This window comes from Bacillota bacterium, from assembly GCA_033549065.1.
GTDB lineage: Bacteria > Bacillota > Dethiobacteria > DTU022 > DTU022 > JAWSUE01.
Window position 1 is genome coordinate 115,344 of record JAWSUE010000002.1, and the last position, 57,671, is coordinate 173,014.

Sequence of the window (57,671 nt, forward strand, 5' to 3'; positions counted from 1 at the left end):
TCGGCGACATGGATCTTGTCGCTGATCTGGCCAACAGTCTGCATGGTCTGAAGCTGCAGAAAGAGGACATTTACGAACTGGCCCGTGAAACACTGCGCCTGGAAGAAGAGTTCAACCTGAAAGCAGGATTTTCCGAGAGACGTTTTCCGGAGTTTTTCTACAAAGAAAAACTGCCGCCGCACAACACTGTCTTTGATGTGCCGCAGGAGGAAATCGATAACCTCCGCTTTTAACATTGACAAATTGAAAATTGGCGGGGGATATTAAATGCAGGTTACAGTTACCGTTAATCGAGGGCTTCATTTAAATGGTAAACCGGTAAACTTCTCCAGAAAGAAACAAGAAATGGAGTTTACCGGTACTACTGTATTGGAACTGATGATCAAAATGGGATTGGATCCTGAGCAAACCGGGTTGATCCTGATTAATGGAAGGACTGTCCTAGAACCGGAAGAGAAAGAAGTTAATCTGGAAGATCATCTTGAGTTTTACCCTCTGATGATGGGAGGGTAAAACTATACTTTGGTACCAATCTTTTTCAGGCGTCTCCAGAGTGTAGTGCTGCTTATACCGAGTATCCTGGCTGCTTCCTGTCTGTTTCCGTTTACACTTCTTAAAACTTTCAGGATTGCCTCATTCTCAATGTCAGAGAGCAACCCTTCCCCTTTATCAAGAACTGTTTTGCCATTTGCTTCTGCAGGTCCGTTTGACGTGGCCGTAAAATCCCTGAACAGGTTATTATACTCATTAGATGTGGCAGAAACCTTTTCACCATAATTATTGAGGTCATGATGGTTTGAGAGTTCTCCTTCCATGGCCTGTATAACATCTGCCGGTTCAATTGATAATTCATTTTCGGCGATAACCATCAAACGCTGAATAATATTCTCCAGCTGGCGGACATTGCCCGGCCATTCGTACTGTTGAAGTAATTTCATCGCTTCCGGTGTGGCAACAGTATTGCGCCGGTCTGCTGAAGGATACATGCTGAGAAAATGATTTACCAGGAGGGGGATATCTTCCTGCCTTTCCCTGAGGGGAGGGATGCTCAGGTTTAATACATTTAACCGGTAATAGAGGTCTTCCCGGAACCCGCCCTGGCTGACCAGTTCCTTTAACTTTCTGTTCGAAGCGGAAATAATCCTGACGTCAACCGGAATTATTCTACTGTCACCGATCCGGCGGATCTCTTTTTCCTGAAGAACTCTCAGGAATAATATTTGTAAACGGCCTGAGATTTCACCTACTTCATCGAGGAAGATGGTACCGCCGTGGGCCTGCTCAAAGAGGCCTGCCCGTCCTCCTTTTGAAGCGCCTGTAAAAGCGCCTTCCGAGTAACCAAAAAGTTCTGCTTCAAGTAAACTTTCCGGTAAAGATGCACAGTTGATGGTTACGAAAGGTCCTTTGGCCCGTTTGCTTGTGCTGTGAATACTGTGGGCAAAAATCTCTTTTCCACTTCCTGTTTCAGCTGTGATCAGAATCGTGTAGTCGGTATCGGCAAATTTTTCAGCTCGTTGGATTACATTTTTCATGCCGGCGCTTTTACCGATTATATTTTCAAATTTATATTTCGGAATCAGTCCCTGGCGAGCCAGTTTTCGGCGAACCTGCTGTTCCAGCTGCTGTAGGTATGTTACATCCTGAAAGGTGGCGACTGCACCAACCACATGATTGTCGACAAAAATGGGCGTGCTGTTGGTTACAACGGTTATACCACCCATTTCATCAAGCACACCTAACTCCGGTTTCCCTTGTTTCACCACATCATGAATTCGCGAGCTTAAAAATGTACTGCTAACTTCATTGCCGATAAGACTTTTTTCATCAGCTTTCATGATTGTTTGAGCCGCCTTGTTGAAGACAGTAATTCTTCCGTTTTTATCAACGGAGATAACACCGTCGGAAATATGGTCAAGAATTCCTTTAAACATGTTGGCTCTTTCTTTTTCAGCCCGGGTTGCATTGATTATCTTTTGAGCTTCCTCAATAGCCTGGATGATATTTTCCTCGGTAGATTTCAAAGCGACAGATGCACAACCCAGGTCTGTAGCGGTTTTGGCCACCATGCTGCCGCCGATGAAAACCAGATTTTCACTGTTCTCTTCCCCGAAGATTCTATGCATTACATCATAGATCTCTTCGTCATTATTAACTTTGCGGGCTATTATTTTTATACCGGTTAGTTCTTCAAGATGCTTATCGATTTTTTTGATTGATTGAAAAACATTTTTATAGCCGATCATGGCCACCGTTGTACCGTATTTTTTTGCTTCAGATAAACTGTACAATAGATTTTGGTAGCTGATCCCGATGTCGACAACCGGGATACCGAGCTTTGCATTTTCGATCAGTGTAGAAGTTCCACCGCGGGATATTATAACTTCGACCCCTTTTTTTACTTCCTGCCTGGCTGTTTCAACACCCTGAAGTGCGGGGGCGACAAAGATTGATATTTTGATTCCAGTTTTAATATTTCCGATAACTTTTTTGCAGAGATCGGCAAGTTCACTATCCGGTGCAATTATCGATATACTGGGCATGGTCTGAACCTCCTTCTCTATTTATTAGATTATCACATTTCAGGATGTTTTGCATATTGAAATGTTCATAATGAAATATTAATGAAGATCAGTATTCGTCGGCATAACATAGTTGGCACAATAATTGCTTTATTATATTGTTGGCACTAATTATTTATGATATTTTAATTTAAAAGGAGGTGTTGATGTGAAATATATAGTCAGGGAACAGGATGTGGAAGGAGTGAGGCGTGAGCCGGCGCGGGTCTCGAAAATTTTGATCTCTGGTCACAGTGTGGGAGCCTCGCAGATATCAATGGGTGTCAACGTTACCGAAGTAGGCAGCCGGATACCGGTGCACAGCCATGGAGATTCCGAAGAAGCGATGTTCATTGCCAGCGGCACAGGCAAGCTGGTGGTCAACGGCGGGGAAGAAGAATACCCGTTGGAAGCCGGAACCGCCATCTTTGCCCCCAGGGGAGTCTCGCATGAGATAGTCAATACAGGTGATGAGCCGATCAAGGTGATCTGGGCCTACGCACCTCCACTGCCCGAGCACCTTAAGTAATGAACAAATAATATAAAAACTGAAAGGAAGTTGAATTAAAAATGATATTTCAGAAGACAAGAGATTTAATGGTCAAGCTGGGTTTGCCGGCCGGAGACTTGGGCAACCTGCCCGATTCGCCCAAAAGATTTGCCGACGGAGCCCATTTTAGAATTGAAGTGCCGACAATTAATACCGCCGAAGCGATGGAAGCGCTGCTGGTCAGGGCCGAGCAGATCGGAATAACAATCAACCGCGTTGACGAAACCTACGGCGCTTTCCGTCATACCAAGGAAGAACTGAAAGCCTACATTGATCTGGCCAAGCAGTACAAATGTGAATTAAACATCTCGGTAGGACCCCGGGCGACCTATGACACCAGCGCCACCAGGCTGTCCAGCCAGGGCGTAAGGATCTCGTACCGCCTAAGAGGGATGGAACAGGTTGTCAGGGCTGTTGAAGATGTCTTTCGCATTGCCGAAATGGGCGGCCTGGGCGTCTTATGCTACGACGAAGGCCTGCTCTGGGTTCTAAACGAACTGCGTAAAATGGGCGAACTGCCCAAGAACATGATTTTTAAACTGAGCGCTCACGTTGGCCACGGTAACCCGGCCAGCTTCCAACTGCTTAAAAACCTCGGGGCCGACTCGATCAACCCGGTTCGCGACCTCTCCCTGGACATGATTGCCGCCCTGAGAGCTGCTGTCGATACACCACTGGATGTCCATACCGACAACCCGCCGGCCTCCGGAGGATTCATCAGGGTCTACGAAGCACCCGAAATCGTCAGGGTTGGCGCCCCGGTCCACTTAAAAACCGGTAACTCGGTAGTCGGCGGCCACGGTCAGCTGACCACCGCCAAGGAAGGCAAGCTGATGGCCGAGCAGGCCTCTATTGTGGTTGAAATGCTCGAAAGATACTACCCTGAATTCAAACAGTCCAAAGGCGTAGCATCCGATATGTCGATTCCCGGCCAGTAATCCGGAACTGTTTGACTTAAACACTACAGGCTTAAGCGGGCAGATTTCGGCCCCGCTTAAGCCGCTTGATCAAAAAAAGGAGGGATTCAATTGACCATCGAATGGAAATTCCCCCCGAGCCCGGGGCACATGGACCGCGCCTCCGGCATCTATTTGCAGAACATGACCGGTAAAGAAGTCGAAGAAAGGCTCAAAGTAAACGACATTTTGCTGGTGCCCATCGGCAGCACGGAAAACCATGGCCGGGGCCAGTGCTCAGGAGAAGATACCTTTCTGGTAAGCAGGATGGCCGAAGCGGTTGCCCAGGAACGGGGCTGCACCGTGGCCCAGCCGATCTGGTATGGCTCGCACCCCTGGCATCACCTTGGTATGCCCGGCACGGTAGTGATCCCTGAAGACACATTTGTAGCCTACTTAAGAGCAATCATCGCCGGTTTCTGGAACACCGGCTTCAGAAAGCAGATCTTTTTAAACGGCCACGGCCAGGAATACGTGATCCCCAATGCGCTGCACCAGTTTGCTAAGACCTACCAGGTGCCCTGCATATTAAGCTTTGTCAACTGGCCGACGGTGATCAAAGACCACATGAAGGACAAGGCCCACGGCGGCCCCTTTGAAACGATGTTCAGGCATGCCGACGAAGCCGAAGCTTCCTACTCTTTAGCGCTCTTCCCGGAGATGAATAAGATGGAGGATATGGAAGATCATATCCCAACTGAAGGCTTTGCCTCCGAATATGTGGATAAAGGCGGAGATGTCTACCAGAGCCCCATTCCCGGCCACTGCCAGGTCGGCCTGGGTGGAGGACTGGAAGCGATCACCTGTCCCGAAGGGGTTATCGGTCAGCCTACCCTGGCTTCGGCCGATAAAGCCAAAGACGGCCTGACCGAACTCTTAAACTTTCTGGTTCGTTTGCATGATGATATATTGACCAACTACCCACCGGGCAAACTGCCTCCGGCCGACAAGATGACCCAGCGTTCCCAGGAAGATATCGACCAGCTCTTGAAAGGGCCCTTAAAGGGTGGAAAGCATCTCTATACCTTCCAGTACCCACCGTAGAACTGGTAAGTATTACATAATGAAATTCAAAATGAAACGATTATTGCATTTTTGCTGTTAAAACTATACTTATCTTAGTGCTTAAAATGAATTTTAAAAGAAAAGGCTGGAGTAGTTGTAAACTGTCCCTCCTCACGGAGGGACAGTTGTTTATAGACAGATAATTGATCGGAACAGGGAATTATTAGACTGCTTTTTATAAATTTACTCTTACATTTATGCATCTTATGTGATAACCTAAAGAATATCATTTCCAGAGAGAATCCAATCAGTGACAACTCACACACCCGGGAGGTAGCAGATGCATAACATAACCTTGATCAGGGGCGATGGAGTAGGACCCGAAATCTCAGAGGCGGCATTAAGCATTATAGATTCGGCCGGAGTAAAGATTGCCTGGGATGAAGTAATTGCCGGTCAGGAAGCAGAAAAGAAATACGGTGATCCGCTGCCAAAAATTACTGTGGATTCGATCAGGAGAAACAGCGTTGCCCTGAAAGGCCCCCTGACTACCCAGGTGGGGAAAGGTTTTCGCAGCATCAACGTCGCTCTGCGCCAGGATCTTGATCTTTTCGTTAACCTGCGACCGGTAAAAAGCCTGAAGGGGGTAAATTCCCTTTTTCAGGATATTGATCTGGTGGTTGTCCGTGAGAACACCGAAGATTTATATTCCGGCGTGGAACATATGGTTGGAGAAGATGCTGCCGAAAGCATAAAAATAATCACCCGCAGAGCTTCCGAACGGGTGGCCCGGTATGCCTTTGACTATGCTCTGAAGTATGGTCGTAAAAAAGTTACTGCTATCCACAAAGCTAATATAATGAAGTTCAGCGATGGACTGTTTCTTGAATCGGTCCGACATATTGCCAAAAATTACCCGGATATAGAATTCAATGATCTCATCGTTGATAACGCTGCGATGCAGCTGGTTTTAAATCCCTATCAGTTTGACCTGATTGTTGCTCCGAACCTGTACGGAGATATTCTTTCGGATTTATGTGCAGGTCTGATCGGGGGTTTGGGACTTACTCCCGGAGCTAATATTGGGGATAAAATATCGGTTTTTGAACCTGTCCACGGCAGTGCGCCTGATCTAGCCGGAAAAAGCCTGGCTAATCCCACGGCCATGATCCTTTCTTCCATATACATGCTTCGGCACCTGGGAGAAAAGGATGCAGCTTATCGAATTGAACAAGCCCTGGCAGATGTTGTGAGAGAAGGCCGCTTCGTTACTGCCGATCTTGGCGGAAGCAGCAAAACTATGGAGATGGCAGAGGCCGTAATTGCAAAAATTTAAGCAGAGATAACTACAGGAGAGATTAATTTATGCGGGTAGCTGCACTGACGTTAGCCAGGATCCGAACGAACGATACCGGTTTATATAAAAAAGATCTAAGCAGGCTGCTGGAAAACTCCAGACCGGATCTTGCTGTTCTCCCGGCATTCAGTTCTCTGGTCCTCGGAGTAGATTCCGGCGCAGTCAAAAACTACGATCAATTCGATCAAACTGTAAAATTTCATATGGCAGATTCAACGGACTGGAACAGATACTTCCTGAATCTTCATTCAGAAATTGCTTCTTCCCTCGGTATTTTCCTTACAGCCGGGACAATATTTGAAAATAAATCAGGTTCTTATTACCATACAGCCTGCTGCTTTGATCCTGACGGCCGCCTTGTAGCTTCCCAGCAGCAAACCCACCTTACCTTTGCCGAAAAAAAAATAGGACTGAGCAGGGGAGAAGACCTCCATCTTTTTAATCTGGGTGAACTGAAAGCCGGATTGGTCATCGGCAATGATGCCCGACACCCTGAAATAGGTCGAATCTTCGGCCTGCTCGGAGCAGACATACTTCTCTGCAGTGGGGCTCTCCGGGCAGGACCTCACTGCTGGCAGGAAACGGCAGGTATGTGGGCCCAGGTCCAGCAGAATCAGTTCTGGGCTGTTGAAGCCAACCTGAATGGCCAGATTGCCAATTATCAGTTCGGGGCGGCTCCGGCCGTTCTCGGCCCCTGTGAAATAACTCCCGGCCAGAGCGGTTATCTGGAACGCGGATACCCGGACAGCCCGTTGATTACCGCTCGATTAGACCAGTCAAGCCGTCTGCAAATCAAGGCCAATTACCCGCTTCTGGAGCAATTAAATCCTGAAGCCTATGATAGATTATTAAACCGAAAGGTGTAACTTTAACAATGCCCCTTAGCGGATCAAAAGAAAAGCTGTTTCAGCGGTACCTGACCTGGATCTACCGTCAATCAAAGATTAACCAGCATCTCGATACGGTGCTTCCGACGGCTAAAGTGATACCGGAAGAAAGAGACCAGAGAAAAATTGGTGCAGCAGCGCTGCAGATAAAGCTTGAGCTTTACGATACTCCCTTTGATTACATCGATGAAATGCACCGCCGGGTAAGGGAGGCTGCTCAGGCAGGAGCCCGGCTTGTTGCCTTTCCTGAATATAATAATATTTCGATTTTTGGCATGCTGCCGGGAATTGAGAAGATGGAGGAAGCTTACGGGGCAAAGAACGGGGATCGTCTATCCGGAAAGAAAACTCCGGCAGCTAGCGATGAAGATATTAGTCTAAGTGATCTTTTTCGTTATACCAGCCCTGTTGTTGAATCCCTGGTCGCCAGTGTCTATTCTAGATTTGCTTCAGCCTATGGCCTTTATATCATGGCCGGAAGCTATATTCACACGGACCGGGACGGATCACTGGTTAACCGCGCTTATCTCTTTGCTCCCGATGGGCTACTCCTGGGAACACAGGATAAGGTTCACTTGTTGCCGCTGGAGGAGCAGTGGATCGAAAAAAGGGGTAAATCCTTCTCTGTATTTCAAACCACACTGGGCAGGCTGGCCATGCCTGTGTGCATGGATGCTACCTACTATGAAAGCTTTCGCATACTGGAGCTGCAGGACACCGATATTGCCTTTCTGCCGATTGCCAATCCTGAAGAATATAATTACTGGTTAGCCCTGCGCGGTATCTGGCCCCGTGTGCAGGAATGCCCTCTTTATGGTGTAAAAAGTTCCCTGGTGGGATCTATTGCCGGCCTGACTTACACAGGCCGGGCCGGAATATACGCTCCCCTGGAGCTTACTGCCGACGGCAGCGGAATACTTGCTGAAGTCGAACCTCACGACCGGGAAGCGATGGCGTTTGCCTATCTGGACCTTGAAGCCCTTCACGAACTTCGCCGGAACCATCCCTGGCGTGACCAAAACCTACCCCTTTACCGCAAATATTTCCCAGCAATTTACAAGAATCGCCTCTAAAACGAGCATACGGGAGGATATGGCAACTAGAGAGTCTATGTTTATAGATCATCCTTCTTATGCGAAATGAGCTTATCCAGACGCATCATGCCCTTTGTCAGCATACCTGAACAGGTTTTCTCATTTTGATAATATTTGCTATAATTATCCATGTATGCGCCAACCATGTATACAAAAAATTGCAAGGGGTTGTTTTTTTAAAAATGTGTGGAATTTGCGGAACAATATCCAGAGAAGGAAGGGAAAGTAATGAAGATGAGCTGCGCAGTATGCTGCCCGCTCTCTCGGAGAGAGGGCCTGATCACCGGGGAGTAAACCTCGGTAGAAACTTCGCATTCGGTCACTCAAGGTTGAGTATTATTGACCTGACGGAGCAGGGAAACCAGCCGATGGAAAATAAAGAACTGGGCTTGGTTATCACCTGTAACGGTGAAATATATAATTACCGTGAACTGCGGGAAGAACTAAAGAATTATGGATACAGCTTTACCTCCAATTCAGATATAGAGGTAATGATGAAGGCTTACGATCACTGGGGCGAGCGTTTCGTGGAAAGGTTAATGGGGATGTTCGCTTTTTGCCTGTACGATCGCAAAAAAGATAAGTTTATCCTCGGCCGAGACCGACTGGGGAAGAAACCTCTTTATTACACGGAAAAAAACGGAACTTTCTACTTTGCCTCAAATATCCAGGCTCTTAATGATGCCGGAGTAGTTGATCAAACTCTTGATCGCACCGCCCTGCACTACTATCTAACTTTTCATGCTGTTGTTCCGGCTCCCCGGACCATTTTCAGCTGTGTAAAAAAAGTTGAGCCGGGTACTGTGATGACCATCGATAGGGACGGCCGAAAGAGCCTACAGCGTTACTGGTCGCTGAAGATGGCTGTTAATAAAGATCTCTCAGAGGATGACTGGGTTGAAGCAATTCTGGATAAGCTGCGGATCAGCGTAAAAAGGCGGATGGTCAGCGATGTTCCGGTCGGAGCTCTTCTCAGCGGAGGGGTTGATTCCAGTTTGATTGTTGCCCTGATGGCTGAGCTCGATATACCTGACCTGCGAACTTATTCAATTGGATTCGATACGGTAAACGGTGAAGAGGGTAATGAATTTTATTACAGCGATATTATTGCCCGTAAATATGGCACCAAACACGAAAAAATCTATGCTGACGGGGAAGACCTTCTACCCCGGGTTATCGACTGTCTGACCTTTATGGCAGAACCGATGGTCAGCCACGATGCTGTTGGCTTTTTCCTCTTAGCCCGTGAAGTGAGCAAAAAAAGCAGGGTAGTTCTCTGCGGCCAGGGTGCGGATGAAATTTTCGGCGGCTATCACTGGTACCCCCGGATCATGGAAAGTGAAGGGACCAGTTCTCCCGAACAGATCTACAGAGAACAATTTTTTGACCGTAACCATCAGGAAGTGCTCGATACCCTTGATGAGAAATTCCACCCGGAGGAAGATTACTCGTTTAAATATGTGAGCGATCACTTTGCCGGCAGTGAATCGGGAACAAGAGGGGTTGAGAAGGCCCTTCATATCGATACAACAGTGATGCTGATTGATGATCCGGTTAAAAGAGTCGATAACATGACCATGGCCTGGGGGCTGGAAGCCCGTGTGCCATTCCTCGATCACGAGCTGGTCGAACTTGCCGCATCCATTCCGCCAGAAATGAAAGTTAAGGAAGGCGGTAAATATATCCTCAAGAAAGCAGCGGAACAGGTTATACCGCACGAGGTAATCTACCGCAAGAAAGGTTATTTCCCGGTTCCCGCCCTGAAGTACATGCGGGGTGAATTCCTGGAATATGCCCGGGATATTCTCTATTCTGATCAGGCAAAGGAACGCGGCCTCTTCAACAGTCAATATCTGGATCGCCTATTTGAGAACCCCGCAGAGCAGCTAACCGCTTTGCGCGGAAATAAAATCTGGCAGGCGGCAGTTCTTGAAGCCTGGCTCCAGGGAATGGAGGGGTGAAAATGCAGGCGCAGAAGACTGCATCGATGCATAAAAGGCTTGAACGATATAACGAATTAAGCGGATTTATCGAAGAGGATAACGAAAAAAAGAAGCGGCTCAATAAGCCGATGAAAGAAAATATATCTCTCGACTGCGGTTGGGGTAATCTCCTTTTCGGCCAGACTTTTGCTGATCACGAAGCTTTGATTAAACAATTTTCACGTGAACGGACCAGCTGCCGGGATATTGCAATCTACACACCCAATCACCATGTCTTGCTCTCTCTGGCTCCGGAGCTTCTTTTTGTCGATCCTTCCGATACTTATCGGCTATGGCTAAGCTTGTACCGCCCACCAGCCCGGCGGAGCAGGGCATTTACCGTGCGCATGCTCCAGAATCGTAATGATGCCCGGGAGATCAATAAAATATATAGCCGGTGCGGCATGATCGAAGCGCCGGAAGATACTATCCTGAAAAACCAGTTTACCAGGGTATTCTGCTACTACCTGGCAGAGAGAACTTCTGACGGGAAAGTGATCGGAGTGGTAAGCGGGATTGATCATAAAGAAGCATTCAATGATCCGACAAACGGGTCGAGTCTATGGTGCCTCTGTGTTGATCCGGATGCGCGGGCCAGCGGTGTGGGCCGGACGCTCGTCCGCGAGGTTGCCGAACATTTTATAGCGCGCGGCCGTGAATATCTTGATCTGTCGGTAATGCACGATAACAAAAAGGCAAAAAATCTTTATCGCTCACTCGGTTTCCGTAAGATCCCGGTCTTTGCGGTCAAGAAAAAAAATACTTTTAACCGCAAGCTCTATCTCGGGGGCCCGAAAAAATGAATAAAATGAATATGTATGCCCAGCTGCTGATCGATGAGGCGAAAAGACGGAATATTGAAGTTGATGAGATTGACTACCAATTTAACCTTTTTGCTCTGAAGTTCAGGGATAAAACCATCCACTGCCGCGAATCACTGACTGAAATGACTTCGGCCTATACGATGACGATTTGTTCGAATAAGTGGCTGACCTTAAAATTTTTGCGTGAAAAAGGATTAAGCGTGCCTCGCCAGCATCTTTGGCAGGAGAGGGAGAAGGGCCTGGAATTCCTGAGAAGCTGTAATAACCGCCTGGTAGTCAAGCCACTTAACGGCGAACAGGGCAGGGGTATCACGGTTGATGTGCGTACAGCAGCAGAACTGGACGAAGCTGTAGCGGAAGCGCTTAAATACGACAGCACAGTATTACTTGAGGAATTTAAATCCGGTCGGGATCTGCGAATAATCGTGATCGACTATAAATTTGTGGCAGCTATTGAAAGAATACCTGCTACTGTAACCGGGGACGGTACAAAAACCCTGGAGGAATTGATCATTAACCGCAATGAAGAACTGCTGGAAGCCACCGATGGCGAATCAAAAATTCCTGTTAATTCGGCGACTGCTCTGCTAGCCGAAGAGCAGGGGCTGGCCATGGATGAAATTCCTGCGGTCGGTAAAGCGGTAAAAGTTTGCCGACTGGCCAACTTCCATTCAGGGGGGACGATCGAAGATGTTACCGAAGCGGTGTCGAAAAAACTAAAAGATGCCGCGGAAGAGGCAGCCCGGATCCTTAAGATACCGGTAGTCGGACTTGATTTACTGGTGCCGGATATATCCGGAGATGATTACGAGATCATTGAAGCCAATGAACGGCCCGGGCTGGCCAATCACGAACCACAGCCCACAGCCGAAAGATTTATCGATTTTCTCTTCCCCGAAACAGCCGGTTAACCGGCTGTTTTATCTTCTTTCTTTATATCAACGAACTGGCCGCCGGTTACCTCGATAAGCTGGTTTACCTTGATCGGCAGCAGCGAATAATCTGTTCCCGCAGAGGTATAAACAGTTTCAAATCGTTTCATCGACAGGTCGATATAGATAGGGATAGTCTTGTCGATATCAAATGGACAGACTCCCCCGACCCGGTAGCCGGTGATCTTTTCGACCTCTTCCGGCTTTGCAATTTTAGCCCTGCCCCCGCCGAGCAGTTCCCGCACCTTTTTATCGCAGATCCGGATATCACCGGTGGCAACAAAAAGGCCGTACCGGTCACCGGAGCGAAAAAGAATCGACTTGGCGATCTGACCCAACTCAACATTGAGAGCCTTTGCCGCCTCCGGCGACGTTTTCGTTGCCTCTTCATGCTCGTAAGGCACCAGGTCCAAGTCAAACTTCTCTAAAAATTTTCGAGCCCTCTTTAGAGCCGGGTTCTCAGCCATAAAAACCACCCCACAATAATTTCCGGGACACATTAGTTAATTATATTTTCCGACAATTATTTTGCCCTATTCTACCCGCTGATAAGCGCGAACCTCTTTTTCCGGGTAGCGGGCAAAGACAATAATACCGATTAAAATAAAAAGTGCCGAAACCGGACCGGTCAACTGTATGCCCAGGGGCTGGGCGGCAGTGCTGCCGAAAAGCTGCAGGAGCAATCCTGTAATCAGAGTCGAAACACCCAAAGCCAGTTTCAGGATAAAACCCTGGGCTCCGAAATACATCGCTTCCCTGCGCTGTCCGGAAAGCGTTTCTTCCAGATCAGAAACCGCTGCTACAATCGCATCGGGTACGATAAAAATAACCGAGAGGGGAAGACCGGCCAGGGCCATCAGGATATAGGCCACCGTTTCCGGTGGCATCCCGAGAAGAGGTTGACCGAGGAAGTAGAATAGAGGCAGCAGCACAAAAAAGGCCACCAGGGCAAACATCATATTGATTTTCAAACCCAGTTTTTTCGATAATATATTAACAACGGGAAAAAAGAGAAGGGCAACTACGAAGGCAAGTCCGAAATAGATAGATGTATCATCTTCGGTCCCCTTGAGTAAGATCGTCACGTATAGCGGGATATTCAAAGTTATAATATTAAAGCCGAGCCAGAAAGTTACGTTGCCGATGAGGTAAATAACAAAAGCTCGGTTCTTAAAAGTTGTGCTTACTGCTTCAACTAACCCCAGCGTTGCCGGCTTGGATTGGGCGTAGTCTCTTTCTTTGATCAGCAGCGGAATGTAGAGCAGTATAAGTCCTATAACGGCCATAATCCAGATCATTCCGATAAAACTTGTCAGGCCGATTAATATTCCCGCTCCAATCAGGGCAACCCCGACACCGAGCAGGCTGAAAACAGCTTTATAGGTTGCCAAATCGACCCTGTCCCGGTTTGTGCGAGCCAGTTCGGGGAGCAGGGCCAGATAGGGGCAGACATAGGCAGTGAACAGGGTAAAGTAAAGACCGAGCATTACAGCAACATATATACTGTTCCAGGCCGAAATTTCAGCCACAGGAGGATAAAAAAGAAGAATAAAGACTGCAGAATAGGCGATACCGCTGAACAGCATAAATGGCATCCTTCTTCCGAAACGCCCGCTGTAGTTATCTGACCAGCGGGATATCAAGGGATCAGCGACAGCATCTACTACCCTTCCAAAAAACATGATTACCCCAAAAAGAAATGGAGGCATCAAGGCCTCGACCCCTTCCAGCGGACTGGTAATATAAAAATAGAAGAGCCAGGTAATCAAGACCCGGTCGATGATACTAAATCCGCCCGCTCCTGCACCGTAAGCGATTTTCCCCCACAAAGTAAGTTTTTTCAATTCAGCCATATTTACCGACCTGCTTTCTTATGGTTAGTAATTGCTCTTATCATTGTCCCGGCAAAAAGAATTTTCATTTATATTCGCCAGTGCATAAGCTAAAAAGCCGGCTGCAGAGGCAAAAGCAGCGCCGGTTGATACCCGGCCGGTTTCCGGATCGACTGTCTCGCAGAAAAATCCATTATCCATCTCAATATCTTTGAAAAAGTCTACACCGCCGATGTTGCAGGCCAGTAAGTCATTACAGGCGCCCATCGGCCAGGGGTTGGAAGAGTGCAGTGAACCGGCTTCCTCAAAGCGGCTGTCACGGTGAAAATACTCATTATCTGTTGAACGGATCCAGCGTACGGTGTTGATCAATTCAGAATCCTTCAGGGAGCAGAAACCGTAATGAGCCAGCAGTTGCAGGCTGCCAGGCGGGTTGTCGTATACGAAAAAGCGACCTTCTCCGTCAACAGCCCAGGCGAACATGGTTCCAAAAGGGCCCTTGATCATACAGTGTTCGTAGATTGAATGCTGAAGTTCCAGGGCTAAAACGGCAAAATCGCCCTTATTCTGCCAGAAATCATCAGCTTGAAGCCTGCCCAAAAAACTGAAGGCACACTGCAGAAGTGCGTTATTGTAGGTAAGGTAAGGGAAGGGAACAGGATCATCTGAAGGGTCAAGGAAAGTGCTGTAAAGACCGGAATGCGGGTCAAAGTATTCAAGCGCTTTTTCACTTAGCATATTCAAACCCTGCTGGATATGATTGCTTTCAAGAATTGTATAATCCTCGGATTTCTTAAGGTAGTGGGCAAGGGCAATAATAAAAGCGGCCAGCTGATCTAGCTCAAAACCGGGGTAGAGCACAGTGCCATCAATGTAGTGAGCATGTTCACCGGCATTTCTGATGTGCCTTTTAAATACCGCCAGCAGCAGCTCCCGGGCAGTTCCACGGTCTGTCATCAGGACAGCAGGAAAATTCCAGAGCAGGGCATCCCTGCTCCAGAATGCGGCACTCACGTAATAGCGAGGGCTGCGCGAGGTAACTGAAACAAGCTCTTCACCATCAAGCGTGCGTCCCAGGGCAAAAAAGTAACTGAAAAACATGTTACGGTTTAGCAGCGCATCCAGCTCAGGCCTGTTGGTTTCAACCCGGCGATTCTCCAACCAGTTTACAGTTCTTTTTTCAAGGTTTGCCTGACCATGCCTGCGCAGATCAACATTGCCTGTGCCGGCACCGGCTGCTTCAAGATTTACAGAAGCAAATAGAGTAATATCATATTTTGCCCCGGGCTCTATAATGACCGAAGTCGATATGCTAAAGAGGTTCCCCGGGTTTTCAACAGTCATTTCAGCTTTTGGTTCTGCTGCCAGAGCCAAAGCGCTTAAAGGCAAACCGGCTGAACCTTCAAGTATTATCGTGTTGGTCCACTTGTCTATAAATAAATTTTGACGACTTTCAAGGGGTTTACGCATGAACGTTATCAAACTGAATTGATTCCAGGCACCCTGCCATCCAATCCTGATTGCAGTTTTTTCCATACCCCTGTTCTCGAAACAGAGTTTGTAATAAAAACCTTTAAATCCCGGAGGAGCAGCTATCTCACCGCTCAGTTTCCAGTCTGACTGATCATCGATATTAAAAGTAGGGATCCAGTCCAGCCTGTAATGCAAATCGATTTTACGGTTTAAAACTATTTCCTTACCATCAACTTCCAGCAGTGGGGCTATCAGCGGCTTATCATCACTGTTGCCGAATTCAAGCAAGCCGCGATGGTCAAGGCGCAAAACATTAACCGAAGTTATGGCAGCTTCATCATTAATCCAGGGTAGGGAAACATACTCATTTCCGGTTAAATAAACTGGAGACTCTTCGGTTACCAGTTCAGGAACAGTCAACAGAGCATTCGTTTCAGGATGACGTTTCACGTTTATTTCTCCTTCGGAGAACTCATCGATGGGCGAAAGTCGAAAAAACGTAAATCAATGGGTTGTATGTATAATGATAAATCTTTTTGCTAACGTTCGCTTTTTGTGCGAAAAAACCTTTAAAAAGTGCTGATTTTTACAAAGTAAAAAGCTATTGTGAACTAAAATAAAAATATATGGAACAATTTGAATGTTGTCAAGCTTTTACAGTTGTGCTATAATTCAGCCTATATAGAACTATCAATCAGTGCTTCTCTGAGGAGGGATGCCGAGCCGTTTTAACCCAATTATTTTCGGTAAAATTTAGCTTGAATAAGAAGAGGAGGTAAGTTGATTGAAAGGTAAATATTACCTGTTATTAACTTTGGTGGCAACTCTTGTTTTACTTCTGGGATTAGTAGGTTGTACCCCTGCAGCAGATGATACCGCTCCACCGGTAAATGGAGAGGAAGAAGAGCCGGGCCCCGAATTTGACGGTGAGATAAAAATAGCCGTAACCGGTCCGATGACCAATATTCAGGGCGAAATGATGTGGTGGGGAGCCACGATGGCGATGGAAGAAATCAATGAAGCCGGCGGCGTGGCTGTAGGTGATGAAAAATATTCTATACGTCTGATTCAGGTGGAAACAGATGAAATTATGGACCCGCTTGGTGCCGTATCTGCCGTTGAAAATGTTATTGTTTCCGAAGATCCTGATTTTCTGATTGGTGGATTTCGCACAGAGGCTGTTACACCCTATACCGATTTAGTGGCCAGAGATTACCAGAAAATATTCCTCATCTGTGGTGCCGCGACAAATGAACTTCTCCAGGGTAGGGTTGATGAAGATTATGAAACCTGGAAATACCTCTTCAGAGTTACGCCGATCCGCTCTACAGACCTTGTCAGGGTGACCATGTTAATGCTTCATGAAGTGGCCATGGCCGTTCGTGAAGAACTGGGAATTGCCGCTCCCAAGGTGGCTATTTTGGCTGAAGCGCTTGAATGGAATGAAGCCCTGGTTCAGGGCGCTCCCGCAGTTTACTTCCCGCAGCTTGGACTGGAACATGTAGGAACATTCAGGCCGTCGGCGACAGCTTCCGATGTGACAACCGAGTTAAGGGGTATTGAAGCCTCCGGAGCTCACATCATCTATACTATCATGTCCGGTCCTGTCGGTATCCCCTTTGGCAAGCAGTGGGGTGAACTTGAAATCCCGGCCTGTCCGGTGGGTATCAATGTTGAAGCCCAGAAGTCCGGCTATTTCCCGGCAACTGATGGGTTTGGAGACTATGATTATACTCTTAACACATTTGCCCTGAACGCCAACATTACGGACCAGACCATTCCCTTTATGACCAAGTTTATGGATAAATACGGCCAGGTACCCAACTACAATGCTGACACATATACTGCTGTTTACCTGCTAAAAGAGGCGGTCGAACGTGCCGGCACGATGGATACCGATGCCGTAATTGTAGAGATGGAGAAAACAGATCGGGTTGGCCCGGCTGGAAGAATCGTTTTTGACGAAATCCATGATGTAATCTGGGGTCCCGGTTATGTTACAGCCGTGGGTATTCAGTGGCAGGAAGGCGACCTGGTTGCCTGCTGGCCATATGAGTGGAGGCCCGATCCACAGAATGCTCCGGACCTGGTGGTTGGCTTTGATGGAGTAGTTCCCTACCAGATACCTCCCCACGTATTAAGACAGTGGAGGGGTGAATGATCTCGGTAACAGTAACGCAGTAAAAATATAAATGCAACTGGCTCTAGCGGGGAGCTCCTTTTCGGGGCTCCCCGGATTAAGAAGCATATTCAGTAACTGGTGAGAGGATTGTGTTATGCTGCTCAGTGATATTTTGGTATATGGTTTAATGAATGGCGCTGTCTATGCGATGCTGGCTATCGGTTTCTCTCTCATTTTTGGTTCTGCCCGGATTATTAACCTGGCTCACACCGCTTTTTTTATGCTCGCCTCGTACGCAGTTTTTTATTTCGGTTCAAACCTTGGGCTGAGTCCGTTTTTATCAATTCCTGTATCCATTATATTAGTAGTCCTGATCGGTGTTTTTGTCTATTATGTATTCATGGAACCGATCAGGGAACATGAAACAGCGGTTTTGATTGTAACCGTTGCTATCGCACTTGTATTTCAGGAGGCAGTTCTGATCATCTTTGGTGGCCATTACAGGGGTGTATCCAGTATCATATCCGGATACATCAGCCCCTTCGGAATCAGGATATCCTACCAGTATCTTTTGACCCTCGGCGTCGTCAGCCTCGCCTTGCTGACAGTCTGGCTGCTTTTAATGAAAACCCGTCTTGGGATCGCAATTCGCTCTTCAGCCCAGGACCGTGAAGTGGCCAACCTGATGGGTATGAATGTGGCCCGCATCGCGGCGGCGACCATGGCCATCTCGGTTGCTCTCGCTGCTGTAGCCGGTGTTATGGTTGCACCACTCTATACCCTTGAGCCGCACATGTGGCTCAATCCGCTGGTTCTGGTTCTGGCTATTGTTATCCTAGGCGGTCTCGGCAGCGTAAAGGGCAGTTTTATCGGGGCAATGATTCTCGCTTTTATTGAAGTAACCGTTGTATTTCTTCTGCCCGGTGGAGCCTTTCTTAAAGTGGCCATTGCCCTGGCAATAATGCTGGTTATTCTTATAGTCAGACCCGAAGGCCTCTTCGGAGTTTACCTGGAAGGGGAGCGATAAAACAATGAATTTGATCAGGATAGCCTTACGCTATATCCGAAATGAAATACTTGTTCTGCCTACCAGGGTTATTGCCATTCTATTCGTTATCGGCCTGCTCGTGCTGCCCCTTCTGACCCAGGATATGTATATCCTCCGCATCCTGGCCATAGCTGCAATCTTTGCCATCTATGCTGCCAGTTGGGATCTGCTCTCAGGTTTTGTCGGTCAGGTCAGCTTTGGCCATGCCCTCTTTTTCGGAGTGGCGGCCTATACAACTGCCCTGCTCAACCTGCGATTCGGAATATCGCCCATCCTGACCATTCCAATCGGTGCTCTGGCCTCAGTTCTGGTCGGCTTGCTGGTCGGCATTCCCTGCCTGCGCCTGAAAGGGCCTTATCTCGGACTGGCCACTCTTGCATTCCCGATAATGCTGATGGGAATTATCTTTATCTTTCCCGGTTTCTTTGGAGGTGAGCTGGGCATTTCGGGAATTACCAGGCTTGCTGCAGCCCGCCTCAATGAATACTATATTGCTGTTGTTTTTATGCTGATCCTCTGCTTTGTCATGTGGAAGATTACCGACTCGAAAGTCGGAATCATTTTTCACGCGATCAGGGAAGATGAAATAGCGGTGCGCGCCTCGGGAATCAATACAATCAAGTATAAACTCTTTGCCTTCTGTCTCAGCGGTTTTTTTGCCGGCCTCGCCGGAGGGCTCTATACTCACTTCCTACGAATTGCCGGGCCGTCAATGCTGGCTGTTTTAATGTCGTTCCAGGCGATTATCTGGACTATCTTCGGCGGCGTAGCCACCATCTACGGAGCGGTAACCGGTGTTTTTATTCTTTTCCCAACCCTGGAAATACTGCGCACCTTTTCAGATTATCGCATGCTGATTTTTGCGCTCATCGTTTTGCTGGTTTTGCGTCTAATGCCACAGGGCATTACGGTTTTTGTTCGGGACAAGTTGGAACGTGAATGCCCCCGCTGCAAGGTCAGAAATGTTTTTACCAGGAAAGAATGCCGAGTCTGTTACTCATCCATGAAATAGGTTATTGGAAAAACAATTCCCTCCCCGTTGTGGTGGAGGGAATTGTTATAAATATCAATTGAGATTATTTTCTACTGGTTTATCTATTTACAAACCCAGGTACGATTGACGCACAGTTTCATCCTTCAGCAGTTCAGCACTGGTTCCCTCGGTTACAATCTTTCCGTGGGATAAGATATAATTCCGGTCGGCCATGGCGAAAGTCATGCTTACATCCTGCTCAACCAGTAGGATTGTTATTCCAGAAGCCTGAATTGCTTTGATTTTTTCGAAAACCTGCTGTTTAATCTGCGGAGCCAGTCCCGTTGAAGGTTCATCAATACAGAGCAGGAGCGGTTCGACCATCAGTGATCGGCCGATTGCCAGCATCTGTTGTTCTCCTCCTGACAGAGTTCCCGATACCTGCTTGCTCCGTTCTTTCAAAATGGGGAAAATGCTGTAAACCTTTTCCAGGTTTTCATGAACTTCTTTTTTATTCTTAATCAGGTATGCTCCGGCCATCAGGTTTTCCAGGACGCTCATCTCCGTAAAGGGTCTGCGTCTTTCGGGGCAGTGGATCAAGCCTTTCTCGACGATCCTGTGCGCCGGTAAATTAATAATTTCTTCGCCGTTGAAAGAAACGTTTCCCTCAATGGTTATATCCCCGTACCTGGTTCCTTTCAATGTCTCTTTCTCCCAGCGGACCAGGCCGGTAATGGTTCTGATAAAGGTCGATTTCCCGGCTCCATTCGGACCGACCAGGCTGACCAATTCTCCCCGGTCGACGGAGATACTTACTTCATTTAAGATCATTGCTGTATCATATGAAACAGTCAGATTTTTTACTTCTAGCAGCACTTAGCCCACCTCCTTGCCGATGTAGGCCTCAATAACTGCTTCGTTTTTAATTATCTCCTCCGGAGTTCCGGTGGCGATAACCTTTCCGAAGTGCATGACAATCACCCGATCAACTATTTTCATCAGTTCATGGAGTTTATGTTCAATGATGATCATCGCTGCTCCTTCGCTGTGCAGGCGCCCGAAACGGCCACCCTTGTGCAGGCGGCGAACCGATTTGGCCATCAGTTCTGTTTCCGTTGGGGTTAGCCCGCCAAAAGGCTCATCGAGGATCAACAGTTCCGGTTCTGTGGCTATCGCCCGGGCGACTTCGAGCCTTTTCAAATCACCCTGGGAAAGGCGGGAGGCCGGTTCCATGGCCAGGTCTGATATGCCGGCAAATTCAAGGGCATCCATGGCCCTTGATTCGACTCTTTTAACCCATTCACCCCGCTTTGATGTGCGCGGGCCGAGGCAGGGGACCATCACGTTGGCAATAATCGGCAGCCTTCTGAAAGGGCGGGTTGTCTGAAACGTTCCGGCTATACCTTCTTCGACGATACTCCATGTTCGCATTTTGGTCAGTTCCTTGCCTTTAAAACGGATTGAACCGCTGTCTGGTTTCAGGATTCCCATGATCAGGCGGACCATCGTTGTTTTGCCGGCTCCGTTTGGTCCGATAAGCCCAACCATTTCATCCCTGGACATCTGGAAACTGACGTTATCTATCGCCGTCAGGCCGCCAAATCTTTTAGTTACGTTCTCAACTTCGAAAAATGGTGCAGCCAAGTCTATACCTCCTCATCCAGTTCTTCGCGCAGTTCCCGTCTCGATATTTTTCCCACATCGGTTTTCGGTAGTTCTCCCCTGAACTCAACAACTTTCGGAACCTTGTAGTGGGCCAGTTTCTCCTTACAGTAGTCGATGATATCTTCTTCAGAGACTTTGCCCCTTGCTTCAGGGTTCAGAACAACATTGGCCTTGATATACTGGCCAACCTTTGGATCAGGCACTCCGATTACTCCCACGGCCTTAATCTGGGGATGCTGGTATAGAACCTCCTCGATCTCCCGGGCGAACACGGAATAGCCCTTGAACTTGATCAGGTCTTTGGCCCGGTCGTAGAAAATGAAATAACCTTCTTCATCCATGCGGACCAGGTCACCGGTTCGCATGAAGCGCATACCGTCAATATCTAAAAAGGTCTTTTTGTTTTCCTCGTTGCGGTTCCAGTAGCCCTGCATGATATTTGGCCCATGCAGAATCATTTCCCCTGTTTCACCGACAGGTAGGAATTCATTCGTGTCGGGGTCGATAACCGCCGCTGTAATATTGGGCAGGGGGAGCCCGAAAGAACCCGGTTTGTGTCTTCCCAGGGGGTTAACGTGGCTAACTCCACTGGTTTCGGTCATCCCGTAACCTTCGGTAATTTCACTGCCGGTGCGCCGTTTCCAGTCCTCAAGGGTTGTTTTGTGCAAGGTATCAGCGCCGCAGACAATCATTTTCAATCTTTTCCAGTTAACCCGGTCAGTTTTTTCGTACTCTTTAAGGTATTCAAAAAAGGTGGGTACACCGAGGAATGTACTTGCCTGGTATTTTTCGATAGAGAAGAGTATGTCATCTATATCGGGCGTGGTAAAGAGGATCAGTGTTCCGCCGGTCAGCATGGTATTCAGCATGACGACCACCTGACCATAAATGTGGTAGAAAGGCAGAAAAGCCAAAATAACTTCTCGACCTTCTTCAAGGATTGGCCAGGATGCCTGAACCTGGACCTGGCAGGAAGTCATATTACGGTGGGTAAGCATGGCGCCTTTTGGCTGGGCTGTTGTTCCTCCGGTGTAGGGGAGAACAGCCAGGTCAACAGCCGGGTCAATTTCGACTGCCGGGGGATTCGGTTCTGTTTTTTTGATAAGGTCCTTCATCCGGTAAAAACCTTCTTTTTCATCGATCTTTGGAACAGGTACCTCAAGTTCACTAAAAGCTTTGCGCAGGACACTTCTACCGATCATTCTCCTTATTGTCGGCAGGTAGTCGCTTATGCCTGTCAGGAAAACCTTGTCCAGTCTGTGTCCGGTTTTGGCCACATTGTCATAGAGAATATCCTGGCAGACGATCATCCTTGCTTCACTATCAGTAAGCTGGTGCTTAACCTCGCTACTGGTATAAACCGGACTAATCGGTGTAACCGTTCCTCCAACCTTAAGGATGGCAAAATAGGCGACGATATACTGGGGGCTGTTAAGCAGGTACAGGGCTACCTTTTCACCCTTCTTGACACCCAAATTTGAAAGAGCCGTGGCGAAGCGATTTACTTCGTCCTGCAGCTGTTTGAAAGTGATTTTGTTGCCATAAAAAATAACCGCCGTGTGATTGGCGTATTTTTGGGCTGACTGATCAAAAAGTTCAATCAGCGATTGTTCAGGAACCTCTGTTGTCGGTGGAACATCTTTGTGGTAATACTTCAGCCATGGTTTCGACAAATAAAGTTCTTTATTTCCCACGATGAATAGAAGCCCTCCTTTGAATAAGGCGAGTAAGTTTGTAAATTACTTAATATTATAATAAAAATTACTTAATTATACAATATAAAATATTTTGTTCATTTAAAACCTTCAATTAACTTTCAACTTCCATCCATTTTCTCTATGCTCTTTAAATGCTGACTTTTATCGCTCATTCTGCTTGACTGAAAAGGGGCAAACCCTTATAATCTAATTTGACACATTAACATGTCGGGGTGGCGGAATAGGCAGACGCGCACGTTTGAGGGGCGTGTGGTAAATACCGTGGGGGTTCAAGTCCCCCTCCCGACACCAGAGCAAAAAGCGTGGAGATTTCTCTCCACGCTTTTTTAAGAACTTGATCACTTGATATACAGCTTACATATAAGGCCGCTTTTTTCTTTCTATTTAAAAATAAACACTGAGGGCAAGGTAAATATGCACCAAGGCAAAGGCGGTTCCAAGCAAAGCAAGCAGTCGGTGGACTTTCATCTTTGATTTAGGTTTTACAAGGGTTTTTTTAATCATCATAACCGATGCAGCTAAAAAAAGAAGGGCTGCTATAATCCCAAACCATATAAAAAACGGCAGGTAGGGCAGGTAAACAGTTAGAGCTATAATAATGTGGACAAGAACAAAGGCTGCAGCAATCTTGATAAATGTATGATGGGCTTTGATTCTTACTTTTGGTTTAAACAGTTTTTTATAAAATGCAATTAGTATTGTCATTAAGAAAAATAATGCTGCTATCAGCCCGAGCCATCCAAAAAAAGGAAAATTTAAAATTATGGACACCTCCCCGGTTATATGAGGTATTTAGAAAAGCATACCTTTTAATTAACTGCTAAAACTGTGATATATAATATAATTCGTTATTTTTATATTATATCCTCCGATATAACTTCAGTACAGCATTTCCTTAAACTAATATAAGGTACAAGTATTTGTTCGTTATTACTGATGCCCGGTTATAACCAGTTCTGCTACAATATAATTGTGAATAACTTGATAACTTAAAACACCCCTTGAAATTGACAGCTTATTAGAGAAAATCATTACTGATTGTGCTCTATATTGGGTATAATAGATTCAGCATTAAATTTTAATAACCTAAAGGAGAGTACATCATGGAGATTTATGAAGCGATTGAAAAACGAAGGACTGTCCGCGGTTTTAAAGAGAAGGTCTCAGAAGAGACATTAAAGAAAATGATTACTGCCGGAACCAAAGCGCTTTCGGCCGGAAACAGCCAGCCCTGGGAATTTATTATAATTGATGATCAAAAGCTATTGGAAGAGATTGGCGAGAACAAGTACCAGCAGAACCGCAGCTTGGTCGCTAAAGATGAAAAGGCAAAAGCGGCAATAGAAGCAGCTGCTCTTGTCCAGAAAAAGTCTTACCAGAACTGCAGCGCAATAGCTGTATGTTTCAAAGAGGGGCATAACCAGGTTGCCAGTGCCTGGTCATGTATTCAGAACATGGCTCTTGCTGCAACAGCCGAGGGAGTGGGAGTGGTAACCTCGAGTTTCTGGGGGGAACACCAAAAAATAGTAGAGAGGCTTTTAGGCCTCCCTGAAGGATATAAAGTGGCTACCGTTATGCTGGTTGGCATGCAGGATGGACCACCCAATGAAAAAATTCTTCGTCCTGAATCGAGCCTGGTGCATCGCAATAAATTTGGTATTCAGAAAATATAATTAACTAATGTGTCCCCAAATTATAGGGAGCGGGTGGCGATGACATTGATGCCGGTGTTGAGCAGGTTTTCGATGATGATATCGCCCATTTTTACCGGGGCTTCCATTTCCACCCGGGCTATCTCCTCGACGGCGGGGAAGATCAAATCTTTCGGGATCGGTTTGTCGGTCTTCACCGGAAGGCGGGGGAGGGAGGCGTTGTGAATTACTACCGTTGAGGTAAGGATCCTGGTCGGGTTATAAAATTCGTCATAAGCATATTCCTTGCCGAGCTTGCACTGCTGCCCGCGGACCGACAGTTCGCCTTCCTTGTCTGCTTTCTCCTTAACCTGCATTTTGCACCCCAGTGGGCAGAGGATACAGATCATCTCTTTTTCCTTGGTTACGCTGGCCATCATGAATCCCCCTTTATTACATCTACTTTTAATTCTTTAAAACTTTCCACAGGCAGGTCAGACTTTTTCAGTTTGATCATAACCATTTCTCCCGGAGAGAGAACCTTTTTCCGGATTGTCTTGATCACTCTATCTCCGGCTGATATTACAAGGTCCGCCTCCTCATGTTGACCCCTGACCCGCAGGTAGAGATCGAGGCTGTCACCGATCAGGCCGCTGTTTACCCGATGAGGGACGATATAGCTGATGCAGCCCGCCGGTTTCGTTTCAAAGCTGAAGCCTTCAGGTTTCCCTTTCTGCTGTTTTATAAAAGAAGCGGCGCCCTTGCCGGCTTTTATACTCTCCTCGGTGACCCAGTCAACCAGGTCGTGAACATGGACAACGTTACCGCAGGCAAAAACACCCTCGATATTTGTTTCCATCGATTCGCTGACTACCGGACCGCCCGTGACCGGATCGAGTTCAACACCGGCGCCCTTCGAAAGCTCGTTTTCGGGAATAAGTCCCCGTGAAAAGAGGATAGTATCACATTCCAGATCTTGTTCAGTGCCGGGAATGGCCTGCTTGTTGCGGTCGGTTTTGGCAATGGTGATTCCTTCAACCCTGTTTTTGCCCTTGATATTGACTATAGTATGCTCCAGGAGCATGGGAATTCCATAATCTTCCACGCACTGCACGTAATTCCTGACTAACCCTTCGGAATATGGTTTGCGTTCGATTACAGCCACCACTTCGGCACCCTCGAGGACCATCCGGCGGGCCATGATCAGTCCAATATCACCGGAACCGAAAACGACAACCTTACGTCCCACCATGTAGCCTTCGATATTGACGATGCGCTGGGCCGTGCCTGCGGAAAATATCCCCGCCGGCCTGGTTCCCGGAATATTAATAGCCCCACGGGTTCTCTCCCGGCAGCCCATGGCCAGAACAACCGCCTTAGCCTGGACAGTGGTCAGGCCGTCCTTGCTGTTGATAAAGGTTACCTGCCTGTTTTTTCCGACAGAGAGGACCATGGAATCGAGCTTGCAGCAGATCCCCTTCGCTTTTAGCATTTCAATAAAACGTTCGGCATACTCCGGACCGGTCAGCTCTTCCCTGAACTGGTGAAGGCCGAAACCGTTATGGATGCACTGGTTAAGGATCCCTCCCAGTTCATGATCGCGTTCGATTACCAGTATATCGCTCACACCGTTTTCCCGGGCTCCGACGGCTGCAGCCATACCGGCCGGCCCACCGCCGATGATCACCAGGTCATAGGCGCTTTTAAGTTTATCTAAGTTGATATCTACCGGTTCGACAACCGGGCAGTAGCAATCGACAGGTGTGCCCGGTTTCGGATCAACCCGCTTCTCCTTGGTGGTCCCGGTAAGAATGTGTGAGCCCCGGTTATCCTTATTTACTTCCGGCATAGTTATGCCCAGCTCCCGCGAGATAATCTGGATTACCCGCGGCCCGCAGAAACCACCCTGGCATCGTCCGCCACCCGGCCGGGTCCGCCTCTTGATCCCGTCTACCGTCCTTGCTCCGACGGGACCCTGGATGGCCCTGACAATCTCACCCTCGGTGATACTTTCACAGCGACAGATCACCCGTCCGTAACGGGGATCTTCTTTGATCAGCTTTTCCCGGGCTTCTTTATCAAGGTCGAGAAAGTGGGTGTGGCTTTTCGGCCGGGCGATAAAATCGCTCTTTTTCTCAAATCCGCCGGCCGCCTTACTCAGCAGCTCCACAACATAACAGGCTATGGCCGGCGCAGAGACCAGTCCGGGTGATTCGATTCCGGCTACATTGAAAAATCCGGGCGATTCTTCGGCCTCTTCGATTATAAAGTCACCACGGTCGGTCTTAGCCCGCAGCCCGCTGAAAGTAGTGATCACTTCGTGGTAGGGCAGACCGGGTTTTATTTTTTCAGCATGCTCCCGCACATAGGCAAGCCCGTCAACAGTGGTTTCGGTCGCTTCGGGTGATTGGACGGGTTCGGCGTTTGGGCCGATTATCAGGTTACCGTGGGCGGTAGGGGAAATCAGAACACCTTTACCGAGAGCAGTCGGGCAGGGGAAGATAACATGATTGGCCCACCGGTCGGACCCTTTATCCAACAAAAAATATTCCCCACGGGTTGGTGTAATCTTGAAAGAAGGGGAGTTGACCAATTCGTTTATCCGGTCGGCATACAAACCGGCTGCATTGACCACGAACCTTGTTTCAACCGGCCGGCCTCCGCAGTTCAACTGGAATCCTCCGGCGCTTTTCTTGATTGTGGTTACCGGAGAATCGAGCAAAATTTCAACTCCGTTGGCCATGGCGCTTTCGGCCAGGGCAATGGCAAGGAGGTAGGGATCGGTAACCCCTCCGGTCGGCGAGTAGTGGGCACCCACTGCTTTTTCGCTCAGTCCCGGCTCGATTTTGTGCAGCTCATCCCTGTCGATCAATCTCTGTCCGGGAACGCCGTTAGTCAGGCCATTATCGTAAAGTTCCTGCAGCGTATCCAGTTCTTCCTCACTGAAGGCGACAACCAGCGAGCCGATCATCTTCAGCGGTACATCAAGCTCGCGGCAGAGCTCTTCGTACATGGCGTTACCTTCAACGTTGAAGCGGGCTTTAAAAGAACCAGGTTTCGGGTCAAAACCGGCATGCACGATAGCGCTGTTCGCCTTGGTCGTCCCATTGGCCACATCGCTGTCCTTTTCAATGAGGATCACCTTGAGTTTATATCTTGCCAACTCTCTTGCGATGGAAGTACCGTTAATCCCTGCTCCGATTATTGCTATGTCGTACATAGAAAACCTCCTAATAATTTCGGGACACATTAGTTAATTATATTTTCTGTCAATTCTCTACAGCTTTTTCAACATATTTTTGATCACATAGCTGAAGCAGCTAACCCATGCTCGGGTAAATCACAATGATGAATATTAAATTCCATTTCCTATTTCACGGTTATTCCAGCTCGCTTAAGAAAGCCTCAAGGCGGTCCAGCCCCTTAATGATATTTTCCATTGAAGTGGCGAAAGAGAGGCGCATGTAGTTCGGCGCTCCGAAGCCGGAACCGGGAACCACGGCCACATTCTGAATTTCCAGCATTAATCCGGCAAACTGATCACTGTTTTCGATGATCCGGCCCCTGTATTTCTTACCTACCGCTTCACCCAAACCGGCAAAGAGGTAAAATGTACCCATCGGTTCCAGGGCATCAAGGTAAGGCATGTTTATAATCCGCTCATACATGTATTTACGCCTTTCATCAAAGGCTTTCAACATTTCCCCGACACATTCCTGGGGTCCTGTCAGGGCGGCCAGTGCCGCTTTCTGGCTGATTGAGCACGGATTCGATGTAGTCTGGCTCTGGATGCTGGTCATTGTTTTTGCCAGTTCGGCATTAGAAGCGGTATAACCGATTCTCCATCCCGTCATGGCGTAAGTTTTGGACACACCGTTTACCACGATGGTCAGGTCTTTGATCTTCTCGTCGAAAGTGGCGATACTGATGTGGCGTTCTTCGCCATAGATTAGGTGCTCGTAAATTTCATCGGCAATGATATAGATGCCGCGGCTCAGGCAAAACTGAGCAATTCCTTTCAGTTCTTCCCGGGTTAAAACCTGTCCCGTCGGATTGGAAGGAGAGTTTAGGATCAACGCCTTTGTGCTGGGGGTAGCCGCCTGGCCTAGGACATCAAGGGTCACTTTCAGGCAGTTACTTTCAGCACTTTCCACGGCAACGGGAATACCGTCGGCCAGTTTGACCATTTCCGGATAACTGACCCAGTAGGGGACAGGAATAAGCACTTCGTCACCCGGATTGAGGAGGGCACAGAGCACGTTGTAGACTGAATGTTTTGCCCCGTTGCTGACCACGATCTCTGCCGGGCTGTACTCAAGTCCGTTTTCAACTTTTAATTTGTTACAGATTGCCTCTTTCAGTTCAGGAATTCCTGCTGCCGGGGTGTATCGGGTATAACCCTCATTGATCGCCCTGATTGCCGCCTCACGAATATGCTCCGGAGTATCAAAATCGGGTTCGCCAGCCCCGAAGCCGATAACATCAAGGCCCTGGCTTTTCATTTCCTTGGCTTTGCTGTCGATGGCCATGGTCGGAGATGGATTGATACTGAGCGCTTTTTTGGATAACATCCGAATCACCCCTATTAAATTAATATGAATTGGTATAATTTATTATTTTACCATAAATAATCTTTTTGGTATGCAGGAGGGATCCATAAAAGTTCATTGGCCATCAGCTGCCCGGGATTAACCGGGGTCTGGCCGATATTGACTTCCCAGTGCAGGTGATTGCCGGTAGCATAACCGGTCATCCCCACCGTGCCGATTAAATCGCCCCGTTCAACAATATCTCCAACCTCTACATTTATTGTATGCAGGTGCAGGTAGGTACTTGAAAGGTCCATGCCGTGATCGATAATTACCGAATTGCCTCCGGACAGCAGAAACTCAGCCAGCCTGACTATCCCGCGATTGGGGGCTATAACCGGAGTTCCTTCATCGACAGCGATGTCAATTCCGGCGTGACGACGAGGCGGATTGTTATTGATTACCCGTATAGCGGCATATTCAGAAGAAATTCGTCCCTCCAGCGGCGGAATAAAAGTTTGAACCCAGAGCGGGTGAGGTTCGGTCGTTTCCCGGGCAATGCGGACTTTCTCGCGATCTTCGGCCAGTCGGGCAGCGGTCCAGCCGGCAGTCCTATCTGCCGGCATACTGAACCGGGAAAACTTGAACTCTTTCGCGGCGATTTCAACCTGACCTTCGGCCAATGCAGCTCCCTTTGCAGTTGCATTTTCCTGAACAGGTACAACAGCTACTTTGTATGTTCCGGGATTGATATCCCAGTTGACCGCAATCACGGCGAATAAAAGGTTACCCACATGATAATAATCCGAGAGCACCCCAAAAAAATCAAAATCGATCTCGAAGTCTTCGCCCTGGGGGAGAGGACCGGCTTCAACAATAAGGAAATCGCCGGGAGCGGGTGATAGAGGGTAGAAAAATATTTGGGGTTCAACCTCAGATCCCTCCCGGGCTGAATTGTAGGGCACGATCGTGTCAGCCCTTACCGGTTCGGTAACGCCGCTGTCTCCCCCCGGGCCGGTAAGATAGAGATATGCAGCGCTAATTACTGCAAAGGTGGTCAAGGCCAGCACAAGCCAGTAATAGCCGGTGTTTCTTCTCTGGTTGCTCATTTAACTACTTGCCCCTGGATTTCTTTGCCTTTTCCCAGTCACTTAAGAAGCTTTTGATCCCCAGGTCGGTCAGCGGGTGTCTGAACATCTGCTGCAGAACTTTAAAAGGCATGGTGGCAATATGTGCGCCTGCCAGGGCAACGGCAGTAACATGTTCTGGGTGGCGAATGCTTGCGGCAATCACTTCCGTATCCAGATCATGCAGGTCGATTATATCGACAATATCGCGAACCAGATCGACACCGGTATGGCCGATATCATCCAGCCTTCCTAAAAAGGGACTCACATAAGACGCTCCGGCCCGCGCCGCCAGCATAGCCTGGTTGGCGGAAAAGATCAGCGTAACATTTATTCGAATCCCCTCTGCTGATAAAGTTTTCACTGCCCGCATTCCTTCTGGAATGATTGGTATCTTGACCACAACATTCGGGTGGACCGAGGCCAGTTTCCTCGCTTCTTTCAGCATTCCTTCGTATTCCAGCGAGAGTACTTCAGCGCTGATCGGTCCGTCAACCAGCCTGCATATTTCGGGCAGGATGTCTGTAAATTCCATATCTTCCCTTGCCGCCAGCGAAGGGTTGGTAGTGACCCCGCAGATCACTCCCCACTCAGCCGCCTGGCGGATTTCATCAACATTTGCCGTATCTAAATAGAGTTTCATCAAAATTCCTCCTCTGAATTCTTATCCAGCACTATTATTTGGTTATTCTACCAACATGATACCATCAATGCAACTCCGGGACTACCCGTACTTTATATTATACACTGCTCAATCCCTTTTTGTTTCTGTTGCCACTAACTGCCAAGACTGATAAAATTAAGCTCAGGAAGGTGATCGGCCATAGATACTTACGAAGAACTGCAAAAAAAATTCCCGACAAAGTTTGCTTCGACCAATGAAATATTCTGCAAAATCAGGGCTGGTGACCGCATTTTTATCTCAACCGGCTGCGGCGAACCTCAACACCTTGTTCAGCTCCTCGTTGAATACGTGGAGTCAAACCCGAAAGCCTTCTTCGATACCGAAGTTTTGCACGTCTGGACCCTGGGGGTTGCTCCCTATAATGACGAAAAGCTGAAAAATAATTTTCGCCAAAACTCTTTTTTTATCAGCAATCTTACCCGACAGGCAGTGAATGAAGGAGCAGCCGACTATACACCCATTTTCTTATCCGAAGTACCCGCTCTCTTCAGGCGCCGCCAGGTTCCTGTCGATGTAGCCCTTATCCAGGTTTCTCCGCCCGACGAACACGGCTATTGCAGCCTGGGAATTAGCCTCGACATTACCCGTGCCGCTGCCGAAAATGCCCAGCTGGTCATTGCCCAGGTTAATCCGGCTATGCCGCGCGTGCACGGAGACACATTCATCCACATTGATGAACTCGACTACCTGGTTTTTCACCATGAACCGATTCTCGAATTCAGAAGCCCCGGGCTCGATCCTGAAATTGTGAACAAGATTGGTCACTATGTTAGCCAGATTATCGAAGATGGTGACACGATCCAGGTAGGTTACGGAAGTGTGCCCAACGGAATAGTATCCTGCCTCTGTGACAAGAAAAACCTCGGCGTGCATACCGAACTGCTCGGAGACGGGCTGATTGAATTGATGAAAAAAGGGGTAATCGACAATAGTAAAAAGGAGCGGAACCGGGGTAAACTGGTCGCGTCATTCTGCATGGGTAGCCGGGAAACATACGAATATATTAACGATAACCCGGCTATTCTCTTCAAGGAGATCGATTACACCAACAGCCCCATGGTTATCGCCGGCCATGACCATATGACTGCCATAAACAGCGCCCTCGAGATCGACTTGAGCGGACAGGCTTCGGCAGAATCGCTCGGAAGCACCTTCTACAGCGGTATAGGTGGGCAGGCCAACTTTATGCGCGGCTCTGTCCTCGCGCCTTACGGTAAAAATATTCTGGCCCTCCTTTCAACAACCCGCGATGACGAGGCATCGCGTATCGTTCCTGCCCTGAAAGAGGGAGGAGGGGTTACCCTGACCCGTGGCGATATTCATTATGTGGTTACCGAGTACGGAATCGCCTACCTGCATGGCAAAAATATCAGGGAGCGAGCCATGAGTCTTATTGCCATCGCCCATCCCAAATTCCGGCCATGGCTAATTGAAGAAGCGAAAAAACGCTCGCTTATTTACAAGGATCAGGCCTTTTTCCCCGGTGCCCAGGGTGAATATCCCGAGCATCTCGAAACATACCGCACAACCAGGCACAATTTCAGCATTTTCCTGCGGCCGGTGAAAATCAGCGATGAACCGCTGATGAAAGATTTCTATTATTCGCTGTCCGAAAAGAGTATCTACAGCCGTTTTCTCTCGATCAGGAGACATATCCCGCACCCCGAGCTGCAGAAACACTTTGTTGTCATTGACTACACCAGGGAAATGGCTATTCTCGCTGTTGTTAAGAGCGCCGGGCAGGAAGAGATTGCCGGTCAGGCCCAGTACTGCATTTCCGAAGATACATTGTCAGCGGAAATCTCCATCGTTGTTCGCGATGAGTACCAGGGCAAGGGAATCGGTTTTGAACTTTTTTCCTACCTGGTAACCGTGGCCAAGAACCAGGGGTTGCATACCCTGACGGCTGATATTTTGCCCGACAACCTGGCCGTATTCCGCATGATCGATAAATTGGGCTTGAAATTCGACCGGAAATGGGACAGCGGTCTGATCAACGTTATCATCTATTTAAAATAAGAGTTGGGTTGATAAGAGGATTTAGCAATTATGACCATAGAATTTAAAAAAGAATCTTTTGATTCACTACATAAATACTGGAAAGGGCCGGAGCATCAACTGAACTGGCCCTCAGTTTTTACCATGCCCCTATGGCAAAAAACCTGGTGGGATAGCTTTGGTGCCATTTCCGGTTTCGATCTCTTACTGCGCTCAGCATGGGAAAAGGCCGAATTGATCGGGATTGCTCCCCTGGTCCGCCGGGATAAAACAGCTTTCCTCATCGGCAGCCCTGAGGTTTTTGATTATCTAGACTACGTATTGCAACCAGACCGGGAAAAGGCCTTTTTTCAGGCCCATCTTACCCACCTTAAAGAAGAAGGAATAGAAAAACTTGTGCTGCAGGCTCAACGGCCTGATGCTGCTGCATTCAAAGGGCTTTTCAGTAAGAACAGTAAGAACTTTGAAAGTATTGTCGGGATTAAAGCCGTCTTTGAAGCAGAAAACGAATCATCAGAGATAATTTTACCTGCCACCTGGGAAGATTATCTCAGTTTGTTAAACAAAAAACAGCGTCACGAAGTAAGGCGCAAGCTGCGTCGTCTTGGCGACGAAACCGAGACTTTCAGCTACCGGGTAATCGAACTAAAGGAAGATGTTATCGACTACCTGCCCCGGTTTCTCGAACTATTCCTGCAGAACCCCGAGAAGGCCGATTTTATGACCGGCCCGATGGAAAACTATTTCAATAAACTGATTGAATTAACGGCTGAATTAAACATGGTTCGTTTTGGAGTTCTTGAAATAGATGGTATCGATACCGCCATCGTCTTATATTTTGACTACGCCAATCATATCTACCTCTACAACAGCGGTTACAGTTCCGATTATGCTTCTTTAAGTGTGGGGTTGCTTTCAAAAGTACTCTGCATAAAGGATAGTATTGAAAAAGGCCGCCGGGTATTTGATTTTCTAAAAGGACGGGAAGTATACAAGAGCCGTCTCGGCGGCACAGCAGTGCCCATCTATCATATCGTGGTCAATTTGTAATAGTTCTATACGGGAAAATATCATTAGGGCAAAAATCGGGGGAAAGGGGTTATCGGAATAGACTCTCTGCGTTTTGCGTTCCTGAGCATTCACAGCTCACCTGTCGGCAGGCTCGGCACCAAGGATGCCGGAGGGATGAGCACCTATCAACTTGGTCTTGCCTCCGCACTCTCCGATGCAGGGCACCTGGTCGATATTTATACCCGTAAAACAGACCCGGAAGCTCCCGCTGTCCTAAAAGTATTCCCTGGAGTTCGCCTGCTTAATATTGATGACGGACAGGGAAACCTGGCGAAAAATGAAATTTACCCCTGCAGTTCACAGGTTGCATCAGCCATTTACAGGTTTATCGAGCTGGATACTACTCAAACAAAAGGTGGTTACAATATACTTTTCAGCCATTATTGGCTCTCCGGCGTGGCTGGACAGCTGCTTAAGCAAAAGTTTAAACTGCCGCACCTGGTCATGTTTCATACCCTGGGAAGGGCAAAAAATGAAGCCTGCTTGGAGGAAAAGGAGCCTCCGGAACGGATTAGGGAAGAGGAAAACCTGGCCCGAAACTGCGATCTGCTGGTTGCAGCAGCCGAGAGTGAAAAGGAAAGGCTGTGCAACTATTACAATCTTTTACCTGGAAAAGTTGCCCGGATTTACTGCGGCATCGATCGCCGGCTTTTCAAACCCCACGATCCTTTTCAGGCGAGAAGAGAACTGGGATTGGGCAGCGAAAAAATCATTCTTTTCGTCGGGCGTACCGAGCCGGTCAAGGGGCTGGATCTGTTGATCAGGGCCGCTGCCCTGCTGCCCCTGGAAGATAATTTTAAAGTCATTTTAATCGGCGGTGATTCTGCCGGAGAACCTTTAATTGCCGGGCTGAAAGAGCTTGCAGCCGGTCTCGGAATTCCGGAAAGGATAATTTTTATGGGAACAGTTGATCATCAAAGGCTGCCGCTGTTTTACAGCGCCGCCGCGGTGACCGCCATACCTTCATATTATGAAAGCCTCAGCCTGGCTGCCCTGGAATCGCTGGCCTGCGGGACACCTCTGGTTGCCGGCAGGGTTGGTATCATTCCCGAACTGCTGACCGCATACACCGAAAGCCCTCTCGGCTGGATGATTGAAAAGCGCGATCCGGCGCTCTGGGCTTCCAGCCTCCGTTCGGCTTTATTAAGAAATGAAAAGATTAATCAATCGATAATTGATCACGTTCTTGCCCCGTTTAACTGGACGGCGGCAGCCGACCACCTTGATGCCCGGTGCCGGGAACTGCTGTGATCTAACTCTTTGACATTCGGTGCAGGTATTCATTATAATTACATAATCGACAGCAGTAATGAATCAGTGGTAAAAGCTTAAAGGAGCGGTAAAATGGTAAAAGCGAATAAAAATACGGCAAAGAAGCCGGTAAAAGATTTAACCGAAGAAATTAAAGCCGATATAATGATTATCAGCCCCCACCCTGATGACTCAGAATTTGGTGCCGCCGGTTCCGTGGCTCGCTGGGTCAGGGAAGGGAAAACCGTGGTATATGTTATCTGTACCGGCGGGGAAAAGGGAACCAGCGATCCTGCAGTTAAACCTGAAGAACTGGCCAAAACCCGTGTGAAAGAGCAGCAGGCCGCTGCCGATCTACTTGGGGTTAAGAAAGTGATCTTTCTCGGCTATGAAGACCAAACCCTGGAGGATACTCCCGAATTCCGCAAGGAAATCGTTCGCTGGATCCGCACCTTTAAGCCTGATGCACTGGTCACTGCCGACCCCTACCGGCGTTATATCTGGCACCGTGATCACCGGATCACCGGCCAGGTTGTACTGGATGCCGCTTTTCCCTATGCCCGCGACCATCTATCTTACCCAGATTTCTATGAAGAAGGGTTGATGCCCCATAAAGTAAAGGAGATCTTCCTCTGGGCGAGTGAAGATCCCAACTACTTCTCCGATATCACCGATACATATGAAACCAAGCTTGCCGCCCTGCAGTGCCATGAGAGCCAGGTGGGTGGGCATCATTTCCCATCAATCAAACAGTGGTTGACCCAACGTGCCCGTGATGCTGCCCGCGACCAGGAATTCGAGCTGGCTGAAGCTTTTCACCGGGTGGAAATTCCCTGGTGATCATAATTCATAATCAGGTGGTTCTAAATCTCCATCCAGGTAACATCACCGCAGATTTTTTCGCCGAGCTTCCTTGATTCAAAAGACTTGATCTGTTCACGTTCTTTCTTCAGTTCCGTAGATTCGCCATGTCCGGGCAGGATCTCTGTCTCATCGGGCAGGACGAGAACTTTGTTTTTGATAGATTGCAGAATCTGACGGAAATCATCAGGTGTTGAAGTTTTACCCGGGCCGCCTGGGAAGATGGTATCGCCTGCTATCAGGTAATTGCCTACCTTAAAACATAACCCGCCGATAGTGTGTCCCGGAGTGTGGAGAACTTCTATCTTGTAATCACAGAATTCTATAGAATAGCCATCCTTCAAGAGCTTGTCCGGTTTCACCGGTAGTGTTCCGGCATCACCCTCGTGTGCCGCCAGTGGCGCGCCGAGAGCCTCGTAAATTTCATTCAAAGCCATGACGTGATCCCCGTGACCGTGGGTAATCAGGATATATTTTACGTCCGTTCCCGCAAGTTTTTCAATTATTGTTCCGGCATTGCCGGGGGCATCGACCAGGATGCTTTCATTGTTATCTGTACAGATCAGCACATAGGCATTTGTCCCGAAAGGCTCGGTCTCCAGCCTGTATATTTCCAGGGTTCCCGTTTTGCCGACCAATTCAAATGTTTTGCTCATTCTGAGCACCTCCGCTCTTCATCTCTATCTTTTATATATAATTCTAAATCGTCAGGGCATTGTCCTTCCTCTAATTGCGGACCCCATTTCTGATAATCTATATTTTCTATAGCTTATTTCCCTAAACTTGCATCATAGGTTATAATATTTTCTGTGAACAATTAATCCGGGATTACGGTTCCAATCAAAGCAGGAAGAGGGAAAGTGTAATGTCCAAAGTAAAAGTTGCAATTGTCGGCGTCGGCAACTGTGCCAGCGCCCTGGTCCAGGGAATCCACTACTACAGGGATAAAACAGCAGAAGACGCGGTCGGTTTATTGCATTGGGAAATAGGCGGTTATCGCCCTTTTGATATTGAGGTAGTCACGGCATTTGATATTGACAAACGTAAAGTCGGGGAGGATGTGAATTCCGCCGTCCTGGCTCCTCCCAACTGCACAACCCTTTTCTCTCCCGATCTGCCTTCGACCGGAGTGAAAGTCCGGATGGGTCGTGTGCTTGACGGGGTTTCCGATCATATGCTTAAGTTTGAAGATGAGTATACTTTTGTTCTCAGCGAAGAAAAAGAACCGGAAAAAGAAGAGATAATCAATATCCTGCGTGAAACCGGGGCAGAAGTGCTCCTTAACTACCTGCCGGCTGGTTCGGAAGAAGCAGCCCGCTTTTATGCCCGCTGCGCACTTGAAGCCGAAGTAGCCTTTATCAACAACATCCCGGTTTTTATCGCCAGTAACCCCGAATGGGAAGCCCTCTTCAAAGAAAAAAATATTCCCGTTATCGGCGATGATATTAAATCCCAGATGGGGGCGACTATTATTCACCGTGCCCTGGCCGAGCTATTCAGCAAGCGCGGGGTTAAGCTTGATCGTTCCTACCAGCTGAACACCGGAGGAAATACCGATTTTCTGAACATGACTAACCATGAAAGACTGGCCACCAAAAGGATCTCGAAAACCGAAGCGGTCCAGTCGGCCGCGGCCAAAAGGCTTGCCGACAGGGATATTCATATCGGGCCGAGTGATTACGTGCCCTGGCAGAAAGATAATAAAGTTTGCTTCCTGCGCATGGAAGGCCAGATTTTCGGAAATGTGCCCATCAACCTTGAAATGCGTTTAAGTGTTGAAGATTCTCCCAACTCGGCCGGTATCGCCATCGACACCATTCGCTGCTGTAAACTTGCCCTCGACAGGGAAGAGGGAGGAGTGCTTGAAGGTCCGTCAGCCTACTTTTCCAAGCATCCGCCCCGTCAGTACCCCGATCACGTGGCCTATCAGATGACCGAGGATTTTATTCGCGGTAAAAGCTGATTTTAAAAGAGAAGACGTCCGCAATTTAATAATACTGACCTGATTTATTAAAAACACCCCGCCGATAAATTACGGCAGGGTGTTAATTGTATTTCAGGCTGTACCTCAATAGTTTATAAAGCCGATCATTTTTATGGTGAGTATTAAAGGCTCCGGGCCAAATCGAAACCTTCACGGACAGCTTCAGTTATTTTACGCGGCTTTTTTGCATCGCCAATCAAATGCAGTTCGTTGACCTTTCCCTCAAGTTTTTCAAAAAGCTTGTTATTGGCGGCGGCACCGATAGCGAGGATTACGGTATCGGCCGGAAGAGTCTTGACAGCGCCTTCTTTTTCGATGGTCACTCCTTCAGCGCTAACCTCTTTCACGGTCCATTGGTCGAGGACCTTTACGCCCAGGCGGTGCAGGCACTTGATCGTTACCCAACGGGTGCTGATTCCCATATCGCGCCCCACTCCTTTTTCCATTTCCACCAGGGTAACCCGGCGTGTTCCACGGTTAAGCAGCTCTTTTAATCTTTCAGGAGTTTCGGCATCGTTTTCCATCAAAAATTTAAGCGTTTCAGCCGAGATGGCGCCCATTTCAGCCACCGCGACGGCTGTTTCGCAGCCGACGGAACCTCCGCCGATTACCACCACCTCTTTGCCGGGTATAACTGAACCGTCCAGTACTTCCTGAGCGCTTACGACCGGAATAGAATCTTTTACCGGAAATGGTGCCGCCAGCGGCCTGCCACCGGTTGCTACAATCACAACGTCTGCTTCGAAACCGGCAATTTCCTCTGCCGACGCCTCCCGGTTCAGGATGATCGTCACACCGTTGCGGGCCAGCTGATCTTCATAAAAATCGAGGAAGGTGTTGAAATCTTCTTTGCCCGGTGGCATGGCAGCATAAAGCAGGTTGCCACCGAGCGTTTGCCCCTTCTCCCAGATTGTTACCCTGTGCCCTCTCTCGGCAGCTATTCTTGCTGCTTCTAAACCGGCCGGCCCGCCGCCGACGACTAGCACCTTTTTCGATTCATCGGCAGGTTTTACCTCAACCTCAAATTCCCTTCCAGCAAGCGGGTTAACTGTGCAGTGCACATCCTGAAAAGTAAAGACCATATCGAGACAGCCCTGGTTGCAGGCAATACAGCGTCTTATCGAGCCCAATTCACCAGCCAGGGTTTTGTTGGGTAGATCGGGATCGGCAATCAGAGGGCGGCCCATATTAACCATATCGGCCAGATGGTGGCGGAGGATTCCCTCGGCAACCAGGGGGTCGTTGATCCGGTTGCTGGCGATAACCGGCACAGTGACTGCTTCTTTAATGCCTCTTGCCAGGTAAGCAAAACCGCCTCTGGGCAGATCTCCGGTTATCTGGGGCACCCGTGACTCATGCCACCCTCCGGTTACATTAAAGCAGTCAACGCCTGCTTTCTCCAGTTCAGTGGCAAACATGGCTGCTTCTATGTTGGTATTGCTCCCCGGCATGAAATCGTGGCCGGAGAGCCTGACGATTATGGGGAAATCAGGACCAACCTTTTCCCTCACTCTCCCGACAACTTCCACTCCGAAGCGGATTCTGTTTTCCCAGGATCCTCCGTACTGATCTGTTCGCTCGTTGGTGATAGGTGAAAGAAACTGGCAGATCAGGTAACCGGCGCTGGCGATAATTTCCACTGCATCGAACCCCGATTCCTTAGCCCTTCTCGCCGCTTCACCGAAACTTTCAATAACTGTTTCGATGTCATTGGCGCTCATTTCCCGCGGGGTCTCCCTCGTCAGACGGGAGGCGATCGGTGAGGGGGCCACCGGCTGATTACCGCTCATCATGCTGTGACTGTATCGGCCTGCCTGGTAGAGCTGGGCTGCTACGGCCGCCCCGCCTGCCCTGACGGCTGCGGTCAGATTTTTCAGGCCTTCAATAAATTTATCGTCGTGCAGGCCGACCATCATTGGGCCCGGTCCCAGCATATCGATAGTGCAGCCGCCGATAGTGATTAACCCTGCTCCGCCGTGGGCTCTGGTTTCGTAATATTTAATCAGCCTGTCGTTAACAAAACCATCAGGAGTATAGCAGTGATGAATCGCCGGCATGGCGATCCTGTTTTTAAGTTCCAGGTTTCCGATTTTTATTGGCTCAAACAATTTCATCTGTGTGATCGCTCCTTTTCGGGGGAGAATAAATATTAATTCGCCACAAATATTTTAAAGCCTGCCGAAATGGTGGCACAAATTATTCATCTTTGGAAAAACGTATAAAAGGTATAAAAAGAAGGAAGGAATATAGACAAAATATCTTGAATTTTACCAGGGGAGGCGATAATAATGACGAGCAGTCCGCTGCAGCAGATCCTGTATCCCCGTTCAATAGCCACCGTAGGCGCCGGTAACAACCCGATGAAAATGGGCGCTATCCAGGCATTGAGCATTGTTAAAGATGGTTTTCCGGGTAAATTTTACCCGGTTCATCCCACCGAAAAAGAAATTTTCGGCTATAAAGCATACCCGACGGCGCTGGACCTGCCTGAGGCTCCCGACCTGGTTATGTTCGTTCTGCCGGCCCAGCTGGTGGTTCAACTTCTCGACGATTTCGGCCGGATCGGCACAAGGAGAGCTATTATCATAACAGCCGGTTTCAGGGAAACAGGGGAAGAGGGGCACAAACTGGAAGAACGGCTTATTGAAGTTGCCGAACGCCACGGCATAAGGTTTCTCGGCCCAAACTGTATGGGTATTATTAATACCGAGATCAATTTAAATGTAACCGTGATGCCTCTTGCTGCAATGCCCGGAAGCCTTGGCATGGCTTCGCAGAGCGGGACATATATTACCCAGACCCTGCCTTACCTGCAGCGGCGGGGGATCCGTTTCAGCAAAGCGATAAGTGTCGGTAATGAAAGCGACCTGAATATCATTGATGCTCTTGAATTTTTAGGCTCCGATCAGCAGACAAAGGCAATCGCCCTTTATATTGAGGGGATCAGGGACGGAAGTCGTTTTCTTGAAGTTGCCAGAAAAATTACCCCCCAAAAGCCGATCATTGCCCAGTATGTGGGCGGTTCAAAAGCCGGCGCCAGGGCCGGTTCAAGCCATACGGGAGCGATGGCCGGGCCTGATTACCTTTATGACGGGCTCTTTAGGCAGGCCGGAATTCTAAGAGTCGACTCGGTTGAAGAGCTTTACAACCAGGGTTGGGTCCTGGCTACCCAGACGCCGCTTAAAGGCAGCAGGATTGCAGTATTAACCAATTCGGGAGGCCCCGGCACAGCAATTTCCCATACTTGCAATGCCGGTGGGCTTGATATACCGCAATTCAGTGAAGGCCTGCAGGAGAAGATCCGGGAGCTGATCCCGCCTTATGGCGCTGCCGGCAATCCGGTGGATCTAACCTTTCACCTTGATGCCGAAGTGCTCAGCAACCGACTACCCGAGCTGCTAATGGGCAGTGGTGAAATTGATGGAATGATTGCCCACGGACTGATGAGCAGCGGGTTTCTGCGGGCGGTTTTCCCCCATATCAAGGAATTGCTCGGGTTTGAAGATGAAGAGCAGTTTATCAGCCAGTTCAGCCGTGATCTTACCGGTCCCGTTTCACTGCCGAAAAAATATGGCATCCCGCTCATCCTCTCCTCATTTTTCGGGAGAGAGGATAACTACACGACTGCTTACCAGGACAATGACATCCCAGTTTTCGATGCACCGGAAAAAGCAGCCCGGGGCATGCTCGCCCTTCACCGTTATAACCTGGTGAAAAGAAGATCTCCCTTCCAGCCGGCCGAAATTCCATCAAAATCCGAGCAGGTTGAGGAAATAATTAAAAACGGACTGGAGCATGGTGAGTTTACCCTCAACGAATACTGCTCCAAAAAAATACTCGCTGCCTACGGTGTGCCGATCAGCCGGGAGATGCTCACCTTTAACGAAGAGGAGGCTGTTGCTTCGGCGATAATAATCGACTTTCCCGTGGTCTTAAAAGCCTGTTCGTCTGAATATGTCCATAAAACCGGAAAAGGCTTGATTCAGCTAAATCTGAACAGCGTGGATGAGGTGCGGAACGCTTTCCGGTCGATCATCAAGGCAGCCGGGAAGGATATACCGGTCCTGGTATCGAAAATGGTCAAGGGTGAGCGTGAAGTCATGGCCGGGATGGTCCGGCACCCGGGATTCGGTCCCTGTGTCCTCTTCGGCCTGGGTGGAATCTTTACCGAAGCTCTCCACGACAACACTTTCAGGTTAGCTCCGCTCAGCCGGGATGAAGCGGCAGAAATGATTGGTGATATCCGGTCTGCTGAAATTCTAAATAACTACCGGGGATTACCGGAGGTTGATCGGGCTCTCCTTGGAGCTATCCTGCAGGCCATCGGCAGTATAGCCATCCTTCACCCGGATATTGCCGAAATCGACATCAACCCGATCATGATCAGCGGTAATCAGCCCGTTGCCGTTGATGCCCTGGTTGTGCTTGAAAAATAATCATAATTCCTTCCTGTAAACAGGAGAGAAGAGAAGACGGTGTATAATAATGGCTGAAGCTGAAGCTGAAGTGGAAGTCTGCGGTTTCGGAAAACTATTCTTCCTCTTTAAGGAACGCGGCTGGGAAAATCCACATATCCATAAGATGTCCGGATCGCTGACGGCCAGGGAGCTGATGGACGAGCTCGATATCCCTGCAGAAAGCGTGGAAGTGGCTTTTATCAACAGGGCGATTATGCCGCTGTCCACCCGGCTTAAAGATGGTGACCGGGTTGCCTATGTCCCTCCGGGAGTCCCGAGTATTCACCGTTTTAATCTTGGGTTTTACGATGCCAAAGAAACAGACAGGCGGGCTGAAAAGAAGTAAGCAGGTTTCTGAATCGCTATCCCGAGAGGTTATAGATAATGTGCGGAAGATTTGCTCTGGCCACGGAAAAACATATTCTTGATCTGCTTTACGAGCTTGAAGCGCGGTCCGATCTTGAACTGCAGCCCCGGTACAATATTGCGCCTACCCAGGAGACGTTGGCCCTGCGTCTATCGCCTAACGATAATAAACGGGAGCTTGTTTCACTCAAGTGGGGACTGGTTCCTTTCTGGGCGGATGACAAGTCGATTGGCAGCCGGATGATCAATGCCCGCTCCGAAACGGTGGCCGAGAAACCCTCTTTCAGAGATGCTTTCAGGAAGAGGAGACTGCTCGTACCGGCCAGCGGATTCTACGAGTGGAAAAAAGAAGACGGTGGCAAACAGCCCTATTTTATCACTCAGAAGGACAAGCATCCCTTCTCCTTTGCCGGTCTCTGGGAACGCTGGGATAAGGGAGACAGTCCGCTCGAAACCTTTACTATCCTCACTACCGAACCGAATTCACTTCTTGCCGAGCTCCATAACCGTATGCCGGTGATTATCCCCGAAAAGGATTATGCCCGGTGGCTAGATCCTTCTGCCGGAGTTGAAACCCTTCAACAGCTGCTCATTCCCTATCCTGCCGAAGAGTTGAGCGCCTACCCGGTTTCCCGACTGGTTAACAGCCCTGCCAACGATTCATCGGAACTGATCAACCCTCAATCGAAATAATTGCAGAATAACAAAAATGAATTGACGTTCATTATCTCATCAATTATACTAATTATTTGGGGCTAAGATCTCAACGTTGATCAATACCCTTCAAGTTTAGAGCAAATTTATATATACAGATTTACATCTGACACAATAACAATAAGGGTAAAGGAGGGCACGAAAAATGAGTGAGTTTTTCACCAGGATGGGTGATGGATCCGGCGTCTACATGACTGCCGAAGAAATCAGGGAAGATATCCGGAAAGGCGTAAAAGACGCGGCTGATCGCGGAAAAATCCCCGAACTCACCGAGGAAGAGATGGATAAGCTCTTCGACATTGTTACCATGCCCGGTAATATCGTTGGAGTGGAGCGGGGTAGAGAGGTCGTCAGCACCTCTGATTCCGGAAGCTGTAAAATTACCTACCATGCAAACATTGCCATGGAGCGGTCGATGGCAGTCATGGTTAGTGAAAAAGTTTTGGGTGCCGACTCTGTCGATATTGGCAACATGGACTACAGCTACAAAGCGGTCAAACAGATTGTCCACAACGAAACACCTGTAATGGAGCTGGCCCAGCTAAATGCTGTAATGCCGGTTCTTTACGGTTCCATGCCGAACCTTGGACTTTACACAAAGCCTGACGGGCCGGTTGAAAACTGGTCGGAACTTCTGCCCATGGCCAAGATCGAAGAAGCCCGGGCAGCACAGGAAGAAGCAGTTGAGCACGCAGTGCGCGACATGGTCTTTGTTGCCGGTGAAATGTATGCTGCCGGGGCAGACGGGATAAACCTTGATACCTGCGGAGCATCCGGAGATGCTGATTTTCTCGCCGGACTGCTGGCTATCGAAAAAATTAAGGAAAAATATCCTGACCTGGGAGTCGAAATGGGAGCAGCAGGTGAATTTGTCCTCGGCATGCATGGTAAGCTTGAGTATGACGGGACAAAAATAGCCGGGCTGTACCCACACAAACAGGTTAAACTGGCTGAGAAAGCCGGGGCAAATATTTTCGGCGCAGTCGTTAATACCAACACCAATATGTCATTTCCCTGGAACATTGCCCGGACAGTCACCTTTGTTAAGGCCTGCATCGACGCGGCCGATATTCCGGTACATGTCAATGTGGGGATGGGCGTGGGTGGGATACCGATGAGCGAGATTCCTCCCATCGATGTTGTTACCAGGGCTGATAAAGCGCTGATCGAAATCGGCAAAGCCGACGGGTTATAGATAGGCGTAGGCGACACATTCAGCCTCGAAGTTGCGCACGCCGTATCTTCCTGCATGAGTGGGATTCGCACAGCCGGAGATCTGGTTCTGCGGATGCAGCTCGCAAAAAGCATGAAGATAGACGATGCCAAGAAATACGTAGCAGATAAACTCGGGGTTGAACCTATCGATTTAAGTGATTCGGACCGGATGGCTGAAATTCGGGCCAAGAACGGCCTGGGACGGTCGTTTGACCTGAATAATGCGCCAAAAGGCATTGAAGCAAAATTTAATATTGCCAGGATTTTGGGGATCAGGATCAACTCGGTCGAGCTCTTCAAACAGAGAGCTGGCCTTAAATAATTTTAGGAGTGTGAACCATGAGCTTAGAATCAATTATTGCAGATGCAAAGCAGGCAATCCTCGATATCGATGAGGATAAATCAGTTGAAGTGGCCAAGCAGGCCATATCCGAAGGCGTTGATCCCGTCAAAGTCCTGACTGAAGGCTACAGTGCGGGAATCCGCGAAATTGGCGACCTTTTCAGCAGGGGTGAAGTATTCATGCCCGAGATGATACTTGCTGCCGAAGCTATGAAAGCTGCCGCAGCAGTGCTGGACGAAGCGATCGGCGAGGAAGCAGCCGAAAAGATCGGTAAAATGATTTTTGCCACTGTTGAAGGCGATGTTCACGATATCGGCAAAGGGATCGCTATTGCCCTTATTCAGACCCAGGGGATCGAAGTGATAGATCTCGGCCGTGATGTTCCCGTTGACAAGATCATTGAAGAAGCAGAAAAACACCAGGCTCAGGTGATTGGCACCAGCGCACTGCTGACCACCACCATGCCGAACCAGGAGAAACTGGAAGCAGAACTGCGCAACCGCGGCCTGCGAGATAAATACAAAACCATCGTCGGCGGTGCCCCCTGCACCCAGCGCTGGGCCGATAAAATCGGCGCCGACGCTTATGCAGAAGACGCAGCCGAAGGAGTCACAAAAATCCTCGAAATGCTCCAAAAATAACCAGACAAGGGGACAGGGACTTGTCTGTACCAAATCAGTTAAATATCAATGTCAAACAGGACACACTGATAGAAAGTGAGTCCTGTTTTTCTTTTTCGGGGATGCTCCGTTTGTTCTAATTAATTATTAAAGTAATCCTTAAGCAGATGGATTATTATTGCTCTTTGCTCTGGAACAATCAAAGCCGGCGGATTAATGGAAGGAGAAATCGGAAAAATAGTATTGGATCTCACTTGATGAGTCAGACAAGTCCCTGTCCCCTTGTCTGGTATTATTAATAGAAATATTTTAAAATACAGTTTATAATAATAAAACATATTTATTGATTTTTGCACTTAGGCTAATCCAGGATCCTGAAAGGGGAAGAAATTCCGTTGTTCTTGACGTTAATCGATACATAAAGATACTGCCAATCACTTAGTTCGGTTTCCGAAAGAGGTGACGCATCATTAATCAGAACAAATATAAAAAAATGTTGCCCTATCTGGCCCTTGCAGTCTTGCTTGTCTGCTCTGTTTTTATCTGGCGTTTTTATGAAAGCTATTCTTTGCAGCGGGATAACCAACGGTTCAATGAACTTGTTAATGAAATTGAAAATGATCTAGTCGATAAAATCTTCAGATATGAGATGATCCTTCAGGGCGGCGCCGGTGTATTTGCTGCTTCTGAAGAGGTTACCAGGCAGGAATGGAAGGCTTATTGCGAATATCAACAAACGGTGGATCTTTATCCGGGTGTTCAGGGTATAGGATATGCAAAAATTATTCAACCCGAAGAACTTAATCAGCATATCGAAGAGTTCAGGGCAGATGGATTCCCTGAGTATGATATATGGCCCGGTGGTAATCGCGAAATATATACATCAATCATTTACCTCGAACCATTTGACGAACGAAACCAGCGTGCATTTGGTTACGATATGTTTGCCGAACAGGTGCGCCGTAGTGCCATGGAAAGGGCGCGCGACACCGGTGAAGCATCGATATCAGGTATGGTTACACTGGTTCAGGAAACCGAAGTTGATCAGCAACCGGGCTTCCTCATGTACGTTCCGGTATACAGGAAAAATTCGCCGCTGGATATGCCCGATCAACACGAAGAGGCCATTGAAGGCTATGTTTACGCGCCTTTTCGAATGTACGATCTGCTCGGTAATATCTTCCCCGAACCAATTGACTTGATTGATTATGAGATCTACGACGGCATCGAAATTGATCCTGAAAGTTTAATGTTTGCAAGTCAGTTGTCCCGGGAACCTGCCGCCGATAGAAAACCGATATTTACCAGCACAGAGATAATCAATCTTTACGGCCACCAGTGGACCATGGTATTTCGTTCCACACCGGCCTTTGAAACAATATCATTCGGGCTGTTTTCACCAAAAGGGCTGCTTACTCTTGCTGCCAGCCTACTGCTTAGTTTTATAATCTTTTTTTATCTGCGGACTCTCGAAATAAACAGTAATCGCGTTCAGGAGATGAATTTGGCTTTACAGGATAGTGAAAAGAAATATCGTTTTCTTACTGAAAATATTGCCGATGTGATCTGGACGGTTGATCTGGACGGCAGGCTGACCTATATGAGTCCGGCAATCGAAAACTTAATTGGCTACTCGCAGCAAGAGATCTTGGACATACCTATTAATAAATACATAGTTCAGGAAGACTACGAAGCGCTACGGGCTAAACTTACTGAGGAACTGGCCAAACCGTTGGAAGATAGAAATCTGACAGCAACAATGCCGGTTAGACATATAACGAGAGAAGGCCGCATTATCCATGCCGAGTTCAGCGCAAGCTGGTTGAATAATGATCAGGGTGAAATTATCGGTGTTCAGGGCACAACCCGGGATATCAGCGAGCGTAAAAGAGCGGAAGATGCTTTGCTCGAAAGCTACAGCCTACTGCGTTTAGCCGGAGAAACTGCAAATTTTGGCGGCTGGAGCGTAGATTTGAACACAAATATTATAACCTGGTCAGATCAGGTTGCCAAAATACATGATATGCCCGTCGGTTATTCACCGTCTGTAAGCGAAGGAGTAAATTTCTATGCCCCCGAATGGCGAGATAGGATTACCGATATATTTACTGCCTGCGCCGAAAAGGGCATACCCTATAACGAAGAGATGGAAATAATCACTGCCAGAGAACGCAGGGTATGGGTTAGAACAACCGGAGAGGCCGTTCGAGATCAAAACGGGAATATCATCAAGGTCCACGGGTCATTCCAGGATATTGATAAACAAAAAAGATATGAAATTTCAATGCGTGAGAGTGAACGGAGAATTATCACCCTGTTAAAAAACCTGCCGGGTATGGCTTACCGCTGCCTGATGAATCGTGATTGGACAATGGAGTTTGTATCCGAAGGGAGTTTCTCATTGACCGGGTACTCTCCGGCGGATTTGATCAACAGTAAGCGTATAACTTATGCAGAACTGATTCACCCTGATGATCGGCAACATGTTTGGGATAACATCAGCTTAGCGGTTAAAAGAGGCGAACCATTTACACTTGAATACAGGATAACTGATGCAGCAGGTAATATAAAATGGGTTTGGGAGCGGGGTCAGGCAGTGCCTGACGATGAAAATAATTTGAGCGTGCTTGAAGGTTTTATTTCAGATATTACCAGACGCAGATTGGCTGAAGCAGAAATTCGCAAGTTCAACAAGGAACTTGAACAGAGGGTAAGGGAAAGAACTATCCAGCTGGAAGCGGTCAACAAAGAACTCGAATCCTTTGCCTATTCAGTTTCGCACGACCTGCGGGCACCTTTGCGGGCTCTTGATGGATTCAGTGAGGCCTTGTTAGAAAAATATGCCGAGGATATGGACGAACAGGGGAGGCACTATCTATACCGCATTCAAAGGTCAGCAATGCATATGAGCCATCTGATCGATGATCTATTGACCCTATCCCGGGTTACTCGCTCAGATTTTAGCAAAAAAGAGGTCAACCTGAGCCAAATTTGTGACAAGGTGCTATCTGATTTGCAGGAAGGAGAACCGGATCGCGAAGTAAAGGTTAATCTTGCCCCGGGACTTCATACTCGCAGCGATCCTCACCTCCTGCAAATAGTTATGGAAAATTTGATTGGGAACGCCTGGAAGTTCAGTTCAAATGAACCAGCAGCAACTATTGAAGTAGGTCAAACCAAATTTGATGGGGAAGTTGTTTATTTTGTGCGCGACAATGGAGTCGGCTTTGATATGACCTACGCAGATAAACTATTTGGCGCCTTCCAGCGCCTGCACGGGGCAGATGAATTTCCTGGTACAGGTGTAGGTCTTGCTACTGTTCAGAGGATCATCAACCGGCACGGCGGGCGGATCTGGGCGGAAAGCGAAGTGGGGAAGGGCGCAACTTTTTATTTTACCCTTCCGTCATGATTCTATAAAATACATGGGTAATACTTCCATTCGATAATTGGCTCTACAGGAGTTGTTCAGCTTGAGTAGAAGTGAAGAAAAATACCGTAAACTACTGGAAGCAATGCCGGACGCGTTTGCCTATCATCAGGTATTATATGATGCGGATGAAAACCCGGTAGATTATATTTTCCTAGAAATCAATGATGCCTTTGAAAAACTTACCGGCCTAAAGCGTGAAAAGGTAATCGGTAAAAAAGTAACTGAAGTACATCCGGATATTGGTGAATCGGAATTTGATTGGATCGGAGTTTATGGTAAGGTTGCCAACGATGGGGAGACAATCCGTTTTGAACAGTATTTTGAACCGGATGATCGCTGGTATGACGTCAGCGCTTTCAGTGATGAACAAGGTTATTTTGCTGTATCTTTTCGCGAGATAACCTTGCAGAAAAATGAAAACCTGGCATTGGCCAGGTTGGTGGGAGTATCACAGGAAGTTTTGAATTTTCCTGCCGGGGATATTAGTTACCAGGTTATTTCCGACCGCCTGCTGGAGCTTTCGGGTGCGAAATTTGCGGGGATCAATGTCTATGATCATGAAAAAGGCACGTCTGTCACCATGGCTATATCGGGATTAAGTGATAATATCAGGAAAGTTGTTGCATTATTGGGTTTTGAACTGGTTGGGAAGGCCTGGGATATCATTCCCGAAAGAGTTAACGCCATCAAGGAAGGGCGGCTCTTGCAGTTTGGTAACATCTATGACTCTGCTTCCGGGGCACTATCAAAAAAAATGGCAGTAATTCTAGAACGCATATTTGGCATCGGGAAGGTATATGTTATTGAAATCGGCTATGAAGGAGAAACTATTGGTGACCTGATTATCTTCATGCCACGCTATAAAACTATTTCTAATCCACAGGTAATCGAGCTTTACGCTGCCCAAGTTGGATTTGCCCTGATGCGTTATCAGGTTGAAGAAGAACTGCGAATAAGCTGGGATCAATATCAATCCCTGACCGACAATTTGCCGGGCACAAGTTACCGCTGCCTTTATGATGAACAATGGACCATGATCTATATGAGCAGTGATATTGATAACATAACCGGTTATCCTTCAAGCGATTTTATTAATAATAAAGTCCGGTCTTATGCAAGTGTGATTTGTAAAGACGATAATGACAATGATGAAATTATTAAGGAGGCAATCAATGCCGGTGAAAATTGGGACATCGAATATCGGGTGATCCACAGTGACGGAAGCATTCGCTGGGTTCACGAAAAGGGAAGGGCAGTCACCGATGTGCGTGGTAACGTTGCCTATATTGACGGGCTGCTACTCGATATTTCAGATCGTAAAAAAATCGAAGAAGCACTTAAAGAAAGTGAACTGCGTCACCGGGCATTGGTGGAAGCGATCCCGGACCTGCTATTCCGCTACAATGAGGCCGGGGAGTATCTTGACGTGGTTGTCAAGGATGCCGGCCAGCTTCATCAAAAAGCCCGGGAGTTGTACCGGCAGGATGAACTAATTGGCAAATCATTATTTGAAGTGTTACCGGAAACAACAGCCCGGACAATTGTAAACGGTATTAAAGAAGCTATTAGTACCGGTGAGATGCAGTTTATTGAGTACAGTTTCCCTGTTGGAGAGCGTAATTACTACTATGAAGCACGATTGGCTCCGATAGGCCATACCGAGGTAGTATCTATTGTCAGGAATATCACGGAAAGAATTAATTACCAGACCGAGCTGGAACGGATAAGTCTTCATGATGGACTCACGGGCCTTTTTAACCGCCATTACTTTGACATTGAACTCGGAAGACTCGGGCTATCCCGCGATTATCCGATAACAATTATCTCAGCAGACCTTGATGGGTTAAAACTTGTCAACGACACGCTGGGTCATTCAGAGGGAGACAGTTACCTGCAAAACGGAGCGTCAATTTTGAAAAACACTCTGCGTATTTCAGATATTTTGGCCCGGGTTGGCGGAGATGAGTTTGCCATAATCCTTCCCCGGACAGATCGTGAAACTGCTGTAGAGCTCGTAAAAAGGATGCAGGCCGGGATTGCTCGTTTTAATCAGGATAATACTGGTTTACCGATCAGTATTTCCATCGGATATGCGGTATCGGAAAGCAGCGATAGACCTCTTGAAGAAGTCTACAAAGAAGCTGACAACAATATGTATAAGGATAAACTTAAGCGTGGTCAACAAGCCAGAGCGGATATTGTTGGCGCACTGGTTGCCACACTTAGCAAGCGTAACGATCTTGGGGAAGGCAACAGAAAAGAAGTAGAGAAACTGGCAAAAGAATTCGGGCGCTATCTGCAGCTTGATGAAACCAAATTAGAAAATTTAATACTACTTTCCAAAGTCTACGACATCGGCAAGGTTAACATGCCGGATCGGCTTGTTCATAGCAGTCTTTACCTTGAAGAAGGAAAGTTTACAGATGCCGAGAAAGAAACTATCCGTCGCCATCCAGAGATCGGTTTCCGAATTGCATCCTCATCACCGGAACTTGTTGGAGTGGCTGAGTTAATTATGTACCATCATGAACGATTTGACGGAAGTGGTTATCCTCTCGGGTTGAAGGGAGAAGAGATACCTCTCGAATGCCGGATTCTGGCGATTGTCACCGCCTACAGTTCAATGATTTCTTCCCAGACCGATGGGAAAAAACTAAAACCAAACGAGGCCCTGACAGCAATCAAGAACAATACCGGTTCCCACTTTGATCCAAAGTTAGTAGACGCTTTTCTCAAGCATAAACAAGGGGATACCAGACAAGGGGACAGGGACTTGTCTGTACAATAAAAATCAAGTGTAGCTGTAAAATAGAGGTCACTTTTTTCGCTCCTGCTTGTTTCCCCCGGAAATATTTTTATGATTAAAGAAATATCTTTCAGACAAGTCCCTGTCCCCTTGTCTGGGAGGGGTTAGTTGCAGACGGGGCAGGGGCCGCTGGGGCGGATGTAGTTGTAGTTGGTCCATATCCCGCAGTCGAGGCGGTAGCCCTGGTTGCCCATGGTTACCGGGCATTTGTCGTAGAGCAGATGGTAGCCTTCGTAGGTCTGGCAGCCATCGCTGGTTCGACCGCATCCGGGGCAGACAAATTTCGGCGAGATTGAACCTTTACCGTTTTCCAGGAAACCGACAAACTCAACATCGTTGCCGCAGGCAAAGCAGGTAGAGCCTTCAAGTGTCAGAAAGTCCACGCTGGCTTGTTCACCATTATAAGTCAAGCTGTCGTACAGCAGGTTCATCTCTTCCGGTTGGAAATTAATTTTCGGTAGGTTAATCGGCAGGATAGTATCCAGCTTGTCATAAGCGTAGGTGGCTGTTTCCACAATCGGTGAGCCGAGGAACGAGTTTTCAACTGTATCACGGAAATCTTCAACCACCGGGAATGAGATCAGCAGGCTCATAATGATCCCGATCACCAGCAAACCGATAGCCAGGCCAATCAGACCGCCGCCAATTTTATTCAATGTTTTAAATATGCCAATATTAATAATGCTATGAATCAATAAGCCAACCAGGTGAATTAAAACAGCGATAACAGAGAAGATCGCAATAAAACTTAAAACATAGGCAGCCGTGTGGGGCATACCCGTCTTTTCAGCCAGCCAGATCCCGGGGACGATATAAAACAAAATAGCTGCAACAATCCCCAAAACTGTACCGACTATACCGAATATGCTCCTGATTAGACCCGATCTGATTCCCAATAGTAAAGCTAAGGCCAGGACAACCACAATTACGATATCAAGCCAGTTCAGCCCGAAAGACACCTTACAACACCACCAGTTTATATTCAACAAAAGTAAAATTTGCCATCTGCCAGGTTATATTATACCATTTAATTAATCAATAGCATTTCTCTATGAATCCTTAAAAATTTCTGCTGATTTTATTAGAAAGTATACCGAATAAGCAGGAATAACCAGGGTGATGGAGAAATATATTTTGGTTAACACCTTAGAAAAGAAAGGAGGCATCAAAGACTATAATTAATGTTTCTAAACTGTAGGCTGCCCTAAACAAGGGCTAATAACAGTCAGGAGGTAACGTTTATATGGAATATGGATTTTTATCTATTTTACCGCCGCTACTAGCTATCGTTTTAGCTATTGCGACAAGACAAGTCATTGTATCATTATTTATTGCCGTGTGGTTGGGTGCGAGTATTCTCCACGCCAGCCCGATAGATGGATTCTTCCGTTCAATTGATGTTTACATGCTTGAAAGTTATGCCGATCCGTGGTATGCAGCGATTCTGGTCTTCACCATGATCATTGCCGGAACACTGGGTCTGGTCACCAAGGCCGGTGGAGCTCAGGCTATAGCCACCGCTCTGACCAAAAAGGCAAAGACCGCCCGCGGCGGCATGCTGGCAGCATGGCTAATGGGTATGATTATCTTTTTCGATGATTACTCCAGCTGTATCATTGCCGGTAACACCGCCCGCCCGATTACAGACGCCGTTAAAGTATCCAGGGAGAAACTCTCCTACATTATTGACTCCACGGCGGCACCTGTAGCTACCTTTGCCCTGATTTCGACCTGGATCGGTTTCGAACTCGGAGTTATCGGGGAAGGTTTTGCAGCGATCGGCCGGGAAAATGTTCCCGTTTACCTGATCTTCCTGCAGAGCATTCCTTACAGATTCTATAGTTTCTTTGCCCTGGCCCTGGTGTTGATAACATCAATCACCATGAAAGACTATGGGCCAATGTATAACGCAGAAGTTAGAGCCCGCACCACCGGAAAATTGCTTCGTGACGGAGCAGAGCCCCTCTCGGCTACTGATACCGAAGTTCTCCAGCCGAAGGAAGGTACCCCAATGCGCTGGTATAACTTCGTAGTTCCCATCATCGTAATTATTGCCGCTACTTTCATCGGCCTTTATGTGGCCGGTGGCGGGTCAGAAGTCGGTATGATGGCTGCCTTCGGTGATGCCGACTCCAGCGTTGTGCTCCTATGGGCATCAAGCCTCGGTGCACTGGTTACCATTATCATGGTAATTGCCCAGCGGATTGTCGGTCTCCAGGAAGCTATCGACACCCTGATCAACGGTGCCAAGTCTGTTTTCCCGGCTCTGATCATCCTGGTTCTCGCCTGGTCACTCAGCTACATCTCCGGTGAACTTGGTGCAGCGGAATATCTGGTTGGATTGGTTGAAGCAGCAGGTATCTCTGCAGCTATTCTGCCCCTGTTGATATTCCTGATCTCCTGCTTCATGGCCTTCGCCATGGGCACATCATGGGGAACCATGGGTATTGTGGTTCCGCTGGCTATTCCGATTGCAGCCGCAATCGGTGGCGAGCCTTTCCTGATCCCGACCCTTGGTGCTGTTCTTACCGGTGCCATCTTCGGTGACCACTGCTCGCCTCTGTCCGACACCACCATTCTTTCCTCAACCGGTGCCGGTTCAGACCATATCGACCACGTTCGCACCCAGATTCCATACGCCCTTACAGGCGCTGTGGTTGCCGGTGTATTTGGATTTATTCCCGCCGGATTGGGTGTACACCCGCTAATTTCGCTGGTTCTCGGTATTGTTGTGCTGATCGTCTTCGTCCGCCTGGTTGGAAAACCAACAGGCAATCCTGAATTGATCGAAGCGAGCCTGAAAAAGTAACTGTTTTGGATGAAACAGATACGCATGGTAATAATATAAAAGCCGGTCTTCGGGCCGGCTTTTATATTGCATAAAACTCTAACCGTTAACAGGTTATTTTGTGTAAAACCTTTGCCCGCAGCCGACCGATCTGTTACAATAGTTAAGGTGCTTAAGTGATCTGAGAAACGGAAAGGAAATTTGCATGGAAGTCAGATTGGCTACAGCAAAAGATGAAGATGCCGTTGTTCGCCTCTGGACTATGCTTCTGAATTTCTACAAAAAAGCGACTACAGAGGAAATCATGCGCCGCAGTTATCGTTATGCAATTGAACATCCCCACAAGGTTCTTGTCTTTATTATCCTCATCGAAGGTGTGGTAACCGGTACCGCCAGCCTGCACCTGGGGCATTATTCTACATGGAACGACAACTTTTACGGCCACATAGAAGATGTAATCGTTGACCCTGCTTACCGGGGTAAAAGTGCGGCCTACAGTCTGCTGAAGCATGTGCTTGAAGTTGCCAGAGAGAAAAATCTTGGCCGTGTAGAATTAAACTGCCTTGAAGACAACCACACAGCTCGAAGGCTATACGAAAAACTCGGTTTTAAAACCGACTCAGTAGCTTACGACCTCAAATTGAACTAGATTCCGTGGTTTATAAGATATAAACTTTTGAAAACTCAATCCTGGAAAGGAGTAATTTTCATGCGTGATTACCGGGAAATACAGTTATGGAAAGATGTAAAGCCGGAGGAGTGGAACGATTGGCACTGGCAGGTGCGCAACCGGATCACCACCCTTGATCAATTGGAGCAGGTTATCGAATTAACTACAGAGGAAGCTGAAGGGGTCGAGAAGTGCCTCAAGCAGTTCAGAATGGCCATAACCCCTTACTATGCCTCGCTGATGGATCCTGTTGACCGTGGATGCCCCGTCCGCCTGCAGGCAGTGCCGACCTATCACGAACTGCATAAAGCCGACTCTGATATGACCGATCCCCTGCATGAAGATGTCGACTCCCCGGTGCCCGGACTGACCCATCGCTATCCCGACCGGGTGCTCTTCCTGGTTACCGACCAATGCTCAATGTACTGCCGACACTGCACCCGGCGCCGCATGGCCGGGCAGACTGACAAACCGAATAAACGCGATAATATTGACGCGGCCATCGAGTATATCCGCCGCACGCCGATTGTCAGGGATGTTTTGATCTCCGGTGGCGATGGGTTGCTCATCGGTGATGACCTGATTGAATACATCCTGAAAAAACTGCGCGAAATTGATCATGTCGAAATGATCCGTTTCGGCAGCCGCACACCGGTTGTAATGCCTCAACGCATTACCCCCGAACTCTGTGCGATGCTAAAGAAATACCATCCCATATACCTGAATATGCATTTCAATCACCCGAAGGAGTTCACCAGAGAATCGGCAGAAGCATGTGCCCGCCTGGCTGATGCCGGAATACCGCTCGGCAACCAGTCAGTTCTCCTTGCCGGGGTTAACGACTGCCCGCAGGTGATGAAAAAGCTGAGCCATGAGCTTCTGAAAAACAGGGTCCGCCCCTACTATATTTACCAGTGCGACCTTTCGCAGGGTATCGAGCACTTCCGCACATCTGTTGCAGCCGGAATCGAAATTATAGAAAACCTGCGCGGACATACTACAGGTTTGGGGGTTCCCACATTTGTTGTCGACGCCCCCGGCGGAGGCGGAAAAATTCCTGTTATGCCACAGTATCTGGTCAGCCAGTCGCCGCACCGTGTTGTGGTCCGTAACTTTGAGGGAGGGCTTTATTCCTACACCGAACCGCACCGCGAGGTTAACCCGGAAGAGCCCTGTGCCCTCTGCGGAGGAACCCACAACAACTACGATGTTGGTGTGGCCTCCCTGCTTAACGGACAGGCCGTAGCTATGGAACCGGCCGTTAAAAAAGAGAAAAACTGAAAAAATAAAATAAGTATAAAGAAGTACTCCGAGTACTGTTTATTAACTTATTGAGTTAGGAGAATTTAAATGGAAAAGTATACATTCACCGGTCAGCCCAAACTGCGCATTTTAACTGATGAGCAGATCAAGCTGATTCACCTGGAAGCACTGCATGTGCTCGAGAAGACCGGTGTAAAATTTGAATCGGAAGAAGCGTTGAAAATTCTTAAAGACAACGGAGCCGTTGTCGATTTTGATAAAAAAATTGCCAAGATCAACCCCCAGATGGTTGATGATGCGGTAAAAAAAGCCCCCAACGGTTTCAGACTTTACAACCGTGAAGGCGAGCTTGCCGCTAATATGAGCAACAACAACGTGCATTTTGATCCCGGTTCTTCCATGATCAAGTTCATGGAATCGGATGGTAAAACAGTGCGCAAGACCGAATCGAAAGACTTAATCGAGATCAGCAGACTCAATGATGCCATGCAGAATATCCACCTCCAGTCGACCTCGGTGGTCTGCTACGATGTTCCCGAATTGATCGGTGACAGCTATCGTCTCTATCTCTGTCTGAAGAATTCGCCGAAAGCGATCATCACCGGGGCTTTTTCTGTCCGCGGAGTGACCCACATGCGCGAAATGCTCGCCGCTGTAGCCGGAGGCTACGACCAGCTTCGTGAAAAACCGCTGGCCGTATTCGATATTTGCCCGTCACCTCCGCTCAAGTGGACCCACATCAGCGCCCAGAACATAATCGACTGTGCCCGTTACGATCTGCCGCTGGAGACTGTCGCCCTGCCCATGCCCGGAGCCGGCACACCGGTAACTCTGGCCGGTTCAGTCGTGGTCCATACCGCTGAAACTTTGAGCGGTCTGGTCC

46 protein-coding genes, 1 tRNA gene and 1 pseudogene (2 of these 48 cut by a window edge) are annotated in these 57,671 nt (G+C 48.1%); 32 read left to right on the forward strand and 16 right to left on the reverse strand.

Annotated features, from left to right (window positions below; translation table 11 throughout):
• A protein-coding gene (locus SCJ97_01730; protein MDW7738765.1) for an aldehyde ferredoxin oxidoreductase C-terminal domain-containing protein crosses the window boundary here: on the forward strand, nucleotides 1-233 show its final stretch. 1,465 nt of this gene lie to the left of the window's left edge; 233 of the gene's 1,698 nt are visible here — the last part of the coding sequence; its start codon lies off the left edge, out of view; it ends in the stop codon at nucleotides 231-233.
• Nucleotides 234-267: 34 nt separating this feature from the next.
• Nucleotides 268-513 (forward strand): hypothetical protein, encoded by a 246-nt coding sequence (locus SCJ97_01735; protein ID MDW7738766.1) that lies wholly within the window; start codon nucleotides 268-270, stop codon nucleotides 511-513.
• A gap of 2 nt (nucleotides 514-515) precedes the next feature.
• Here SCJ97_01735 and SCJ97_01740 read toward each other — a convergent pair whose 3' ends face one another.
• Nucleotides 516-2,540, reverse strand: coding sequence for a sigma 54-interacting transcriptional regulator (locus SCJ97_01740; GenBank protein MDW7738767.1), 2,025 nt, complete (start codon nucleotides 2,538-2,540; stop codon nucleotides 516-518).
• Between the two features lie 187 nt (nucleotides 2,541-2,727).
• Between SCJ97_01740 and SCJ97_01745 the strand changes: the two genes are divergently transcribed.
• The 9 genes from SCJ97_01745 (at nucleotide 2,728) to SCJ97_01785 (ending at nucleotide 12,124) form a co-directional block, all read left to right on the forward strand.
• The gene (locus SCJ97_01745) at nucleotides 2,728-3,087 is read left to right on the forward strand and encodes a cupin domain-containing protein (GenBank protein ID MDW7738768.1); all 360 of its coding nucleotides are present in this window, start codon (nucleotides 2,728-2,730) and stop codon (nucleotides 3,085-3,087) included.
• A 41-nt stretch (nucleotides 3,088-3,128) separates the two neighbouring features.
• A complete protein-coding gene (locus SCJ97_01750; protein MDW7738769.1) occupies nucleotides 3,129-4,046 on the forward strand; it encodes a peptidase in 918 nt (305 codons plus the stop codon).
• 129 nt (nucleotides 4,047-4,175) lie between these two features.
• Nucleotides 4,176-5,108, forward strand: a complete 933-nt coding sequence (gene iolN / locus SCJ97_01755; protein MDW7738770.1) for a 3-dehydro-scyllo-inosose hydrolase — start codon at nucleotides 4,176-4,178, stop codon at nucleotides 5,106-5,108.
• Between the two features lie 301 nt (nucleotides 5,109-5,409).
• Nucleotides 5,410-6,405, forward strand: a complete 996-nt coding sequence (locus SCJ97_01760; protein MDW7738771.1) for an isocitrate/isopropylmalate dehydrogenase family protein — start codon at nucleotides 5,410-5,412, stop codon at nucleotides 6,403-6,405.
• A gap of 29 nt (nucleotides 6,406-6,434) precedes the next feature.
• A complete protein-coding gene (locus SCJ97_01765; GenBank protein ID MDW7738772.1) occupies nucleotides 6,435-7,292 on the forward strand; it encodes a nitrilase-related carbon-nitrogen hydrolase in 858 nt (285 codons plus the stop codon).
• Between the two features lie 8 nt (nucleotides 7,293-7,300).
• A complete protein-coding gene (locus SCJ97_01770) occupies nucleotides 7,301-8,386 on the forward strand; it encodes a nitrilase-related carbon-nitrogen hydrolase (GenBank protein ID MDW7738773.1) in 1,086 nt (361 codons plus the stop codon).
• Nucleotides 8,387-8,565: 179 nt separating this feature from the next.
• Entirely contained in the window at nucleotides 8,566-10,368 is a 1,803-nt protein-coding gene (locus tag SCJ97_01775) for an N-acetylglutaminylglutamine amidotransferase (GenBank protein MDW7738774.1), read from the forward strand.
• Nucleotides 10,369-10,370: 2 nt separating this feature from the next.
• Complete coding sequence (locus SCJ97_01780) at nucleotides 10,371-11,192, forward strand: GNAT family N-acetyltransferase (GenBank protein ID MDW7738775.1); 822 nt, start codon at nucleotides 10,371-10,373, stop codon at nucleotides 11,190-11,192.
• Nucleotides 11,189-12,124: an ATP-grasp domain-containing protein gene (locus SCJ97_01785; protein MDW7738776.1), complete on the forward strand. Its 936-nt coding sequence runs from the start codon at nucleotides 11,189-11,191 to the stop codon at nucleotides 12,122-12,124. The genes SCJ97_01780 and SCJ97_01785 overlap by 4 nt, the downstream gene beginning before the upstream one ends.
• Here the strand turns inward: SCJ97_01785 and SCJ97_01790 are convergent.
• The 3 genes from SCJ97_01790 to SCJ97_01800 form a co-directional block, all read right to left on the reverse strand.
• On the reverse strand, nucleotides 12,121-12,612 hold the full coding sequence (locus SCJ97_01790; protein MDW7738777.1) for a YbaK/EbsC family protein: 492 nt from the start codon (nucleotides 12,610-12,612) through the stop codon (nucleotides 12,121-12,123). The two genes, SCJ97_01785 and SCJ97_01790, sit on opposite strands and share 4 nt — an antisense overlap.
• 66 nt (nucleotides 12,613-12,678) lie before the next feature.
• Complete coding sequence (locus SCJ97_01795) at nucleotides 12,679-13,998, reverse strand: MFS transporter (protein MDW7738778.1); 1,320 nt, start codon at nucleotides 13,996-13,998, stop codon at nucleotides 12,679-12,681.
• 24 nt (nucleotides 13,999-14,022) lie between these two features.
• Nucleotides 14,023-15,900 carry a glycoside hydrolase family 125 protein gene (locus tag SCJ97_01800; protein MDW7738779.1) on the reverse strand — a complete coding sequence of 626 codons (1,878 nt, stop codon included), beginning with the start codon at nucleotides 15,898-15,900 and terminating at the stop codon, nucleotides 14,023-14,025.
• 334 nt (nucleotides 15,901-16,234) lie between these two features.
• Here SCJ97_01800 and SCJ97_01805 point away from each other — a divergent pair, with 334 nt between their 5' ends.
• From SCJ97_01805 to SCJ97_01815, 3 genes are all read left to right on the forward strand, one after another.
• Nucleotides 16,235-17,611, forward strand: a complete 1,377-nt coding sequence (locus tag SCJ97_01805; GenBank protein ID MDW7738780.1) for an ABC transporter substrate-binding protein — start codon at nucleotides 16,235-16,237, stop codon at nucleotides 17,609-17,611.
• A 115-nt stretch (nucleotides 17,612-17,726) separates the two neighbouring features.
• Nucleotides 17,727-18,599 (forward strand): branched-chain amino acid ABC transporter permease, encoded by an 873-nt coding sequence (locus SCJ97_01810; GenBank protein ID MDW7738781.1) that lies wholly within the window; start codon nucleotides 17,727-17,729, stop codon nucleotides 18,597-18,599.
• 4 nt (nucleotides 18,600-18,603) lie between these two features.
• Nucleotides 18,604-19,632: a branched-chain amino acid ABC transporter permease gene (locus SCJ97_01815; protein ID MDW7738782.1), complete on the forward strand. Its 1,029-nt coding sequence runs from the start codon at nucleotides 18,604-18,606 to the stop codon at nucleotides 19,630-19,632.
• An 87-nt stretch (nucleotides 19,633-19,719) separates the two neighbouring features.
• Here SCJ97_01815 and SCJ97_01820 read toward each other — a convergent pair whose 3' ends face one another.
• Genes SCJ97_01820 through SCJ97_01830 form a run of 3 tightly spaced genes read right to left on the reverse strand, consistent with a single transcriptional unit; the run spans nucleotide 19,720 to nucleotide 22,952 of the window.
• Nucleotides 19,720-20,469: an ABC transporter ATP-binding protein gene (locus SCJ97_01820; protein ID MDW7738783.1), complete on the reverse strand. Its 750-nt coding sequence runs from the start codon at nucleotides 20,467-20,469 to the stop codon at nucleotides 19,720-19,722.
• A complete protein-coding gene (locus SCJ97_01825; GenBank protein ID MDW7738784.1) occupies nucleotides 20,470-21,237 on the reverse strand; it encodes an ABC transporter ATP-binding protein in 768 nt (255 codons plus the stop codon).
• Between the two features lie 2 nt (nucleotides 21,238-21,239).
• On the reverse strand, nucleotides 21,240-22,952 hold the full coding sequence (locus tag SCJ97_01830; protein ID MDW7738785.1) for an AMP-binding protein: 1,713 nt from the start codon (nucleotides 22,950-22,952) through the stop codon (nucleotides 21,240-21,242).
• A 230-nt stretch (nucleotides 22,953-23,182) separates the two neighbouring features.
• On the opposite strand from SCJ97_01830, the gene SCJ97_01835 reads away from it, so the two are divergent.
• Nucleotides 23,183-23,267, forward strand: a tRNA-Leu gene (locus SCJ97_01835).
• Between the two features lie 93 nt (nucleotides 23,268-23,360).
• Here SCJ97_01835 and SCJ97_01840 read toward each other — a convergent pair.
• A complete protein-coding gene (locus SCJ97_01840) occupies nucleotides 23,361-23,681 on the reverse strand; it encodes a hypothetical protein (GenBank protein ID MDW7738786.1) in 321 nt (106 codons plus the stop codon).
• A 398-nt stretch (nucleotides 23,682-24,079) separates the two neighbouring features.
• Here SCJ97_01840 and SCJ97_01845 point away from each other — a divergent pair, with 398 nt between their 5' ends.
• Entirely contained in the window at nucleotides 24,080-24,649 is a 570-nt protein-coding gene (locus SCJ97_01845) for a nitroreductase family protein (protein MDW7738787.1), read from the forward strand.
• A gap of 20 nt (nucleotides 24,650-24,669) precedes the next feature.
• Here SCJ97_01845 and SCJ97_01850 read toward each other — a convergent pair whose 3' ends face one another.
• The 5 genes from SCJ97_01850 to fsa form a co-directional block, all read right to left on the reverse strand.
• On the reverse strand, nucleotides 24,670-25,044 hold the full coding sequence (locus SCJ97_01850) for a DUF1667 domain-containing protein (GenBank protein MDW7738788.1): 375 nt from the start codon (nucleotides 25,042-25,044) through the stop codon (nucleotides 24,670-24,672).
• Nucleotides 25,044-27,827, reverse strand: coding sequence for an FAD-dependent oxidoreductase (locus tag SCJ97_01855; protein MDW7738789.1), 2,784 nt, complete (start codon nucleotides 27,825-27,827; stop codon nucleotides 25,044-25,046). Before SCJ97_01855 ends, SCJ97_01850 begins: the two co-directional genes overlap by 1 nt.
• A 160-nt stretch (nucleotides 27,828-27,987) precedes the next feature.
• Nucleotides 27,988-29,178, reverse strand: coding sequence for a pyridoxal phosphate-dependent aminotransferase (locus tag SCJ97_01860; protein MDW7738790.1), 1,191 nt, complete (start codon nucleotides 29,176-29,178; stop codon nucleotides 27,988-27,990).
• Between the two features lie 47 nt (nucleotides 29,179-29,225).
• On the reverse strand, nucleotides 29,226-30,245 hold the full coding sequence (locus SCJ97_01865; GenBank protein MDW7738791.1) for a M23 family metallopeptidase: 1,020 nt from the start codon (nucleotides 30,243-30,245) through the stop codon (nucleotides 29,226-29,228).
• 4 nt (nucleotides 30,246-30,249) lie between these two features.
• A complete protein-coding gene (gene fsa, locus SCJ97_01870; GenBank protein MDW7738792.1) occupies nucleotides 30,250-30,906 on the reverse strand; it encodes a fructose-6-phosphate aldolase in 657 nt (218 codons plus the stop codon).
• A 180-nt stretch (nucleotides 30,907-31,086) separates the two neighbouring features.
• Here fsa and SCJ97_01875 point away from each other — a divergent pair, with 180 nt between their 5' ends.
• The 4 genes from SCJ97_01875 (at nucleotide 31,087) to SCJ97_01890 (ending at nucleotide 36,108) form a co-directional block, all read left to right on the forward strand.
• Nucleotides 31,087-32,967 (forward strand): GNAT family N-acetyltransferase, encoded by a 1,881-nt coding sequence (locus SCJ97_01875; GenBank protein MDW7738793.1) that lies wholly within the window; start codon nucleotides 31,087-31,089, stop codon nucleotides 32,965-32,967.
• Nucleotides 32,968-32,997: 30 nt separating this feature from the next.
• Nucleotides 32,998-33,996, forward strand: coding sequence for a GNAT family N-acetyltransferase (locus tag SCJ97_01880; GenBank protein ID MDW7738794.1), 999 nt, complete (start codon nucleotides 32,998-33,000; stop codon nucleotides 33,994-33,996).
• A 135-nt stretch (nucleotides 33,997-34,131) separates the two neighbouring features.
• Nucleotides 34,132-35,268, forward strand: a complete 1,137-nt coding sequence (locus SCJ97_01885; protein MDW7738795.1) for a glycosyltransferase — start codon at nucleotides 34,132-34,134, stop codon at nucleotides 35,266-35,268.
• A gap of 93 nt (nucleotides 35,269-35,361) precedes the next feature.
• A complete protein-coding gene (locus SCJ97_01890; protein ID MDW7738796.1) occupies nucleotides 35,362-36,108 on the forward strand; it encodes a PIG-L deacetylase family protein in 747 nt (248 codons plus the stop codon).
• Between the two features lie 23 nt (nucleotides 36,109-36,131).
• Here SCJ97_01890 and SCJ97_01895 read toward each other — a convergent pair whose 3' ends face one another.
• Nucleotides 36,132-36,785, reverse strand: a complete 654-nt coding sequence (locus SCJ97_01895; protein ID MDW7738797.1) for an MBL fold metallo-hydrolase — start codon at nucleotides 36,783-36,785, stop codon at nucleotides 36,132-36,134.
• 209 nt (nucleotides 36,786-36,994) lie between these two features.
• Here SCJ97_01895 and SCJ97_01900 point away from each other — a divergent pair, with 209 nt between their 5' ends.
• Nucleotides 36,995-38,092, forward strand: a complete 1,098-nt coding sequence (locus tag SCJ97_01900; protein ID MDW7738798.1) for an inositol-3-phosphate synthase — start codon at nucleotides 36,995-36,997, stop codon at nucleotides 38,090-38,092.
• Between the two features lie 143 nt (nucleotides 38,093-38,235).
• On the opposite strand, the gene SCJ97_01905 is transcribed toward SCJ97_01900, so the two are convergent.
• Nucleotides 38,236-40,227, reverse strand: a complete 1,992-nt coding sequence (locus SCJ97_01905) for an FAD-dependent oxidoreductase (protein ID MDW7738799.1) — start codon at nucleotides 40,225-40,227, stop codon at nucleotides 38,236-38,238.
• A 174-nt stretch (nucleotides 40,228-40,401) separates the two neighbouring features.
• Between SCJ97_01905 and SCJ97_01910 the strand changes: the two genes are divergently transcribed.
• The 7 genes and pseudogenes from SCJ97_01910 to SCJ97_01940 all read left to right on the forward strand — a co-directional run bounded on the left by SCJ97_01910 (nucleotide 40,402) and on the right by SCJ97_01940 (nucleotide 52,049).
• Entirely contained in the window at nucleotides 40,402-42,549 is a 2,148-nt protein-coding gene (locus tag SCJ97_01910) for an acetate--CoA ligase family protein (protein MDW7738800.1), read from the forward strand.
• Nucleotides 42,550-42,598: 49 nt separating this feature from the next.
• Complete coding sequence (locus SCJ97_01915; protein ID MDW7738801.1) at nucleotides 42,599-42,916, forward strand: MoaD/ThiS family protein; 318 nt, start codon at nucleotides 42,599-42,601, stop codon at nucleotides 42,914-42,916.
• 38 nt (nucleotides 42,917-42,954) lie between these two features.
• On the forward strand, nucleotides 42,955-43,629 hold the full coding sequence (locus SCJ97_01920) for an SOS response-associated peptidase (protein MDW7738802.1): 675 nt from the start codon (nucleotides 42,955-42,957) through the stop codon (nucleotides 43,627-43,629).
• A 166-nt stretch (nucleotides 43,630-43,795) separates the two neighbouring features.
• Nucleotides 43,796-45,187, forward strand: a pseudogene (gene mtbB / locus SCJ97_01925) ([dimethylamine--corrinoid protein] Co-methyltransferase).
• 17 nt (nucleotides 45,188-45,204) lie between these two features.
• Nucleotides 45,205-45,849: a methyltransferase cognate corrinoid protein gene (locus tag SCJ97_01930; protein MDW7738803.1), complete on the forward strand. Its 645-nt coding sequence runs from the start codon at nucleotides 45,205-45,207 to the stop codon at nucleotides 45,847-45,849.
• 472 nt (nucleotides 45,850-46,321) lie between these two features.
• Entirely contained in the window at nucleotides 46,322-49,240 is a 2,919-nt protein-coding gene (locus SCJ97_01935; protein MDW7738804.1) for a CHASE domain-containing protein, read from the forward strand.
• 61 nt (nucleotides 49,241-49,301) lie between these two features.
• Nucleotides 49,302-52,049 carry a diguanylate cyclase gene (locus SCJ97_01940; GenBank protein ID MDW7738805.1) on the forward strand — a complete coding sequence of 916 codons (2,748 nt, stop codon included), beginning with the start codon at nucleotides 49,302-49,304 and terminating at the stop codon, nucleotides 52,047-52,049.
• Nucleotides 52,050-52,171: 122 nt separating this feature from the next.
• Here SCJ97_01940 and SCJ97_01945 read toward each other — a convergent pair whose 3' ends face one another.
• Nucleotides 52,172-53,026, reverse strand: a complete 855-nt coding sequence (locus SCJ97_01945; protein ID MDW7738806.1) for a CvpA family protein — start codon at nucleotides 53,024-53,026, stop codon at nucleotides 52,172-52,174.
• A 284-nt stretch (nucleotides 53,027-53,310) separates the two neighbouring features.
• Between SCJ97_01945 and SCJ97_01950 the strand changes: the two genes are divergently transcribed.
• The 4 genes from SCJ97_01950 to SCJ97_01965 all read left to right on the forward strand — a co-directional run.
• Entirely contained in the window at nucleotides 53,311-54,876 is a 1,566-nt protein-coding gene (locus SCJ97_01950) for a Na+/H+ antiporter NhaC family protein (protein ID MDW7738807.1), read from the forward strand.
• A 184-nt stretch (nucleotides 54,877-55,060) separates the two neighbouring features.
• Complete coding sequence (locus SCJ97_01955) at nucleotides 55,061-55,504, forward strand: GNAT family N-acetyltransferase (GenBank protein ID MDW7738808.1); 444 nt, start codon at nucleotides 55,061-55,063, stop codon at nucleotides 55,502-55,504.
• Between the two features lie 60 nt (nucleotides 55,505-55,564).
• Nucleotides 55,565-56,806, forward strand: a complete 1,242-nt coding sequence (gene ablA, locus SCJ97_01960) for a lysine 2,3-aminomutase (GenBank protein ID MDW7738809.1) — start codon at nucleotides 55,565-55,567, stop codon at nucleotides 56,804-56,806.
• A gap of 69 nt (nucleotides 56,807-56,875) precedes the next feature.
• A protein-coding gene (locus SCJ97_01965) for a trimethylamine methyltransferase family protein (GenBank protein ID MDW7738810.1) crosses the window boundary here: on the forward strand, nucleotides 56,876-57,671 show its 5' portion. 686 nt of this gene lie beyond the right edge of the window; 796 of the gene's 1,482 nt are visible here — the first part of the coding sequence; the start codon lies at nucleotides 56,876-56,878; the stop codon falls past the right edge of the window.

What these genes read in the sequence shown, in the direction of transcription:
- SCJ97_01735 (MDW7738766.1), top strand. Translation starts at nt 268, where the DNA reads ATGCAGGTTACAGTTACCGTTAATCGAGGGCTTCATTTAAATGGTAAA.
- SCJ97_01740 (MDW7738767.1), bottom strand. Translation starts at nt 2,540, where the DNA reads ATGCCCAGTATATCGATAATTGCACCGGATAGTGAACTTGCCGATCTC.
- SCJ97_01750 (MDW7738769.1), top strand. Translation starts at nt 3,129, where the DNA reads ATGATATTTCAGAAGACAAGAGATTTAATGGTCAAGCTGGGTTTGCCG.
- iolN (MDW7738770.1), top strand. Translation starts at nt 4,176, where the DNA reads ATGGACCGCGCCTCCGGCATCTATTTGCAGAACATGACCGGTAAAGAA.
- SCJ97_01760 (MDW7738771.1), top strand. Translation starts at nt 5,410, where the DNA reads ATGCATAACATAACCTTGATCAGGGGCGATGGAGTAGGACCCGAAATC.
- SCJ97_01765 (MDW7738772.1), top strand. Translation starts at nt 6,435, where the DNA reads ATGCGGGTAGCTGCACTGACGTTAGCCAGGATCCGAACGAACGATACC.
- SCJ97_01770 (MDW7738773.1), top strand. Translation starts at nt 7,301, where the DNA reads ATGCCCCTTAGCGGATCAAAAGAAAAGCTGTTTCAGCGGTACCTGACC.
- SCJ97_01780 (MDW7738775.1), top strand. Translation starts at nt 10,371, where the DNA reads ATGCAGGCGCAGAAGACTGCATCGATGCATAAAAGGCTTGAACGATAT.
- SCJ97_01785 (MDW7738776.1), top strand. Translation starts at nt 11,189, where the DNA reads ATGAATAAAATGAATATGTATGCCCAGCTGCTGATCGATGAGGCGAAA.
- SCJ97_01790 (MDW7738777.1), bottom strand. Translation starts at nt 12,612, where the DNA reads ATGGCTGAGAACCCGGCTCTAAAGAGGGCTCGAAAATTTTTAGAGAAG.
- SCJ97_01795 (MDW7738778.1), bottom strand. Translation starts at nt 13,998, where the DNA reads ATGGCTGAATTGAAAAAACTTACTTTGTGGGGGAAAATCGCTTACGGT.
- SCJ97_01810 (MDW7738781.1), top strand. Translation starts at nt 17,727, where the DNA reads ATGCTGCTCAGTGATATTTTGGTATATGGTTTAATGAATGGCGCTGTC.
- SCJ97_01815 (MDW7738782.1), top strand. Translation starts at nt 18,604, where the DNA reads ATGAATTTGATCAGGATAGCCTTACGCTATATCCGAAATGAAATACTT.
- SCJ97_01840 (MDW7738786.1), bottom strand. Translation starts at nt 23,681, where the DNA reads ATGACAATACTAATTGCATTTTATAAAAAACTGTTTAAACCAAAAGTA.
- SCJ97_01845 (MDW7738787.1), top strand. Translation starts at nt 24,080, where the DNA reads ATGGAGATTTATGAAGCGATTGAAAAACGAAGGACTGTCCGCGGTTTT.
- SCJ97_01850 (MDW7738788.1), bottom strand. Translation starts at nt 25,044, where the DNA reads ATGGCCAGCGTAACCAAGGAAAAAGAGATGATCTGTATCCTCTGCCCA.
- SCJ97_01855 (MDW7738789.1), bottom strand. Translation starts at nt 27,827, where the DNA reads ATGTACGACATAGCAATAATCGGAGCAGGGATTAACGGTACTTCCATC.
- SCJ97_01860 (MDW7738790.1), bottom strand. Translation starts at nt 29,178, where the DNA reads ATGTTATCCAAAAAAGCGCTCAGTATCAATCCATCTCCGACCATGGCC.
- SCJ97_01865 (MDW7738791.1), bottom strand. Translation starts at nt 30,245, where the DNA reads ATGAGCAACCAGAGAAGAAACACCGGCTATTACTGGCTTGTGCTGGCC.
- fsa (MDW7738792.1), bottom strand. Translation starts at nt 30,906, where the DNA reads ATGAAACTCTATTTAGATACGGCAAATGTTGATGAAATCCGCCAGGCG.
- SCJ97_01880 (MDW7738794.1), top strand. Translation starts at nt 32,998, where the DNA reads ATGACCATAGAATTTAAAAAAGAATCTTTTGATTCACTACATAAATAC.
- SCJ97_01885 (MDW7738795.1), top strand. Translation starts at nt 34,132, where the DNA reads ATGAGCACCTATCAACTTGGTCTTGCCTCCGCACTCTCCGATGCAGGG.
- SCJ97_01890 (MDW7738796.1), top strand. Translation starts at nt 35,362, where the DNA reads ATGGTAAAAGCGAATAAAAATACGGCAAAGAAGCCGGTAAAAGATTTA.
- SCJ97_01895 (MDW7738797.1), bottom strand. Translation starts at nt 36,785, where the DNA reads ATGAGCAAAACATTTGAATTGGTCGGCAAAACGGGAACCCTGGAAATA.
- SCJ97_01900 (MDW7738798.1), top strand. Translation starts at nt 36,995, where the DNA reads ATGTCCAAAGTAAAAGTTGCAATTGTCGGCGTCGGCAACTGTGCCAGC.
- SCJ97_01905 (MDW7738799.1), bottom strand. Translation starts at nt 40,227, where the DNA reads ATGAAATTGTTTGAGCCAATAAAAATCGGAAACCTGGAACTTAAAAAC.
- SCJ97_01910 (MDW7738800.1), top strand. Translation starts at nt 40,402, where the DNA reads ATGACGAGCAGTCCGCTGCAGCAGATCCTGTATCCCCGTTCAATAGCC.
- SCJ97_01915 (MDW7738801.1), top strand. Translation starts at nt 42,599, where the DNA reads ATGGCTGAAGCTGAAGCTGAAGTGGAAGTCTGCGGTTTCGGAAAACTA.
- SCJ97_01920 (MDW7738802.1), top strand. Translation starts at nt 42,955, where the DNA reads ATGTGCGGAAGATTTGCTCTGGCCACGGAAAAACATATTCTTGATCTG.
- SCJ97_01930 (MDW7738803.1), top strand. Translation starts at nt 45,205, where the DNA reads ATGAGCTTAGAATCAATTATTGCAGATGCAAAGCAGGCAATCCTCGAT.
- SCJ97_01935 (MDW7738804.1), top strand. Translation starts at nt 46,322, where the DNA reads ATGTTGCCCTATCTGGCCCTTGCAGTCTTGCTTGTCTGCTCTGTTTTT.
- SCJ97_01950 (MDW7738807.1), top strand. Translation starts at nt 53,311, where the DNA reads ATGGAATATGGATTTTTATCTATTTTACCGCCGCTACTAGCTATCGTT.
- SCJ97_01955 (MDW7738808.1), top strand. Translation starts at nt 55,061, where the DNA reads ATGGAAGTCAGATTGGCTACAGCAAAAGATGAAGATGCCGTTGTTCGC.
- ablA (MDW7738809.1), top strand. Translation starts at nt 55,565, where the DNA reads ATGCGTGATTACCGGGAAATACAGTTATGGAAAGATGTAAAGCCGGAG.